53 protein-coding genes and 1 pseudogene (1 of these 54 running past the window's edge) are annotated in these 57,671 nt (G+C 40.3%); 25 read left to right on the top strand and 29 right to left on the bottom strand.

Features of this window, described 5'->3' with window-relative positions:
• The 4 genes from L1267_RS03470 to L1267_RS03455 form a co-directional block, all read right to left on the bottom strand.
• On the bottom strand, window positions 1-251 hold the 5' portion of the coding sequence (locus L1267_RS03470) for an endonuclease/exonuclease/phosphatase family protein (protein WP_235382109.1). It extends 721 nt beyond the left edge of the window; only the first 251 of its 972 coding nucleotides appear in the window; its start codon is at window positions 249-251; its stop codon lies off the left edge, out of view.
• A gap of 85 nt (window positions 252-336) precedes the next feature.
• A complete protein-coding gene (locus L1267_RS03465; protein WP_135924597.1) occupies window positions 337-771 on the bottom strand; it encodes an acyl-CoA thioesterase in 435 nt (144 codons plus the stop codon).
• Between the two features lie 5 nt (window positions 772-776).
• Complete coding sequence (locus tag L1267_RS03460; RefSeq protein ID WP_235382108.1) at window positions 777-1,595, bottom strand: M23 family metallopeptidase; 819 nt, start codon at window positions 1,593-1,595, stop codon at window positions 777-779.
• Window positions 1,588-2,445, bottom strand: coding sequence for a 6-carboxytetrahydropterin synthase (locus L1267_RS03455; protein WP_235382107.1), 858 nt, complete (start codon window positions 2,443-2,445; stop codon window positions 1,588-1,590). Before L1267_RS03455 ends, L1267_RS03460 begins: the two co-directional genes overlap by 8 nt.
• A gap of 207 nt (window positions 2,446-2,652) precedes the next feature.
• On the opposite strand from L1267_RS03455, the gene fabA reads away from it, so the two are divergent.
• Window positions 2,653-3,168: a bifunctional 3-hydroxydecanoyl-ACP dehydratase/trans-2-decenoyl-ACP isomerase gene (fabA, locus tag L1267_RS03450; RefSeq protein ID WP_054553819.1), complete on the top strand. Its 516-nt coding sequence runs from the start codon at window positions 2,653-2,655 to the stop codon at window positions 3,166-3,168.
• Window positions 3,169-3,232: 64 nt separating this feature from the next.
• Here fabA and rmf read toward each other — a convergent pair whose 3' ends face one another.
• Window positions 3,233-3,403, bottom strand: coding sequence for a ribosome modulation factor (rmf, locus tag L1267_RS03445; RefSeq protein WP_138557519.1), 171 nt, complete (start codon window positions 3,401-3,403; stop codon window positions 3,233-3,235).
• Between the two features lie 375 nt (window positions 3,404-3,778).
• On the opposite strand from rmf, the gene acuR reads away from it, so the two are divergent.
• The 4 genes from acuR to gloA all read left to right on the top strand — a co-directional run bounded on the left by acuR (window position 3,779) and on the right by gloA (window position 6,691).
• A complete protein-coding gene (gene acuR / locus L1267_RS03440) occupies window positions 3,779-4,411 on the top strand; it encodes an acrylate utilization transcriptional regulator AcuR (RefSeq protein WP_235382106.1) in 633 nt (210 codons plus the stop codon).
• Window positions 4,412-4,472: 61 nt separating this feature from the next.
• The gene (gene acuI, locus L1267_RS03435) at window positions 4,473-5,465 is read left to right on the top strand and encodes an acrylyl-CoA reductase (NADPH) (protein WP_235382105.1); all 993 of its coding nucleotides are present in this window, start codon (window positions 4,473-4,475) and stop codon (window positions 5,463-5,465) included.
• 90 nt (window positions 5,466-5,555) lie between these two features.
• Window positions 5,556-5,972, top strand: a complete 417-nt coding sequence (locus L1267_RS03430) for a VF530 family DNA-binding protein (RefSeq protein ID WP_105180503.1) — start codon at window positions 5,556-5,558, stop codon at window positions 5,970-5,972.
• A 188-nt stretch (window positions 5,973-6,160) separates the two neighbouring features.
• On the top strand, window positions 6,161-6,691 hold the full coding sequence (gene gloA / locus L1267_RS03425; RefSeq protein WP_235382104.1) for a lactoylglutathione lyase: 531 nt from the start codon (window positions 6,161-6,163) through the stop codon (window positions 6,689-6,691).
• 111 nt (window positions 6,692-6,802) lie between these two features.
• On the opposite strand, the gene L1267_RS03420 is transcribed toward gloA, so the two are convergent.
• The 10 genes from L1267_RS03420 to L1267_RS03375 all read right to left on the bottom strand — a co-directional run bounded on the left by L1267_RS03420 (window position 6,803) and on the right by L1267_RS03375 (window position 17,510).
• On the bottom strand, window positions 6,803-7,180 hold the full coding sequence (locus L1267_RS03420) for a hypothetical protein (protein WP_235382103.1): 378 nt from the start codon (window positions 7,178-7,180) through the stop codon (window positions 6,803-6,805).
• A gap of 211 nt (window positions 7,181-7,391) precedes the next feature.
• Window positions 7,392-9,215, bottom strand: a complete 1,824-nt coding sequence (locus L1267_RS03415; RefSeq protein ID WP_235382102.1) for a protein kinase domain-containing protein — start codon at window positions 9,213-9,215, stop codon at window positions 7,392-7,394.
• A gap of 55 nt (window positions 9,216-9,270) precedes the next feature.
• Window positions 9,271-9,759 (bottom strand): hypothetical protein, encoded by a 489-nt coding sequence (locus tag L1267_RS03410; RefSeq protein ID WP_235382101.1) that lies wholly within the window; start codon window positions 9,757-9,759, stop codon window positions 9,271-9,273.
• 108 nt (window positions 9,760-9,867) lie between these two features.
• Window positions 9,868-10,629 carry an SDR family oxidoreductase gene (locus L1267_RS03405; protein ID WP_105180499.1) on the bottom strand — a complete coding sequence of 254 codons (762 nt, stop codon included), beginning with the start codon at window positions 10,627-10,629 and terminating at the stop codon, window positions 9,868-9,870.
• A 9-nt stretch (window positions 10,630-10,638) separates the two neighbouring features.
• Window positions 10,639-11,529, bottom strand: a complete 891-nt coding sequence (mmsB, locus tag L1267_RS03400) for a 3-hydroxyisobutyrate dehydrogenase (protein ID WP_235382100.1) — start codon at window positions 11,527-11,529, stop codon at window positions 10,639-10,641.
• Between the two features lie 17 nt (window positions 11,530-11,546).
• The gene (locus tag L1267_RS03395) at window positions 11,547-12,689 is read right to left on the bottom strand and encodes an enoyl-CoA hydratase/isomerase family protein (RefSeq protein WP_235382099.1); all 1,143 of its coding nucleotides are present in this window, start codon (window positions 12,687-12,689) and stop codon (window positions 11,547-11,549) included.
• The gene (locus L1267_RS03390) at window positions 12,689-13,468 is read right to left on the bottom strand and encodes an enoyl-CoA hydratase (RefSeq protein ID WP_105180497.1); all 780 of its coding nucleotides are present in this window, start codon (window positions 13,466-13,468) and stop codon (window positions 12,689-12,691) included. Before L1267_RS03390 ends, L1267_RS03395 begins: the two co-directional genes overlap by 1 nt.
• 10 nt (window positions 13,469-13,478) lie before the next feature.
• Window positions 13,479-14,636, bottom strand: coding sequence for an acyl-CoA dehydrogenase family protein (locus tag L1267_RS03385; RefSeq protein WP_235382098.1), 1,158 nt, complete (start codon window positions 14,634-14,636; stop codon window positions 13,479-13,481).
• A 110-nt stretch (window positions 14,637-14,746) separates the two neighbouring features.
• The gene (locus tag L1267_RS03380; protein ID WP_235382097.1) at window positions 14,747-16,237 is read right to left on the bottom strand and encodes a CoA-acylating methylmalonate-semialdehyde dehydrogenase; all 1,491 of its coding nucleotides are present in this window, start codon (window positions 16,235-16,237) and stop codon (window positions 14,747-14,749) included.
• Window positions 16,238-16,328: 91 nt separating this feature from the next.
• On the bottom strand, window positions 16,329-17,510 hold the full coding sequence (locus tag L1267_RS03375; protein ID WP_235382096.1) for a thiolase family protein: 1,182 nt from the start codon (window positions 17,508-17,510) through the stop codon (window positions 16,329-16,331).
• A gap of 341 nt (window positions 17,511-17,851) precedes the next feature.
• On the opposite strand from L1267_RS03375, the gene L1267_RS03370 reads away from it, so the two are divergent.
• From L1267_RS03370 to L1267_RS03330, 9 genes are all read left to right on the top strand, one after another.
• Window positions 17,852-18,286, top strand: coding sequence for a MerR family transcriptional regulator (locus L1267_RS03370; protein WP_036968456.1), 435 nt, complete (start codon window positions 17,852-17,854; stop codon window positions 18,284-18,286).
• A gap of 44 nt (window positions 18,287-18,330) precedes the next feature.
• Window positions 18,331-19,506, top strand: coding sequence for an isovaleryl-CoA dehydrogenase (locus tag L1267_RS03365; protein WP_135924632.1), 1,176 nt, complete (start codon window positions 18,331-18,333; stop codon window positions 19,504-19,506).
• Window positions 19,507-19,515: 9 nt separating this feature from the next.
• On the top strand, window positions 19,516-21,123 hold the full coding sequence (locus L1267_RS03360) for a carboxyl transferase domain-containing protein (RefSeq protein ID WP_235382095.1): 1,608 nt from the start codon (window positions 19,516-19,518) through the stop codon (window positions 21,121-21,123).
• 10 nt (window positions 21,124-21,133) lie between these two features.
• Entirely contained in the window at window positions 21,134-21,904 is a 771-nt protein-coding gene (locus tag L1267_RS03355) for an enoyl-CoA hydratase/isomerase family protein (protein WP_054553800.1), read from the top strand.
• An 8-nt stretch (window positions 21,905-21,912) separates the two neighbouring features.
• A complete protein-coding gene (locus L1267_RS03350; RefSeq protein WP_235382094.1) occupies window positions 21,913-23,877 on the top strand; it encodes an acetyl/propionyl/methylcrotonyl-CoA carboxylase subunit alpha in 1,965 nt (654 codons plus the stop codon).
• Window positions 23,877-24,782, top strand: coding sequence for a hydroxymethylglutaryl-CoA lyase (locus L1267_RS03345; protein WP_235382093.1), 906 nt, complete (start codon window positions 23,877-23,879; stop codon window positions 24,780-24,782). The genes L1267_RS03350 and L1267_RS03345 overlap by 1 nt, the downstream gene beginning before the upstream one ends.
• 11 nt (window positions 24,783-24,793) lie before the next feature.
• Entirely contained in the window at window positions 24,794-25,492 is a 699-nt protein-coding gene (locus L1267_RS03340; protein ID WP_199526468.1) for a CoA transferase subunit A, read from the top strand.
• An 11-nt stretch (window positions 25,493-25,503) separates the two neighbouring features.
• On the top strand, window positions 25,504-26,160 hold the full coding sequence (locus tag L1267_RS03335) for a 3-oxoacid CoA-transferase subunit B (protein WP_062564432.1): 657 nt from the start codon (window positions 25,504-25,506) through the stop codon (window positions 26,158-26,160).
• Window positions 26,161-26,700: 540 nt separating this feature from the next.
• Window positions 26,701-27,579 carry a LysR family transcriptional regulator gene (locus L1267_RS03330; RefSeq protein ID WP_135924646.1) on the top strand — a complete coding sequence of 293 codons (879 nt, stop codon included), beginning with the start codon at window positions 26,701-26,703 and terminating at the stop codon, window positions 27,577-27,579.
• Between the two features lie 47 nt (window positions 27,580-27,626).
• Here the strand turns inward: L1267_RS03330 and L1267_RS03325 are convergent, their stop codons facing one another.
• Both L1267_RS03325 and L1267_RS03320 read right to left on the bottom strand, forming a co-directional pair.
• Window positions 27,627-27,974, bottom strand: a complete 348-nt coding sequence (locus L1267_RS03325) for a hypothetical protein (RefSeq protein ID WP_235382092.1) — start codon at window positions 27,972-27,974, stop codon at window positions 27,627-27,629.
• A 99-nt stretch (window positions 27,975-28,073) separates the two neighbouring features.
• A complete protein-coding gene (locus L1267_RS03320; protein ID WP_135924651.1) occupies window positions 28,074-28,526 on the bottom strand; it encodes a hypothetical protein in 453 nt (150 codons plus the stop codon).
• A gap of 351 nt (window positions 28,527-28,877) precedes the next feature.
• On the opposite strand from L1267_RS03320, the gene L1267_RS03315 reads away from it, so the two are divergent.
• Window positions 28,878-29,300, top strand: coding sequence for a hypothetical protein (locus tag L1267_RS03315; protein ID WP_135924653.1), 423 nt, complete (start codon window positions 28,878-28,880; stop codon window positions 29,298-29,300).
• 70 nt (window positions 29,301-29,370) lie between these two features.
• On the opposite strand, the gene L1267_RS03310 is transcribed toward L1267_RS03315, so the two are convergent.
• The 4 genes from L1267_RS03310 to L1267_RS03295 all read right to left on the bottom strand — a co-directional run bounded on the left by L1267_RS03310 (window position 29,371) and on the right by L1267_RS03295 (window position 33,085).
• A complete protein-coding gene (locus L1267_RS03310; RefSeq protein ID WP_235382091.1) occupies window positions 29,371-30,288 on the bottom strand; it encodes a hypothetical protein in 918 nt (305 codons plus the stop codon).
• A 173-nt stretch (window positions 30,289-30,461) separates the two neighbouring features.
• Complete coding sequence (locus L1267_RS03305; RefSeq protein WP_235382090.1) at window positions 30,462-30,875, bottom strand: hypothetical protein; 414 nt, start codon at window positions 30,873-30,875, stop codon at window positions 30,462-30,464.
• A 108-nt stretch (window positions 30,876-30,983) separates the two neighbouring features.
• Window positions 30,984-31,418 (bottom strand): GNAT family N-acetyltransferase, encoded by a 435-nt coding sequence (locus L1267_RS03300; protein ID WP_235382089.1) that lies wholly within the window; start codon window positions 31,416-31,418, stop codon window positions 30,984-30,986.
• Between the two features lie 227 nt (window positions 31,419-31,645).
• Window positions 31,646-33,085, bottom strand: coding sequence for a serine hydrolase domain-containing protein (locus L1267_RS03295; protein WP_235382088.1), 1,440 nt, complete (start codon window positions 33,083-33,085; stop codon window positions 31,646-31,648).
• A 158-nt stretch (window positions 33,086-33,243) separates the two neighbouring features.
• Between L1267_RS03295 and L1267_RS03290 the strand changes: the two genes are divergently transcribed.
• The 3 genes from L1267_RS03290 (at window position 33,244) to L1267_RS03280 (ending at window position 36,671) form a co-directional block, all read left to right on the top strand.
• Window positions 33,244-35,286 (top strand): winged helix-turn-helix domain-containing protein, encoded by a 2,043-nt coding sequence (locus tag L1267_RS03290; protein WP_235382087.1) that lies wholly within the window; start codon window positions 33,244-33,246, stop codon window positions 35,284-35,286.
• A 282-nt stretch (window positions 35,287-35,568) separates the two neighbouring features.
• Window positions 35,569-35,988 carry a hypothetical protein gene (locus L1267_RS03285; protein ID WP_135924667.1) on the top strand — a complete coding sequence of 140 codons (420 nt, stop codon included), beginning with the start codon at window positions 35,569-35,571 and terminating at the stop codon, window positions 35,986-35,988.
• 209 nt (window positions 35,989-36,197) lie between these two features.
• Entirely contained in the window at window positions 36,198-36,671 is a 474-nt protein-coding gene (locus tag L1267_RS03280; RefSeq protein ID WP_138557494.1) for a hypothetical protein, read from the top strand.
• A gap of 56 nt (window positions 36,672-36,727) precedes the next feature.
• Here L1267_RS03280 and msrA read toward each other — a convergent pair whose 3' ends face one another.
• Complete coding sequence (gene msrA, locus L1267_RS03275; RefSeq protein ID WP_235382182.1) at window positions 36,728-37,951, bottom strand: peptide-methionine (S)-S-oxide reductase MsrA; 1,224 nt, start codon at window positions 37,949-37,951, stop codon at window positions 36,728-36,730.
• A 209-nt stretch (window positions 37,952-38,160) separates the two neighbouring features.
• Between msrA and L1267_RS03270 the strand changes: the two genes are divergently transcribed.
• The 5 genes from L1267_RS03270 to L1267_RS03250 all read left to right on the top strand — a co-directional run bounded on the left by L1267_RS03270 (window position 38,161) and on the right by L1267_RS03250 (window position 45,374).
• Window positions 38,161-39,684: a leucyl aminopeptidase gene (locus tag L1267_RS03270; RefSeq protein ID WP_235382086.1), complete on the top strand. Its 1,524-nt coding sequence runs from the start codon at window positions 38,161-38,163 to the stop codon at window positions 39,682-39,684.
• A 153-nt stretch (window positions 39,685-39,837) separates the two neighbouring features.
• A complete protein-coding gene (gene pxpB / locus L1267_RS03265) occupies window positions 39,838-40,503 on the top strand; it encodes a 5-oxoprolinase subunit PxpB (RefSeq protein WP_199526458.1) in 666 nt (221 codons plus the stop codon).
• Window positions 40,500-41,435 carry a biotin-dependent carboxyltransferase family protein gene (locus L1267_RS03260; protein ID WP_199526457.1) on the top strand — a complete coding sequence of 312 codons (936 nt, stop codon included), beginning with the start codon at window positions 40,500-40,502 and terminating at the stop codon, window positions 41,433-41,435. Before pxpB ends, L1267_RS03260 begins: the two co-directional genes overlap by 4 nt.
• A 365-nt stretch (window positions 41,436-41,800) precedes the next feature.
• The gene (gene asnB, locus L1267_RS03255) at window positions 41,801-43,468 is read left to right on the top strand and encodes an asparagine synthase B (RefSeq protein WP_235382085.1); all 1,668 of its coding nucleotides are present in this window, start codon (window positions 41,801-41,803) and stop codon (window positions 43,466-43,468) included.
• A gap of 331 nt (window positions 43,469-43,799) precedes the next feature.
• Entirely contained in the window at window positions 43,800-45,374 is a 1,575-nt protein-coding gene (locus L1267_RS03250) for a BCCT family transporter (protein ID WP_135924685.1), read from the top strand.
• 106 nt (window positions 45,375-45,480) lie between these two features.
• Here L1267_RS03250 and L1267_RS03245 read toward each other — a convergent pair whose 3' ends face one another.
• The 7 genes and pseudogenes from L1267_RS03245 to trhO all read right to left on the bottom strand — a co-directional run bounded on the left by L1267_RS03245 (window position 45,481) and on the right by trhO (window position 54,990).
• Entirely contained in the window at window positions 45,481-46,188 is a 708-nt protein-coding gene (locus tag L1267_RS03245; protein WP_235382084.1) for a 3'-5' exonuclease, read from the bottom strand.
• Window positions 46,188-48,086, bottom strand: coding sequence for a DUF294 nucleotidyltransferase-like domain-containing protein (locus tag L1267_RS03240; protein ID WP_199526453.1), 1,899 nt, complete (start codon window positions 48,084-48,086; stop codon window positions 46,188-46,190). Before L1267_RS03240 ends, L1267_RS03245 begins: the two co-directional genes overlap by 1 nt.
• An 83-nt stretch (window positions 48,087-48,169) precedes the next feature.
• A pseudogene (locus tag L1267_RS03235) lies at window positions 48,170-51,247 on the bottom strand (efflux RND transporter permease subunit).
• A 2-nt stretch (window positions 51,248-51,249) separates the two neighbouring features.
• The gene (locus L1267_RS03230; protein ID WP_442960548.1) at window positions 51,250-52,266 is read right to left on the bottom strand and encodes an efflux RND transporter periplasmic adaptor subunit; all 1,017 of its coding nucleotides are present in this window, start codon (window positions 52,264-52,266) and stop codon (window positions 51,250-51,252) included.
• Window positions 52,267-52,538: 272 nt separating this feature from the next.
• A complete protein-coding gene (locus tag L1267_RS03225; RefSeq protein WP_138557488.1) occupies window positions 52,539-52,970 on the bottom strand; it encodes a hypothetical protein in 432 nt (143 codons plus the stop codon).
• A gap of 143 nt (window positions 52,971-53,113) precedes the next feature.
• Complete coding sequence (locus L1267_RS03220; RefSeq protein ID WP_235382083.1) at window positions 53,114-53,746, bottom strand: outer membrane beta-barrel protein; 633 nt, start codon at window positions 53,744-53,746, stop codon at window positions 53,114-53,116.
• Window positions 53,747-53,982: 236 nt separating this feature from the next.
• Window positions 53,983-54,990, bottom strand: a complete 1,008-nt coding sequence (gene trhO, locus L1267_RS03215) for an oxygen-dependent tRNA uridine(34) hydroxylase TrhO (protein ID WP_235382082.1) — start codon at window positions 54,988-54,990, stop codon at window positions 53,983-53,985.
• Between the two features lie 199 nt (window positions 54,991-55,189).
• Here trhO and L1267_RS03210 point away from each other — a divergent pair, with 199 nt between their 5' ends.
• Window positions 55,190-56,515 carry a DEAD/DEAH box helicase gene (locus tag L1267_RS03210; RefSeq protein ID WP_235382081.1) on the top strand — a complete coding sequence of 442 codons (1,326 nt, stop codon included), beginning with the start codon at window positions 55,190-55,192 and terminating at the stop codon, window positions 56,513-56,515.
• A gap of 2 nt (window positions 56,516-56,517) precedes the next feature.
• Window positions 56,518-57,348, top strand: coding sequence for a CvfB family protein (locus tag L1267_RS03205; protein WP_235382080.1), 831 nt, complete (start codon window positions 56,518-56,520; stop codon window positions 57,346-57,348).
• Window positions 57,349-57,671: the final 323 nt, after the last annotated feature.

Here is a 57,671-nt window from a genome sequence, read left to right as displayed (position 1 = left end):
AGTACCGTACTAAACACCACGCAAACAGCGCCAAATTTTTTAGCCTTATGAACACAAGCCATTGCAAACAGCAAGCTAAACGCAAGCAATTGCCCTCTTAATGAGGCGATAAGATCAAACCAATAGTTATCAACTTGGTTAAAAGCCAATATAAGTATGCAACTGTATAAAGTAAAAAGTATGAAATTCATCGATTCCCCCTTGCTGAATTTATAGTTGCATAATTCATTCCTTGCTGAGCTTTTATTCACTCCAAATATTGTATGATGTGTTCCTTATTATATAAATAATAAGTACCCATAGGTACTTATTACATTAAAAATATTTGTCGATTAATTAATCGAAACCGTTGATCATTTTTTCGCAAACAACCGGTGTTGGTCTATGGTTATCATCAACAGCTACAAACGTAAAGCTGCCAGAAATAGCCAAGTGCTTATCATCTTTATGCATTCTTTCTAAGAAAATCTCAACGTCTACTTTAAGGCTGGTATTACCTACATGTACAACTTTTGAAATAAGCTCAGCAAATGTTCCAGCAGGAATAGCTTCTTTAAAGTCCACACGGTCAGACGAAATCGTTACAAGTGGCTTTCTACAAAAACGCGTAGCAGCAATAAAAGCCACTTCATCCATCCAAGCAAGTGCATCACCACCAAATAAAGTATTATGGTGATTAGTACGGCCAGGAAAAACAGTTTTTGTTACTGAAGTTGTTGAATCAGCAATACGCTTTGCAATAATTGCGTCACGATCGATTTGTTGTGTCATAGTCTCTACTTTTCATTAGCTAATGTGTCTTGCATCATTAGCGCAGGGTCAAGGCGTTCATTCTTCCAATTAAAACGCCAGTCTAAATGAGGGCCAGTTACGCGACCAGTCGCGCCAATTTCAGCAATTTTATCACCACGCTTAATTTCATCCCCTATTTTGACATCTAATTTACTTAAATGAATGTAAGTAGAGGTAACGCCATGGCCATGATCAAGAATTAACGTGCCACCTGAGTAATATAAATCTGCATCAGCAAATACCACAGTGCCACTTACAGGCGCATACACTGGAGTGCCTGTTTTATTTGCAATGTCTAAACCAAAATGCGGTCTGCGTGGCTCACCATTAAAGTAGCGCTGGCTACCATAAACACCCGATATACGGCCGGTTGCAGGTTTATAAACTGGGTCTAAAAAGTATCTTAAGTCAGAATCAACTTGCCTAGCTTTACGCACAGCAACAGCTTCACGGCTAATACGCTCAGACACTTCTTTTGGTGGCGAAACATATTTTTTTGCAACACCAGTTATTTTATCAATTTTATAGTCACGCTTGGTGATTGTAATTGCTTGCTCGTGGCTCACACCATTACTATCAACCCAAGAAAGATTGTGATTTGTCTCAGCATCACGACCAAAACCAAATACAAACTCACCATTTTCAGAAAGCTTAAGTTTCTCGCCATTAAAACTAACGCTTTTAGCACCTTGAATTTGGCCTGTTACTAAACCACCTTGGGTTAAATGTCCTTTTAATTCAACAGCACTTGCAGTAAGTGAGAACAGCCCTGCAAACGCTGCTACTAGTAATCCTTTACGCATAACTGATTGACCCTTTGCCAACACCTTCATAAGCAGTAATTTTTACCTCTGATTCAGGGTATTGGTTTTTAACTTGAGAACTTAAGTAGTCTGCAATGCATTCAACAGTGGTATCGCAAGGTAAAATGTCGCAGCGAGACTTATCAATTACCATTTCAAAATAGCCTTGCTGTGATGTATACGCAAAACACACATCGTTATCTTGTGCAGTTACATGTTTAAGGTCTGCTTTGTTAATTTCATCTTCAGCAGTGGCTAAATAAATGTCTTCCCATTTATCTGCCCATTCTTTTTGTAAGCGTGGCATAGCCATACCATCAAGGCTAATACCAATTTGCGAACGGTGACCATGAATAATACGCTGGCAATTACCATCATGCTTTTTAAGGCCATGGCTGTAATGATAGTAAAAGCTTTGGCTATGCTCTGGATATAAACTGATTTCGATCTTTTCGATGTTACTAGGTAGCTCAGGCATTATCGTTTTAATCAAAAACTCAGTTACTGATTTTTCGTCAACAACATCCGCATCAATTAAGCAAAATGCTTGGTTAGGAGCACTCATAGCTAAGTGATAATTATCACCAAAATGGCAATCTAGCACGCTATGCTCAGCATGCTGTGTTAGTGAACCGTTTAATTTGGCAGGCACTGCAAGTTTGTGGTCGATACAGTTATCAATAATGCCCTTGATTTGCTTTTTAACTAAGCCAAAATCAAGCACCATCGACTCATCATTTAATTGGCCATGCAGAGTTAAATCCACAATCCAGCTCTCGCCAACTGCGCCGCGTTTATTACACAAGTAAGAAAAATCAATCACTGTCAGTGAGTTTACAAAAAGGATCATAAATTTCCTTTAGACTGGTTAAAGAATCACAGCAATTATAATGATTTTTACTTCACAATGCGCGGTTTTATCTCCCTTTATCGGCTACAGTTTAATTAAATGGTCATAAAACAAGCGAAAAATAGCAAATAATTAACTGCTCCGAGTTGTTTAGCGTACAAGTGTACGCTAAAGTACGTGGCAATTTCTAAGCGATGAATGAGAGTTATGGAACCTAAAAACAGCTATACAAAAGAAGAATTGGTCCTTTGTGGTCAAGGTGAAATGTTCGGTGAAGGCAATTGTCGTTTACCAAGTGACAACATGCTAATGATGGACCGCATTATCTCTATCACTGCTGACGGTGGTGAGCACGGTAAAGGTCAAATTGTTGCAGAACTAGATATCAACCCAGATCTTTGGTTCTTCGACTGTCACTTTAAAGGTGACCCTGTAATGCCAGGTTGTCTTGGCCTTGATGCTATGTGGCAATTAGTTGGTTTCTTCCTTGGTTGGTCTGGTGGTCCAGGTCTTGGTCGTGCACTTGGTGTAGGTGAAGTTAAATTCACAGGTCAAATCTTACCAACTGCTAAAAAAGTAACTTATCGATTAGACATGAAGCGTGTAATTAAGCGTAAATTATTCATGGGTATGGCAGATGGTACTGTTGAAGTAGATGGCCGTGTTATCTATGAAGCAAAAGATCTTAAAGTAGGTCTTTTCCAAGATACATCTGCGTTTTAATCTTTAATTAAAGATACAAAAAAGCCCCTAAATGGGGCTTTTTTGCGTAAATAAGGTGCCTATATTAAGTTTTAAACATATTGCGGTTTTCAATGGCTTCTCGCCAGCCACCTAACCATTCAGATTTAGGATCGACTTGTTGATAAGGGCATTGTTCTTTAGAACGGCCTGCCAAGCCTGCTTTATAACCTTGAGAATGAGCTCTTTCTAAACGATCTCTTTTCTGTCTCTTCATAGGTAATATCCTCACCTTTTTATATTTATAGATATGTAGCGAAATTGACATCTACATTTAATGAATAGTTAATAAAACTGTTAAATTCAAATAGCAAAAAGCAATTAAATAAATTGACAATAACTAACGTGCTGATGCTCAAATGAATTAACATTTAAAATGACTAAGTGGTCGTACCTCTTTAACTAAAACCATCTATTAATACACTTAAATTCAGCTAAAAACGATACAGCTCTTTTTAGCTTCAGTATTTGTGACCAACATCATTTGCGCAAAGTTCCCAATTTAATTGTAATCATGACAAATTTATGATGATTACAATTTAAGCAATATAGTTCTTGCATATTAAAAACCAATCGGTCTAATATGGTTGGCATGGAAACAAATAACTCTGTACCAAGCCGTCGTGGCAGGCCACCAAAAATAGCACGTTCAAATGCAGATACTCGTGCCCTATTAATTAATACCGGGTTAGCTGTATTAACCGAAAAAGGCTTTAGTGCAACCGGCATTGATTTAATCTTAAAATCAGCTCAGGTACCTAAGGGCTCTTTTTATCATTATTTCAAAAGTAAGAATGATTTTGGTTTAGCCCTCATTGATGCATACGACAGCTATTTTCAGGCCAAGTTAAAGCGCCATTTAACAAATAGTGCAACTACCCCTCTTGAGAGGATTGTGCTGTTTGCCAATGACGCCAAACAAGGCATGGCAAAATTTGAGTTTAAGCGCGGCTGCTTAATTGGCAATTTAAACCAAGAGCTCAGCTATCTTGATGAGCCAATGATTGATCGTATTAAACAGGCTTACACCAGCTGGCAAGCTTTAATCGAGCAATGCTTAGTTGATGCTAAGAAGCAAAAGCAAATTCCTCAATCATCAGATTGCAAAATGCTTGCTGAGTTCTTCTGGATTGGCTGGGAAGGCGCAGTGATGCGCTCTAAACTTGATAAATCAAGTGAACCGCTTACCCTTTATACAGCACAATTTTTACGCTTAATTTTATAAAGCCGTTTAAATACGGTTTTATTTTAACCATTAAAAGACGATCGGTCTAAAAGGAGTCACCATGACAACATCAGTAAAATCGGTAGTTATTAATAAAGATGATCAAGGCTATCGTGCCGAATACACAGACTTTCCTGTAGAGAGCATCCACCAGCATGATGTAAATATTGATGTTGACTACAGCACGTTAAATTACAAAGATGCCTTAGCAATCACAGGTAAAGGGCCAGTGGTAAGAACATTTCCTATGATCCCCGGGATCGACCTTGCAGGCACAGTAACAGAGTCTAAAAGCGATGAATTTAAAGTAGGCGATAAAGTGCTACTAAATGGCTTTGGTGTTGGCGAAAAATACCTAGGTGGCCTAAGTGAAAAGGCGTCTATGAGTGCTGATTGGCTCATCCCCCTACCCGCTAATTTAACACCAAAACAGGCAATGCAAATTGGCACTGCGGGGTATACGGCAATGCTAAGTATTATCGCATTAGAAAAACAAGGCATCACGCCAAAATGTGGTGAAATACTTGTTACCGGTGCAAATGGCGGCGTGGGTAGTTTTGCTATCTACTTATTAAATAAACTTGGCTTTGATGTGGTTGCAACAACAGGTCGAATGAATGAAGCACAGCACCTTGAAAAATTAGGCGCAAAACGCGTTTTATCTCGCGAAGAATTCTCAGCACCTGGTAAACCACTCGCTAAAGAGCAATTCGCTGGCGCAATTGATTCTGTGGGTAGCCACACCCTTGCAAATGTGTGTGCATCGATTAAATACGGAGGTGTTGTAACTGCCTGTGGGTTAGCACAAGGAATGGACTTTCCAGCAACGGTAGCGCCGTTTATCCTTCGTGGCATTAGTCTAATGGGTATAGATAGTGTAATGCGCCCTAAAGCTGATCGAATTGAAGCATGGCAACGTCTTAGTGAGTTAGTTGAAACTCAGTACCTCGATGCTATTTCGCAAGAAATACCGCTATCTAAAGCCATAGAAAATGCAGAAGCGTTATTAAAAGGTCAAATTCGCGGCCGTGTAGTGGTTAATTGTAAAGAATAAGCTCGAATATAAACATTCTTAGCAAGTTAGCTATAAAACTAGGGTAAAGGCAATTATACTTACCCTAGTTTTGTAATACCGGACAGTCTAATGAGTAATAAAGAAATTTTCAGCAATAACCCACTGCAAGGTGTAGGTATCGAGCAAGTAGTGACAGAGCTTGTCGAGCAATATGGCTGGGAATTGCTCCACGCCTATATGCGTTTAAACTGCTTTAAAAATAATCCAGATGTTAAATCTGCGGTTAAGTTTTTACGTAAAACACAATGGGCTCAAGAAAAAGTCGAGAACTTTTATTTGTATCGCCTTAAAAATTTACCACGCCCAGACGATGTAAACTACGAGCTGCCACCTCGAGATCGCGTGATCCCTGCGGATCAAAAACCTGGTGAACCGTGTGAGTTAAGTTTTACCGACGCTAAACGCATTCACGCAAAAAAAGAAGCCAAGCAACAAGCACGAACCCGTAAACAGCGTTCAAGTGCGAGTAATCCTTGGGGCAACTAATCAACAATTGCTAGTTACAAGCTGTCAATTTATAAGAGCCGCCTGTTGAGGCGGTTTTTTATGTGAGTTAGCAAGTTAATATCTTCACAACCAGTCAAACTGGTCAATATTATTTTTTATTAATTTAAGGGTAATCTGGTTATGTTACACTTAGTGCATCATCATTAATGTCAGTTAAAAGGATGTATATGTCTAACTACAACGAATCACCTGAACAAATCGCAAACGCAACGCAAGATTTCGTGATGCAACAAACTATGTTGCGTATTAAAGATCCAAAGCCATCTTTAGATTTCTACCAAAACGTTTTAGGCATGAAGTTACTGGGTAAATATGATTTTCCTAAAATGGAGTTTACGCTTTACTTTTTAGGTTATGAGCAAGACATGCCAAAAGGCACCGATAAAGAAAAAGCACAGTGGGTATTTCGCCGCCCTGCTCTTATCGAGCTTACGCATAATTGGGGCACAGAAAACGACGATAGCTTTGCTGGTTACCATAGTGGAAATGATGAACCAAAAGGCTTTGGTCATATTGGTATTAGTGTGCCAGACGTGTACGCAGCATGCGAACGTTTTGCAAAATACGATGTTGAGTTTGTAAAAAAACCAGACGATGGCTCGATGAAAGGCCTAGCCTTTATTAAAGACCCAGATGGGTATTGGATTGAAATACTCTCAGCTGAAGGGATCACTGAGATAATTGAAGAGCATAAGTAAAATTGCGCCGTAAATAACCTGCTATTTAGCAGGTTATTTTATTCTTCATTCTAAGGTTTCATTTCTAAATATGAGCTTGCTTTAGGGTAAAGTGTTCTACGAAGTGAAAAATTAGTTTGCATAAAAATAGACTGCAAAAAGCAAAGGGAGGTACAAAATAGAACTTACGGCTGCCAGCAACCGCATATTATTACGGCCGAGCATTTCACTAGCATAATCAAGCTTAGGTGACCAAAATAAAGGTAGCAAAGACCATACGATGGCGACGCATAACCACCCATTCCAAAATTCAGGTGTTAGATAAACTTTATCTGTGATGAAACCATAAAATGCGAACAAGCCCAATGACATAAAGAGCGCATTCGCTATTTCTTCAAATTTAACAATCTTAGGACTGTCATCTTTACCTGATAGATATCCATATATCTTAAAAGGAAATGGCACGACAGTAATGGCGAGCAAAATAATAAAGGATATTAGCCAGAACATATATTAATTCCATTTAAATGCATATTCGACTTTTACAATTAGGCTTATCCCTACATTTTACAATGATTCAATTATAACTTTTGGATAACATCAGGACTAAAGGATGTAGCTAAAATTAATTTTCTAGAAAAAGCTACGAACAAAAACAGCGTAAAAAATACATTTCCAATGTGATTCAAATAATGAAGGTCATTTAGCAACTTTAAATAATCTACTCGATTGTTTCTCTTTTCGGATCTCTTGGAAAAAACTCATCGGGCTGTCTGGTACATAAATCAAATTCACGGGTATTTTTGTAAGGTAGCTTCATAAAGCCTGCTACACCTACATCTGTGATACTAACCGCGTATTGCATAAGCTTACTTAATAAACGTTTAAATTCAGGTTCTTTACTGGCATCTAGCAGACGATAGTAATGGTGTATCTTCATCCTATCAGGTAAGGCTTCGAAAATGATACAGCCCGTGTGGTGTATTTGGTTAAGCTCAAATACGCACTTTATGACCTTTTTCGGGAGCTGTAATTGCTCATCCGGGTCTTTACCATCTTCAAAGTAAGAATGCGGTCTGGTTACGTCTGAGGCTTGTACATCCATTACTTCGTAATCAAGCTCAGGTAAATGTTCAAACTTAAAAGCACCGGTGCCATCACGCTCTAGCTGAATGGTCTTACGCGCATCAAACAAACAACATTTAAAGAGACCTTTTTGTTCAATCCCTTGTGCTAACATCACCGTGTTGTTAATCGCATCGGTAAACGCAGTGCCGAGTGTTTCATCATGCAGAATAAGTGATGATTCAACAAACATTGAGTTTTCTTTCCAATGAAAACTTAAGCCCCCTACTACCGGGTATTTTGCTAATCGGCTAATAGAGGCCAAAAATGCTTTTTCGGTGTCGCCGGTATCAAATAAAAACTCTTTGTAGTATCTATCGAGCTGAGCATCGTTTACATCAAGTAATTGTTTATTATGGTCGGCTTGTCTTAAAAATTGCTTTCGAGAACTGTAAACCACTGTATCTGGGTGCTCATCAAACTCACTAAACCAATAAGGGATATACGGGCGAATGACTTTACGAGGCAGTTCAGGTAGGTACGCTTTAGCCATTGTAGGCATGTTACGCATAAAATAATCACCTGCGCCATCTCGGGTTGCCTTATCTTTTGAAAGCATGCCGTCAATGACCCGGGCAAGCTCCATAGGTAAATTTAAGCTTGTAGCCGGAATAACCGCCGCACCAAATCGGCAAGATTGTGCAGAGGCTAATGCATAGAGAGTTGAAGCAACACCTTGCTCATCAAAACGTGGCGATGACTGCCCGCCCGACATTTGCTCATCACCAATAAAATACACATCACCCATGCGTGCATTGGTGGTGCTAATATCAGCAGACATAAGATCCATAAAGTTGCTGGCAACCGGATTACCATCAGCATCTATTTGTGCATAAACAGAGCTGCCCCAATCCACCAATGACAACTTATTGGTTTGTTCATCATAAACAATGTTAGAGGGCTTGATATCGCCATGCACAATTGGTTGCGGGCTTAAGCCATTTTTATGTTCACGTAAATCTACAAGCACATTACGTAGCCTAAGAGCCAGCGCCATAACTTTTGCTGCGCTGAAACGCCCCTGTTTGATGGAGATTTTTTCTAAGTCTTCACCTAGAGCGCGCTCCATCATTAAAATGCCTTGTTTTTTAATGCGCTCAAAGGCATAAAATTTTGGTACGAGTGGGTTTTTAACTTGCGAGAGCATGTAGGCTTCGTCTTCTAAACGGTCACGTACACTTTGTGCAAGGGTTATCCGTGAAAACTTAAATACCCAAGGTAGGTTTTCTTCATCAACACCGGCAAAAACAAATCCAAATGCACCAGAGCCAATTAATTCAACGTCACTGTAACCAAGCAAGGTAAGTTGTTTAATACAAATGTTAAGCCATTGGCGGTGCTTTTTAGCATCATGGTGAGACAGCAAATAAACAGACTGTTCTTCATTGATATAAAAATTGCGGATTTGTTTGGGATTCACTGCATCTCTCAAAGTTAAGCGGCTTTTAACCGCTTAATTATTGAATGCTAGGCATTTAATTACAAGGCTTTTGCTCTTCGATGATCCAGCCTTGATTTTTAAAAACTATTTCTGAAAAAATTAAAATGGCACCAGCAAGTAAAATTAGCTCGTTAAGTGATATTACTTCTGCCATAGATACCCATCCCAAAATAAAAAAAGCCAATATATCGAGATACCTGAAATACCAGGCTACTTTGCGTGTTTTACCGTATGTTAGTTGGAAGCGTTGTACTAATTCACCTTCACACTCTAACGATATAACAGCTGAGAAATTAAAGAAGGGCTTAACACGTATAGACAACTGGCAGGCTTTACCATCAACATTAAACTCATGAACAGATTTCGTTTTAAAGTTACGTGATTCTGCTATTAATTCACCGTCTACTTTCAGAACTTCTTTTCCTGAATAAGCTGAACCCCAGTATTCAATAAAATGTTCACCCAGTTTGAAGTTGGCTTTAATGCCTTTGCTCATTGAGACTGTAATGCCATCAGTGTTCATAAAAAATCTCCTTATCATTATGAATTTAAAATACTTAAAAAATAAAAAAACGGCAAGCTAGGCTTACCGTTTTGGTACTTTCAATGGGTAAAGGGTTACCTTATGAGATTAAAGGCGAATACCGCCATCAATTTCAACAACACGACCTGTAAAAAAGTCATTCTCTACAATGTATTGTGCTGTTTGAGCAATTTCTTCTGCTTCACCAAAACGACCCACTGGTGTTACTGCCATCATGCGTTGTTTTGCTTCTGGTTTCATTGCATCTGTCATTGCTGTGCGAATAACACCCGGTGCAATTGCACCAACACGGATACCAAAGCGACCTAACTCTTTCGCCCAACCCGTTGTCATCGCAACAACACCGGCTTTAGACGCTGCATAGTTTGTTTGGCCGATGTTACCAGCACGAGCAACACTCGACATATTAACGATAACGCCACCTTTGCCAGACTCAATCATGTGGCTCGCAGCTTCACGCCCTGCTAAGAATACACCGGTTAGGTTCACATCAATCACAGATTGAAATTGAGCCAACGACATTTTATCTACCACTTTGCCTTCTTTTGCTTTGATAAACATACCATCGCGTAAGATACCCGCGTTGTTAATTAACACGCCGATATGGCCAAAGTCTTTGTTAATCGTGTTAAACGTTGCTACCACTGCATCTTCATCTGTAACATTAGCAGCATACGCCATGACTTTTGTGCCATGCTTGGCAAGCGCTGATACTGCCGTATCAAGTACGTCTTGTTGCATATCGATAAGGGCGATGTTCGCACCAAGCGATGCAAATTTCTCGGCCATCGCAAAGCCTAAACCTTGCGCACCACCGGTAATTACGATGTTGTTGTTTTTAATTTCCACAACAATCTCCTACTTCGAGAATAATTTAAAAATAGCGCTAAAATCATCACTACCCGCACCTTGATGCTGAAGCATAGTGTATAGATTCTTCGCCATTGACCCCATTGGGGTAGATGAATTACTTTGCTGAGCCGCTTCCATAGCAAGACCTAAGTCTTTCGCCATTAAATCAACCATAAAGCCCGGTTTATAATCATTACTTGCTGGCGCCGTTTCCATTACACCAGGGCATGGGTTATAAAGCTCAAGTGTCCAGTTACGGCCAGAGCTTGCAGTCATGATGTCACTTAACACTTTTGGGTCTAGCCCGTTATTTATCCCCATTTGTAGTGCTTCGCTAGTACCTGCCATTAAAATGCTTAGCAGCATGTTGTTACAGATTTTTGCGACTTGGCCTGCACCAATATCACCAGCATGGAAGATATTTTTACCCATATCTACTAAAGCCAGCTTGGCTTTTTCAAAGTGACTTTGCTCACCACCGACGATAAAGGTTAAAGTGCCCGCTGTTGCTCCTGCAACACCACCTGATACCGGTGCATCAACAAAATCAATGCCTTTTTGAGCAAGTTCGCTACCTACTTGACGCGCTGATTCGGCATCAATGGTTGAGCAGTCAATCACCAAAGTTTTGCTATCAAGTAAGTTGATAAGACCTGTTTCGCCTAAGTAAAGCGACTTAACGTGTTTGCTTGCTGGTAGCATACTGATAAAAATATCAGCGCCAATGGCACACTCAGCTGCATCGGTAGCAGCAATTGCACCTTTATCGGCAAGCTCATTAACCGCTGCTTTATTTAAGTCAAACACGCGAACTGTATGACCTGCATTGACAAGGTTTGCCGCCATTGGGCCACCCATGTTGCCTAAACCAATAAATCCTATTGTTAATTTAGCCATTTGTTTACCCCTTGGACTTAAGATGACGTTAATGAGTTAAGTGGATGAGATTGCTCATCCCAGCGTGCTGTAAAGAAGCTACCTACAACTGCTTCGTCGATATCGCTAAGCGATTTAAACTGCCAGTTTGGTGCACCGTCTTTGTCGATTAGTAGCGCACGAACTCCTTCTTGGAACTCGCCTACTTCGCCACAGCGAACCGACATACCCAGCTCCATTTTAAAGCACTGTGCTAATGTCATTTCTTTTGAATTAGCTAATTGACGTTCAACCAGCGCACAACTAAGCGGACAACCATGCGCTAATGACTTTTGCGCACGGGTAAGCCATTTATCTTCGGTTTCTAAGCTTTGGATGTAGTCAACTTTGCCCTGCAGTGAGTCAAATTCAGCCAGCTTTTGAATAACCTCAAGGTTATCTTTTACGTTACCTTTAGGGACACGACCTGAAATATTATCAATAGAGATTAGAATGTTAGTCAGCTTTTCGTGATTTAATGAGGCTGTTTTTCCCCACTTTTCAGCTGTGATAGCCGTTAAAATAGCGTCATATTTATCTGCTGTTGCATAGTGATCAGCAAGATTAACAAACAAGGCATCTTCAGCATTGATAGACGCCGCAGTTAACCCTAAAAATAAACCCACTTGCTCAGGCATTTTATGTAAGAAATAACTGCCGCCAACATCTGGGTATAAACCAATAGTTAGCTCAGGCATTGCAATACGCGATGACTCTGTTACCACTCGGTGACTTGCCCCAGCCATTAAGCCAAGACCGCCACCCATAACAATGCCATTACCCCAAAGTAATATTGGCTTTTCATAGCAGTGAATTAGGTAGTCTAATTTATACTCAAGGGTAAAAAAGTCTTCAATGTAGTGAGCAGGCTCACCTGTGCTCATTGCTTTATGCAGGCTAACGACATCGCCACCGGCACAAAATGCTTTTTCGCCAGCCCCTTTTAGAATAACCATGGCAACTGCGTCATCGTCAGCCCATTTTCTAAGCTGAGGCTCAAGCAGTTGGATCATGTCGTAATTTAAGGCATTTAACGACTTAGGCGCATTGAGTGTCGCAATTGCAATGAGGCCGCTCTCGGCCTCTGCAGTTTCAAACACCACAGGCGCATCTTGATGATTTAGTAGTGTTAAGTTAGTCATTAGCCATTTACCCAATTTGCTTTACGCTTTTCTAAGAACGCATTCACGCCTTCTTTTTGATCTTGCGTATCGAATAATTGTACAAATAACTCACGCTCTAATGGCAATGCATGGGCCATAGGTTGTGTGCGACCTTTTTGAATAAGCTCTTTACATGCAGTCACAGCAACCGGGCTTTGTTCGCCAACTTGGTTAGCAAGTTTCATTGCCGCAGCTAAGCTTTCACCAGTACCAACCACTTCTTCAACAAGGCCAATTTCACGTGCTTTGTCTGCTTTTAAGCGTTCACCACATAAAATCATGCGTTTTGCCCAGCCTTCACCTACAAGCCATGCAAGGTTTTGCGTACCACCAGCACAAGGCAACAAGCCAACTTTCGCTTCAGGAAGTGCCATTTGAGCTTGCTCTTCAGCAATACGAATATCACAAGCAAGGGCCACTTCAAGACCACCGCCCATGGCATAACCATTAATTGCCGCGATTGATACACCACGGAAATTAGTTAATGCTTCAAATGCATCACCAAACACTTTAGACATAGTGGCTGCAACGCCTTTATCACCACTAGCAAACACGTTTAAATCGGCACCAGCACTAAAGAACTTTTCACCTTGGCCTGTAATCACTAATGCATAGACATTTTTGTTAGCATTTAGCTCAGTTACAGTGTCTTTTAATGCAGTTAATGTATCTTGTGTCCAGGTATTCGCTGGCGGGTTATTCATAGTTAAAACCGCTACATTACCTTCAATATTTAAATCAATCGATGGGTTAGACATAGGTTGCTCCTTATAGAATGTCACCAGCTGACTCAGCTAAGATACGACGTGCGATAATCACACGCATGATTTCGTTTGTGCCTTCAAGAATTTGATGCACACGGACGTCTCTAAAATGACGCTCTAATGGGTATTCTTTGATGTAACCGTAACCACCGTGAATTTGTAGTGCGTCATCACAGACTTTAAAGCCAACATCTGTAGCAAAACGTTTTGCCATTGCACAGTAAGTGGTTTTTTCACTGTCACCCGTATCAAGTTTAAATGCGGCTAAGCGCACCATTTGACGAGCGGCAACAAGCTCGGTGTTCATATCGGCAATCTTAAATTGCAGTGCTTGGAAAGCAGCTAATGGCTTACCAAACTGCTCACGCTCTTTTAAGTATTCGCGAGCAGTATTAAGAGCTGCTTGAGCTGTACCTATTGAACAAGTTGCAATGTTAATACGACCACCGTCTAAGCCTTGCATTGCAAACTTAAAGCCTTCGCCTTCTTGACCTAGTAAGTTAGCCGCAGGAATTCTGACACCTTCAAAGCTAATTAAACGTGTTGGCTGTGCATTCCAGCCCATTTTTTCTTCAGCTTTACCGTATTCAATACCTGCTGCATCAGCTGGCACAACAAATGCCGAAATACCAGCAGCGCCTTCACCACCTGTGCGCGCCATAACAACCAGTAAGTCAGTTTCACCAGCACCCGAAATAAACATTTTAGAGCCTGAGATCACATACTCATCGCCCTCTTTAACCGCTTTGGTTTTTAGCGATGCGGCATCAGAGCCTGAACCCGGCTCTGTTAAACAGTAGGACGCAAGTAACTCACCCATTACTAATTGTTCACAGTACTGGGCTTTAACCTCATCAGTACCAAAGCTTGCAATCATCCAGGTTGCCATATTATGAATGGTCAACATAGCGGTGGTTGCAGTACAACCCATGGCAAGCTGCTCAAAGATAATGCTTGAATCTAGGCGAGATAAACCTAAGCCGCCCGCTTCTTCTGGGGTATATAAACCACAAAAACCTAGCTCACCGGCTGCTTTAATGGTGTCTTTCGGGAAAATGTGCTCTTGGTCCCACTTTGCTGCATGTGGAGCAAGTTCAGACTCTGCAAACTGACGGGCTGTTTCAGCAAACGCTTGCTGATCTTCGGTTAAATTAAAGTCCATAGTAGACCTCTATTTTGTTGTCTTATTCTTGTGTGAATAACGATTGTTGTCGTTTAAATGTGTGTTCTTTGAGCGAGCGTGTGCTCGCTCAGCAGTAAATTAATTACGGCTTATTTAAGGTTGATACTCATGTTCGGACCAGAGGCGATATCATCCTCGAACCAACGTGAAGTAATTGTTTTCGTTTCTGTGTAAAAACGAATACCTTGCTTACCGTAGGTGTGTTGGTCACCGTAGAATGAGCCTTTCCAACCTGTGAAAGAGAAAAACGGTAGTGGCACAGGAATTGGCACGTTGATACCAACTTGACCTACTTCGATTTCATGTTGGAATTTACGTGCAGCAGCGCCGCTTGATGTGAATAACGAAGTACCGTTACCGTAAGGCGAGTTATTGATAAGCTCAATCGCCTCATCGAGTGTATCTACAAAAATACAAGCCAGTACTGGACCAAAGATCTCTTCTTTGTATAAATCCATTTCTGTTGTTACATCAGTAAATAATGTTGGGCCAACCCAGTTGCCTTGCTCGTAGCCTTCAACAGTAAAGTCAGAGCCATCAATTAAGCACGTTGCACCTTGTTCTTTACCACTTGCGATAAGTGATAAGATTCGATCTTTTGCCGCTTTTGATGTTTGTGGGCCGTAGGCCGCGTTTGCATCATCCCATACACCAGGGCGTACGTTTTCAAAGCCTGCTTTAATTTCATCAACCCAGTCTTTTGCTTGACCAACAAACACAGCAACCGAAATACCCATACAGCGCTGACCCGCAGCACCTACAGACGCACCTACTAGATTATTTACAACATGCGATTTACTTGCATCAGGCATAATTACCATGTGGTTTTTTGCACCCACACAAGCTTGTACGCGTTTAAGGTTTGCTGTGCCTTTTGAATAGATGTATTCACCTACACCACACGAACCAACAAATGAAATAGCGCGTACTGCTGGGTCTTCTAATAAACGGTCAACTTGTGGTTTTGTACCATGAACAACTTGTAACACCCCTTTTGGCGCACCCGCTTCAACAAATAGTTCAGCTAAACGCATTGGTGTTAATGGATCTTGTTCTGATGGTTTGAGAATAAAGGTGTTACCACACACAATAGCCAGTGGGAACATCCATAAAGGGATCATTGCAGGGAAGTTAAATGGCGTAATACCCGCACATACACCCAGTGGCTGCATGTAAGAGTATGTATCGATTTTACGCGCTACGTTTTCCATTGTTTCGCCCATCATTAGTGATGGTGCATTGGCTGCTTGCTCAACCACTTCAATACCACGCCAAACATCGCCTTTGGCATCTTCAAATGTTTTACCCAGCTCATGACAAATAATCGTCGCAAGCTCGTCATGGTTTTCTTTTAGTAGTGCTGCGTATTTCATCATAATGCGCGCACGCTCAGAAATTGGCACTTCTTTCCATGTTTTAAATGTTTCTTTTGCAGAGGCAATGGCTGCATCCATTTCAGCATCCGTTGCACACGGAACTTGAGCTAACACTTCTTGGTTTGCAGGATTGATAACATCAATCAACTGCGTTGAACTTGATTGGGTAAATTCGCCGTTGATAAATAAAGGTACTTGGTGCATGAGGCACTCCTCCCCAGTGGGTATAAAGAGGCCGCAACATGATAGTTTTTAAAATACGTTGCGGCTGTGAGAGATTAAAATTCTAAAGCGATTAAATAACTTCAACTGCCATAGCAACAGCTTCACCACCACCGATACACAGTGAGGCAACACCTTTGCTAAGACCACGATTCTTTAATGCATGAATTAAGGTAACTAAGATACGCGCGCCGCTTGCACCAATTGGGTGACCAAGTGCACAGGCACCGCCGTTTACGTTTACTTTGCTTTCATCAAGTTTTAACTCGTTAATTGCAAGCATAGTCACCATGGCAAACGCTTCGTTGATTTCCCATAAATCAACATCATTCACAGACCAACCAGCTTTTTCTAAAAGCGATTGCATCGCGCCAACTGGTGCTAAAGTAAATTCACTTGGTGCTTGAGAATGTGTGCTGTGAGCAACGATACGACAAAGTGGTGTTAAACCTTGTGCTTTTGCATCTGACTCACGCATCAACACAAGTGCTGCTGCACCATCAGAAATTGATGACGAGTTCGCAGCTGTAATCGTGCCGTCTTTTTTAAATGCAGGACGTAAACCTGGAATTTTATCAGGACGCGCATTGCCTGGTTGCTCATCAATCGCAACGGTCACATCACCTTTGCGTGTTGAGATAGTGTGTGCGGCGATTTCATTATCAAATGCGCCTGTTTCAATTGCGCTATTTGCTTTAGTCAGTGAGCTAAGTGCAAAGTTGTCCATTTGTTCACGACCAATTGAATATTGATCGGCAGTATCTTGTGCAAAACAACCCATTGCTTTGTTGTCGTAAGCATCTTCAAGGCCGTCACACATCATGTGATCTTTTACTTCGCCATGACCCATACGCATACCTGAACGTGCATTCGGTAACATATAAGGCGCGTTACTCATGCTTTCCATACCACCTGCAACAGCGGTGTTTATAGAGCCTGATTTAATTAAGTCATGGGCAAACATTGCAGCCTTTAAGCCAGAGCCACATACTTTGTTGATTGTTGTTGCGCCAGTACCTTGGTAAAGGCCCGCTTTTAACATTGCTTGTCGCGCAGGTGCTTGACCAAGACCAGCTGGTAATACACAGCCCATGATCACTTCGTCAATCTTATCGGCAGATAAACCAGCTTGCTCTAAGCTACTTTTAATAGCTGTAGCACCTAAATCAGTTGCGTGAGCACCACTAAGTGCGCCCATAAAACCACCCATAGGGGTGCGTTTTGCGGCAACAATAACAACGGCTTCAGTAGTCATAATTGGCTCCATGTTAGTGGTTATCATCATGTGTTCAAATCATGTGTAACCAAACAGTTAATTTGTTATAGTTTAATTTCGATTTAATTCAGCATACATAATATTTACGTTTACGCCAACGTAAATCTAAAATCAACTTTTTTGCGGTCGTTAAAACTGTAAACTTATCTGTATTTTGTTGTATTAAAAATCGAACATCTGCTTACAAGGCTAGATAAATAGAGCTTTCCAACAAATCCAACCAGTTATCTTTATAAGTCTAAAGTATAACTCCCAAATCACCCTTTACCTTTACGTAAACTTCACTTATATTGGAGTTATTCGAATGAGGTAAATAAATCATGAAACAAGACAATCAAACAAACTTTGAAAGCGCAGCAGTTGAACCTGCTAGCAATGAGCAAACGTTTAGTATCAGCGAACTAGCAAAAGAATTTGATATTACCACCCGCTCTATCCGCTTTTACGAAGACCAAGGTCTGATATCACCTGAGCGCAATGGTCAAACCCGTATTTATTCAAAACGCGACAAAGTAAGACTAAAACTTATTCTACGCGGTAAACGCTTAGGTTTTACCTTGGCTGAAACGGGTCGTTTGTTTGAACTTTACGATGCTGATAAATCAAGCGCTAAACAGCTAGTGACTATGCTTGACCTTATCGCAGAGAAAAAAGCGGACCTAAGCCAACAAATGGACGACATTAAAGTTGTACTGATGGAATTGGTTACAGCAGAACGCCGCTGTCGTGAAACCCTTAATAATTTAGACGAATAACCTGACAACAATCTCGTCAACAGACTCTCACAGGAACACACATTATGAGCACTATTTCACTATACAAAGAAATGAACTTCGGACTTGGCGAAACAGCAGACATGATCCGCGATCACGTTAATAGCTTTGCCAGCCAAGAAATCGCCCCACTTGCAGAACAAACAGATTTAGACAATGCCTTCCCTAATCAACTTTGGCCACAACTTGGCGAAATGGGTTTATTAGGTATGACAGTGCCTGAAGAATTTGGCGGTGCTGGCCTTGGTTATCTTGAGCATGTAATCGCAATGGAAGAAATTAGCCGTGCAAGTGCATCGATTGGTTTAAGTTATGGTGCTCATTCAAACTTATGTGTTAACCAAATTAACCGTAATGGGTCACAAGCACAAAAAGAAAAGTACTTACCAAAACTTATTAGTGGTGAGCACATTGGTGCCCTTGCGATGAGTGAGCCAAATGCGGGTTCTGATGTTGTATCAATGAAATTAAAAGCTGAGAAAAAAGGCGATGTATTTGTACTTAACGGTAACAAAATGTGGATCACTAATGGTCCAGATGCCGATACCTTTGTTATCTACGCAAAAACAGATTTAAATGCCGGCCCTAAAGGCATCACAGCGTTCATCGTTGAACGTAACACTCCGGGATTCTCTACTGCGCAAAAGCTAGACAAACTTGGTATGCGTGGCTCTAACACCTGTGAATTAGTGTTTGAGAACTGCGAAGTACCAGCAGAAAACATTCTAGGTAACTTAAACGAAGGCGTAAAAGTACTTATGAGTGGCCTAGATTATGAGCGTGTTGTTTTAGCGGCAGGCCCGCTTGGCATTATGCAAGCATGTATGGACATTGTGGTTCCATATATTCATGAGCGTAAACAATTTGATAGCCCAATTGGTCAGTTCCAGCTTATTCAAGGCAAAATCGCTGATATGTACACGCAAATGAATGCTGCTCGTTCTTATGTTTACACGGTAGCTCGTGCATGTGACCGCGGCGAAACAACGCGTAAAGATGCCGCTGGCGCAATTTTATATGCCGCAGAGCTGGCAACTAAGATGGCCCTTGATGCTATTCAAATCTTAGGGGGTAATGGTTATATCAACGAATACGCAACAGGTCGTTTATTACGTGATGCAAAACTGTATGAAATTGGCGCAGGTACCTCTGAAATCCGCCGCATGCTAATTGGTCGCGAATTATTCACTGAAAGCCGATAGGACCTTGTTATGACGATTTTAAAATCGAGTGTAAATCCACACGATCCGCAATTTTTGCAAAATCACGACAACATGGCAGCACTCGTAACTGACTTACGTGAAAAAGTAGCTGATATCCGTTTAGGCGGTGGCCCTGCCCTGATTGAGCGCCACCAAGGCCGTGGTAAGTTGTTTGTTCGTGACCGTATTGAAACGCTACTTGATGAAGGCTCGCCATTTTTAGAGATTTCACAATTTGCAGCCTTTGGCGTGTATGAACAAGCCATTCCTTGTGCCGGTGTTGTTGCCGGTATTGGTCGTGTGAAAGGCGTTGAATGTATGATCATCGCCAATGATGCAACCGTAAAAGGCGGTACTTACTTTCCGTTAACGGTGAAAAAACATCTACGCGCCCAAGATATCGCAGAGCGTTGTCATTTACCGTGTATTTATTTAGTTGATTCAGGCGGTGCAAACCTGCCTGAACAAGATGATGTATTCCCAGATAAATTACATTTTGGCCGTATTTTCTATAATCAGGCACGTATGTCTGGTAAAGGCATTCCACAAATTGCAGTCGTAATGGGTTTATGTACTGCAGGTGGTGCTTATGTACCAGCGATGGCTGATGAAAGTATTATCGTAAAAGAGCAAGGCACAATTTTCTTAGCAGGCCCGCCACTGGTTAAAGCGGCTACGGGTGAAGAAGTTAGTGCAGAAGAGCTCGGTGGTGCTGATGTTCACTGTAAAACATCAGGTGTTGCCGATCACTATGCTGAAAACGATGCTCATGCGCTTTCGATTGCGCGCCAATGTATTGAACGAATTAACTATCAGCGCCCTACTGCACCGTTACTTGATGATGTTAAACCACCGCGTTACGACATTAACGAAATTTACGGCATTGTGGGTACCGACCTTAAAAAGCCATTTGATGTACGCGAAGTAATTGCTCGTGTTGTTGATGATTCATCATTTGATGAATTTAAACGATACTTTGGCGAAACATTAGTAACCGGCTTTGCAAAAATATTTGGTCACTCTGTCGGTATTGTTGCCAACAACGGCATTTTATTTAGTGAATCGGCGCAAAAAGGCGCGCACTTTATTCAACTATGTGCGCAACGCAAAATTCCTTTGGTGTTTTTACAAAATATTACTGGCTTTATGGTTGGTAAAAAATACGAAGCCGAAGGCATCGCCAAGCATGGTGCGAAAATGGTAACCGCTGTGTCATGTGCTGATGTACCAAAATTCACCGTATTAATTGGTGGCTCGTATGGTGCAGGTAACTACGGTATGTGTGGTCGTGCATTCGAACCAACCATGATGTGGATGTGGCCAAACGCCCGTATCTCTGTAATGGGTGGTGAACAAGCAGCTGGCGTTCTTGCACAAGTTAAACAAGACGGTTTAGCCCGTAAAGGCGAAAGCATGACTGATGAGCAAGTCAGTGAGTTTAAAAAGCCAATTATCGAGCAATACGAAAAACAAGGTCATCCATATTACGCCAGTGCCCGCCTTTGGGATGATGGCATTATCGATCCTGCTGATACCCGCAATGTATTGGGGCTTGCCTTAAGTGCAGCTAAAAATGCACCAGAGCGCGATTCGCAGTTCGGCGTATTTAGAATGTAATGGAGGCCTTATGTCAGTAACACTCGAAATAACAAAATCAAATGTGGCTGTACTGGTACTAAGTCGCCCTGAAAAACACAATGCATTTAACGAAGAAGTCATCAGTGAACTGATCCGTTTAATTGAACACGCAAATAGCTGTGATGTGCGCGCACTGGTTTTAAAAACCGAAGGTAAGCACTTCTCTGCTGGCGCTGATTTAAACTGGATGAAGTCGATGGCAGGCAATGACTTTGCTGAAAACTTAGCGGACTCTATGCAGCTAGCAAAGCTTATGAAAGTCCTTGCTACAAGCCCACATCCAACAATTTGTGCTGTACAAGGTGCTGCATTTGGCGGTGCGTTAGGCTTGATTGCGTGTTGTGATATCGCAATTTGCCAAGACGATGCACAGTTTTGCTTAAGTGAAGTAAAGCTTGGTCTTATTCCTGCAGTTATCAGCCCTTATGTCATTAAAGCTATTGGTGAGCGCGCTGCACGTCGTTATTTTTTAACGGCAGAGATTTTTGACGCGCATACAGCTAAGCAACTGGGTTTAATTCACCAGATCACCGGCGATTTACAAACAGCGCTCGATAAACACTTACAAAACCTTGTGAACAATGGCCCTATTGCCGTTAAAGCAGCAAAGCAGCTAATCAATGATGTCGCTGGCAACGTAATAGATGATGCACTTATTGAGTTAACCGCAGAGCGCATTGCACGCATTCGTGTATCTGAAGAAGGCCAAGAAGGTCTGACTGCATTTTTTGAAAAACGCGCCCCTAACTGGCAGAAATAGGAACCATTATGACAACAAAATCATTGAAAAAAATTCTCGTTGCCAACCGTGGTGAAATTGCCTGCCGAGTTATGCGTACAGCAAAGCAAATGGGCTTAACAACGGTTGCAGTTTACTCAGATGCAGATAAACATGCTCAGCACGTAAAGCTTGCTGATGAGGCGTACCATATTGGTTCTGCACCAAGTAAAGACTCATACTTAGTGGCAGACAAAATCATCGATGTTGCAAAACAAGCAGGTGTTGATTGTATTCATCCAGGTTATGGTTTTTTATCTGAGAACTGTGACTTTGCGCTCGCGTGTGAGAAAAATGATATCGCCTTTATTGGCCCACCAGCATCAAGCATTGAAGCCATGGGTTCAAAAACCCGCGCTAAAGAAATTATGCACCAAGCGAATGTACCTTTAGTACCTGGTTATTATGGTGACAATCAAGATACTGAGTTCTTACAAGCTGAAGCTGAAAAAATTGGTTATCCGGTACTGATTAAAGCGGCTTTTGGTGGCGGTGGTAAAGGTATGCGAGTTGTTGAACACGCAAAAGACTTTATCAGTGCTCTTGAAGGCGCAAAACGTGAAGCAAAAGCCGGCTTTGGTAACGATTTAGTACTGTTAGAGCGCTACGTCACTAAACCTCGCCATGTTGAAGTACAAGTTTTTGCAGATAGCCATGGTAACTGTGTGTACTTAGGCGACCGTGACTGCTCTTTACAGCGTCGTCACCAAAAAGTAATTGAAGAAGCCCCTGCTCCGGGTTTATCTGATGCACTTCGTAAAGAAATGGGTGAAGCTGCGGTACGTTGTGCCCAAGCGATTAACTATCGCGGTGCAGGTACGGTTGAGTTTTTACTTTGTGGTGATGAATTCTTCTTCATGGAAATGAACACCCGTTTACAAGTAGAGCACCCAGTAACAGAAATGGTTACTGGTGTTGATTTGGTGAATTGGCAAATCAACATTGCGGCAGGTGAAGCATTACCACTTAGCCAAGCAGATATTCAACTGCAAGGTCACAGCTTTGAAGCGCGTATTTATGCTGAAGATCCAAGTAATGACTTTATTCCTTGTTCTGGCCACATTGATGCCCTATTTACACCGAACGAATCTGAATTTGTACGTATAGATACAGGGATTGCAGCGGGTGATGAAATCAGCCCATTCTACGACCCTATGATTGCTAAGTTAATTGTTCATGACGATAACCGTGAGGCTGCGCTTGGGCGTTTATCAAAAGCATTAGAGCAATTCCACCTATCAGGTTTTAGCTGTAACGTTAATTTCTTACATAATCTTGCTAACCACCCAACTTTTCAAGCAGGTGCACCCGATACGCACTTTATTGAAGACCAAGGTGAGCGCCTTGTTGCTAAAAACGAGCAACAGTCTGTTATTGCGACCGTTGTAGCAGCCTATGTGTATGCACATCAACTAAAAGGTGAAAACAGCAGCCCATGGCAACAATTAACAGGCTTTATGCTTAACAGTGACGCTAAAACAACAATTCCGTTTGTAGATTTTAACGTTCATGCTATTAAGACCTCAGAAGGCTTTAAAATCAGCCTAGATGGAGTTGACTATACAACCTCGGGCAAGGTTGAAAATGGCCTTGCAAACTTAGTTGTTAATGGCGAAAAAATCGTAGCTCATATCAATCAAACAGACTCTCACATCACAGTGATGTACAAAGCACAACAAACAGTGCTAGAGCTGATTGATAAACACTATATTAGTGAACACGAAAGTGATGCACTACCACTTGCTGCGCCACTCAATGGTACTGTTGTTAAGCATTTGGTTGAGGTGGGTAGTACGGTTGCTAAAGGTGATGCGGTCGTCATTATTGAAGCTATGAAAATGGAATACACACTCAATGCCCCGCATAATGGTGTATTAACGAGCTATTGCTTTGCTGAAGGTGAACTGGTGAGTCACGGTGATATGCTCGCGATTGTAGAAGAGCCGGAGGCGTAATGGCACAGTTTCCTGATTTTGTTCGCATTGTAGAAGTTGGCGCCAGAGACGGTTTGCAAAATGAAGCAGCCGTTAGTACTCAAGATAAAGTCGCTCTTATCAACGCCCTTGCAGATGCTGGCCTTAAAGATATTGAAGCAGGCGCATTTGTGTCACCTAAATGGGTGCCACAAATGGCTGACTCAAGCGATGTAATTAGCGCGTTAAATTTGCCTAATGTTAACTTAAGTGCCCTCACCCCAAATTTACGGGGTGCAGAAGCAGCAAAACAAGTCGACATTCAAGAATTTGCTATCTTTACAGCGGCAAGTGAAGCGTTTTGTCAAAAGAACATTAACTGCTCTATTGATGAAAGTATTGATCGCTTTAAAGATGTGATGGCTTTTGCCAAAGCGAATAACATTCGTGTTAGAGGTTATGTGAGCTGCGTTATGGGTTGCCCATATCAAGGTGATGTCGACTACAATGATGTATTAAAAGTATCACAAAGATTACTTGAGCTTGGCTGTTACGAAATTAGCCTAGGTGACACCATTGGTGTGGGTACGGCGAAAAAAGTCGATGAATTATTAGATTTACTTTTGCAACATATTGATAAATCAAAACTCGCTGTACATTTTCACGACACCTACGGGCAAGCGCTCACAAATATTTACACCGCCCTAAGCCGCGGTATAGCAACGGTTGACAGTGCTGTTGCAGGCCTTGGTGGTTGCCCTTATGCCAAAGGCGCGTCAGGAAATGTTGCCACTGAAGATGTAGTTTACTTACTGCAAGGGCTTGGCATAGAGCATGGAATTGATTTAGAAAGACTGGCAAAAGCTGGTTGGGCTATTTGCAGTGCATTAAATAAACAACCTGTCAGCAAGGTATCACTTGCTCTAAAGAACACTCAGAATAATTAAGGAGTAGGCTCATGGCCGGTTTCGATAAAGTGGTTTCAAGTTATGAAGCTGCAATGGAAGGTTTAAAAGATGGCGATACTATTATCGCTGGTGGCTTTGGCTTGTGTGGTATTCCTGAGGGACTTATCAGTGAAATTAAGCGTAAACAGACTAAAAATCTAACCGTTGTTTCGAACAACTGCGGTGTTGATGATTTTGGTTTAGGTGTTTTACTTCACGATAAGCAAATTAAAAAAATCATCGCTTCTTATGTGGGTGAAAATGCCCTTTTCGAAAAACAACTACTCGATGGCGAAATTGATGTTGTTTTAACACCACAAGGGACACTGGCTGAGAAGATGCGTGCTGGTGGTGCGGGTATTCCCGCGTTTTATACCGCTACAGGTTACGGTACTCCGGTTGCCGAAGGTAAAGAAGTCAAAGAATTTGATGGTCGCCCGTATATCTTAGAAGAATCAATTACTGGCGAGTTTGCCATTGTTAAAGCATGGAAAGCCGACCGCTACGGTAACCTTGTATTTCGCCACACAGCAATGAACTTCAACCCGATGGCCGCGACAGCAGGTAAAATCACTGTTGCTGAAGTAGAAGAGATTGTTGAGCCTGGAGAACTTGAGCCAAGCCAAATTCATACCCCAGGTATTTATGTTAATCGCGTGATCAAAGGTAACTTTGAAAAACGCATTGAACGTGTAACAACTCGCGATTAAGGAGCATTCAAATGGCATTATCACGTGAACAAGTTGCAATGCGTGTTGCACAAGAACTACAAGACGGTTATTACGTTAATCTAGGTATTGGTATCCCTACTCTAGTAGCTAATTATGTACCAGAAGGTATTGAAGTCATGCTACAGTCTGAGAATGGCCTACTAGGTATGGGTGCGTACCCAACTAAAGACCAAGTTGATGCAGATATGATCAATGCGGGTAAAGAAACCGTGACAGCAGCCACAGGTGCAGCAATATTTAATAGTGCAGATAGTTTTGCCATGATACGGGGTGGTCATGTAGACTTAACAGTATTAGGTGCATTTGAAGTTGATCAGAACGGTAACATCGCATCGTGGATGATCCCAAAGAAGCTAATTAAAGGCATGGGTGGCGCGATGGACCTCGTTGCTGGCGCGAAGAATATTATTGTTACGATGACTCATGCAAGCAAGCATGGTGACTCTAAGTTATTAGAAAGTTGCACTTTACCGCTAACTGGGGTTAACTGTGTAAAGAAAATCGTAACTGATTTGGCCGTACTAGAAGTTAAAGACGGCGCATTTCATCTAATTGAACGCGCTCCGGGCGTGTCAGTAGATGAAATTATTAGCAAAACGGCAGGCAAATTGCTTGTTGAAGGTGATGTTCCAGAGATGGTTTTTTAAACCACTCATACCAGTCGTGTTGAGTTATTAGGCATTTATAGCGACGGAAAAATAGAGTGATAACAAGGCAGAAATTTAGACGTGTAGTTACTCTACATTAGAAATTTCTAACGCAGTTAGCGCTTTATTTAGCACGCTAGAATGACTAAGTATTTAAGTCGATTGGTATCATCCCATGTACCGACCTCATTCCCAGTGCCAATGGCGCTGAGTTACCCAAAATCCCTCGCAAGAGGGATTTTTTTTATCTCTTAGCTACAGAACTTTTGCACCAATTTGTCACACAAATGGTTTAAAATGCCCTAACTTTGTGAGGTGAAAGTCTTTGAAGCTTAGGGTGTTACCTGTTTCAGAAAAATGGTAAAATTCACAATCCACAATAAAAGTAGATTAAACAATCAATTACCGAATGTTTTTTATGCGTTTATGCAAAGATTAGCTATATTTATTTTTTACTCTCTTACTTTTTACATTTTGGGATAATAATTGCTTAGCAGTTAATTAACTAACAAGCGCTATTGAGACTTACTGAAATTAACTATGCAAACACCTATTCGTGGCTTACGCTCATTTTGTTTTGCTGCACGTACTCTTAGTTTTAAAGATGCGGCAAACCAACTTTACCTTACGCCTTCTGCCGTAAGCCATCAGATCAAACAATTAGAAGAACAATTGGGTATTGAACTGTTTGAACGTCAAACCCGCTCAATTCGCCTGACAGCTGCAGGTAAGAATTTTTATGACTCTGTGTCACCGCTTATAAAAGCGCTTGAAAAAACCATCAACGAGTTTAGTCAATTACAAGAGAATGTGACTATTAGCATCACACTACCTGAATTTTTCGCCAGTGAACTTTTAATGCCGAAGCTAAGCGAATGGACTAGTGAACACCCGAATACTAACTTACAGCTTAATACATTAAAAACGCGTAAAGAGCTGACTAAGCAAAGCGATTTGTCGATTGTATTATCTTCATCTAAACCGCATGAAGGCGTTGTACATGAGCTGTTTTCGCTATCGTATACACCAGCATGTAATAAAGAAAACTGGCAAGCATGGCAAGAAAACCCATTTCAGGCCTTAAACGAAGTACCTCTTATACTTCACAAAGCGCGTCCTTGGGCTTGGCATCAATGGGCAGAACATGCCGGTGTAGAAGACTTCGCACCAAAGCAAATTATTCAGGTTGATAGTATGTTTGGTGTGGCACGTGCAGCGCAACAGGGTATGGGTATTGCCCTAATCCCCTTACCTATTAGTCAGACTTGGTTTGATGAGCAATGGCTATTTAATTTCACTGATATGCCATTAAAAACCAAAGACAAATACTACTTAGTGCAACATGACCCTAGCGAAACAAATGCACAGCTAGAGCTGTTTATTAAATGGATGATTGATACTTTTAAACATCTAAAATAACAAATAATAACGACCCTCAACTTCATTGAGGGTCTTTTATTGCTAATTTAGCTTTTAGACTTGGTTACTAAAATACTTACTTTATTTTCACCAATTTCAAAAGACGCTTGTTTACCATACTCCACAATAAAAGAAGGTGTAAAAGATCTTCCAGTGAGCGTGATAGATGTTTCTATTGCCGCCGTATTCTCTTTTTGTGGTATCACTGTAACTTCATAGTTAAAAGAATCGCCAACCGAAATGGTTGCAGGTTGCTTCTCTTCCACCAGCATTACTGGTGATGCTAGTAGCTCATTCGCTTTATAAACTGATGTTTCTACTTGAAAACTATCAGCTGCGAAACAACTTGTTGATGCTAAAAATACGCCTGCTACTAAACCTAACTGTTTGTACATATTTATGTCCTTATCTCATTTATAGGGTTTATCCGTAATTAATATCAGTTAGTACGTTTATTTGATACACGGAAATTTCTGAATCTATAACTATGTCTATTAAAGCTCTCGGTAATAAACATCGATAGTATGTGATATTGCTTCATAACGGTTATTTTCATGTTTAAAACAGGCTTTGCGTAGTTCCTTCTCTTCGTAGTTTTTACCTGCTACTACGACTTGATCTAAAGTTTGTGAACTTGCACAGAATTGCTGTTTTGAAATTGTTTCTATTTTAACTGATTCAGCTTTTGAGCGTGGCAATGAACTAGGCTTTGGGTTTTGCTTCATGCCCTGAAGTAACTGAGCTTTAGTAACTGGTACAGTATCTGACCCTATGCCTGGAATATGCAATGTTTGTCTAATCGTATAGTTTTTACTTAATAATGGCGTAAACAAAGATACATCGTTGCTCAAATAAGCCTGCTCAAAATTAAGATAAACAGCAACTTTATCTTCAGCTGCATTGGCAATAACAGGCCCTAAAAGTAACAACGCAAATATCAGTTTCATGGTTATACGCTTATTCTAAATAAATTAAGTCATCAACTATACATACCACCTTAAAGTACCGATTCAGTCATTAATAAACAACAATTTGTTTGTTTTGCATACTCAGCCCCTTTATTGTTCGTTAGCGTAAACTTTAGCTATTTAAACCCCGTGTCTACTTTATCGGGGTCACATCAGACGGCTGACGGCTGACGGCTGACGGCTTTAAGACTAACTCACTACATTAGACTAAAGTCTATAGGTTAAATTTCTTCATCTATTACGTCATTTTTTATCGTTTGTTGAATTTTCGCTGTTCAATTAAAGTTCATTTGTCGGCGATTGATACCGATTCAAATAGAGGAAAAGATTATGTTTAGTACACTTATGAAACGCGTTGCACTTAGCTCTTTATTAACTTGTTCAGCTATGGCAGTGGCTGATCAGAGTGACTACAAATTGATGGTAATTGACCAATCTATCACTGCTGATATTGCAGAAAACCGTCAATACGAACAAGCATTTAATGACTGTGCTTTAAGTGTTAAAGAGAAAAAATTCTCTGAAGCTGAAACACTTTGCTCAAAAGCAATCAGCTTACTAAGTACAAGTAAAGTACCTAGCTATAAACGTCGCGAATTAACATCGTTTACGTTAAGTAACCGTGGTGTTGCTCGCATCATGTCTGAAAACGACACTGCTGCATTGTCTGACTTTTACGAAGCAGTACAAATTTCAGGTAACGAGTTAGTAGAGCACAACTTAACTCGTGCTAAAAAGAACTTAGCGTTATAAGTTCTCACAGAATTGTGTTGTCTCAAAACCCAGCTTCGGCTGGGTTTTGTCGTTTATGTGTCATTAGTTTTTATTTTTGCGATTCTATTAATGAGTCAAGCTCATTCAGTAATAGTTTCTCTACGGTATTTTTATCCAATTTCGCCAATTCTTCTAAGGTGTAATTTTTGCCAATTTCTTTAGCTAAAATATACCCTAGGTAATAACCTCTTCGGTATGGCAGCTTTGTCTCATCATTACTGAAATTAAAAAATGAAGAATATATATCAGGGTTCCTAGAGTAATACTTTTTCTTAAGATCAGTAAGAGAATAAAGAAGTCTGGAGCTTACGTTTTCAACCATATTGTTAGGTATGTTTAGCATCAATTCATCATTATTCGAAGACGGGTTTAACTGATGTGAAACGTAAGTAGCTAAACCCTCTGTCCAAATCGAGCACCATAACTCATCCTTACAGTGAAATAATTTTTCATGATAAACATGAAGTAACTCATGATGAAAAAATGGCGTATCGTTTTTCCAGGTATGATATTTGGCCATAAGGTCTACACCAAACATTAAGTAAGATTTACCATTTAACTCTCGCGTTGCCCCATTGAACCTTCCTAATGAGTGAAGTATGTAAATGGGGGTTTCAGATTTGAAATCAGGGAAAGTAGCAATAAATGATTCCATACTGCTGTTTAAATCTTTAGATAAACGCCTATTTTTTGATAAATATACTTCTTCTACACCACTGAAACCCTCAATAGCTTTAACAAAGCTTTTATCACTATAAAAAGGCGCAAATTGAGAGGTGAAATGTTCAGAAAACTGCTCTGCTCTATTTTCTGCAGTCAACGTCTTGCTTGACTGATATAAAGAATAAAAGTCATCGGCAAGGTTAATTACCTCGAAATCAGCTGACTGCTCTTTTGCAAGTGGCTTAAATGAAAACACTACTAATATAAGTGTTACCAATAGATGAATTTTAGATACATTTCGCATAATTATGATAAAGAATCTTTATAAAGTTAAAATCAAATAGGTTGAAGTCTCAGTAATTCATAGCTACACAGACAATGCTTGTTTGTAACTTAAATCAAAGTTTTTGAGTAACTGATTCAGGTAGTTCAGGTTTATCTGGTTAGGTTTAAAACTTTGCCCTTTTTCTATATTTGCTATGTGTTTTTTAGCTTTTCTTTATCTTTATTCCAAAAAGCAATGTTTCCTAACACAAAGTCATTCCAATACATTTTTGAGGAAGTTAAATCTTCATGCGGTTCCAATACTTTTTTAGCGTGAAAAACCGCTTGTTGATAATCACCCGCCAAGCCTTCCATTTGAGCTAAATGCCACGTTAACGAGCTTTCTTTTGAATTATTATGAGAAATAAAACGTTTTATCAGAATTGCGGCTTCAGCATGGCAACCTGATTTTTCTAATAACCTAAACCCAGCATCGTATGTCTGATCAAATTGTTGGTATGTGAGGTTCAAATCGTCTTTTAACCTTTCTTCAAGCGCTATTTTACAATCAGCAAAAGCAAGATTTGATGAAAATAATAACCCGATAGATAAAATTCCTGTTTTCATAATTCTGTCCTTAAATTTACTAATGCCTGTATATGATAAAACTGCTATAAAACGCTAAGTTCACCACGAATTAAATGTAGTTGGCTTTAAATAACCTTTAAATTGTTGTTACTTTTCTAGATCATGGTAAACATTTGGATTCCAAATTTGCATAAACATCTCTGGATTTTCAATTGGTAGAAAACCATATTGCGTGTACAAACCATGCGCATCTCTTGTCGCCAATACCATTCTCCTCAAACCTTGAAGCTCGGGATGAGACACTATGCTTTCAACAAGCCACTTGCTCAAACCTTTGCCACGATGGCTCTCTACTATGAATACATCAGCAAGATAAGCAAATGTTGCTTTGTCTGTTATAAGGCGGGCAAAACCTATTTGAGAGTCTTGGCTATCATAAACACCAAAACAAAATGAGTTTGAAATGGCTGTTTCTAGCGTCTGCCTTGGTATTTCGGACGCCCAATAGCTTTTTGAAATAAAACCGTAAATTACTTCAAAATCGAGGTCAGTTTTATCTGTGCTGATTTTATATCCTTGCACCAGTATTCCTTTGTGATGTTAACACCTGTTATTTAAGAGGATCAGTTTTAACAAAGTTACTAACCGATTGCTACATATATAATTAAAACGCTTTTTTAACAGGATATAGCCTACTGACACAAACACTACCACAACGTAAAACCATTACATTGTTATTAAATTTAACAATAATAGATTTGCAGGTTGTTCATAAGGGGCTTTAATACGCCCCTCTTTTTAATGAATTTTTACAAACGCTTTATGAGTTGATCTACTTTTGCCACAACAGGCCATGCTGAAGATTGAAAATTCCCCAAAACAACTAGAATATAGCCTTTTTCTTGATACATATTTAACCTTGCTGTCATGCCTAAATGGGACCCATTATGACCAACAGTTGTATTCCCTGCTGAACTTCTCACAGAGAAACCATATCCCCAGTTTGGTGCATTTAGCTCAGGTTTTGCTGATAAGGCTTTATTAGAGAGTTCACGACTTACTAGTTGAGCATTTTGCATTGCCATGGCGAATTTGTGTAAATCGCCTACAGTTGAATAACCTCCGCCTGCAGGTCCCCCTTTTACCGATTGAAACATCAAATTTTCAGTTACTTGACCAGTTTCGACAGAAAACCAATAATTACGGGCAGTATTTTTGACAGGCACATCTAAGTCATAACTTCCGCTTTGTTGCATGTTAGCTTTTTTATATACATTTTCATTTATGTAATCATAGTAATTTTCACCAGTTACATTCTCAATCACCTGACCAAGTAGAACCATACCCGTATTGCTGTAACGCCATTCAGTTCCGGGTTCAAATGTAGCATCAATTGAAGTGTATAAATGTTGGATATCTTTAAGAGACCGCACCTTATTTTGTATCTCGTCATAGCCAGAAATAATACCAATCCCTGATGTATGGCTTAATAAGTGTCGAATCTTTATTTTGCTAAAATCACCTTTCCCTAAAATGCTTTTATCAATAAATTTAGTGAGCGGATCATCAAGCGATACTTTGCCAGCTTCTATTAGCTGTAAGATAGCGACGCTAGTAAACATTTTGTTCATTGAGCCAATTTGAAACTTCGTTTCTAAGTTATTTTTCACATCATAGCGACGTGAAGCAAAGCCATATGCAGCGCTAAACAAAATGTCATTATTTTTAGCAAGTAATACCGTGCCAGAGAAACTACCTCTTTGCGCCAGTTTATCAGTATAAATTTTGATCTCTTCAATAAATTGTGACTCAGTTAAAGAGCCTTTTGAACCTTGGTTTTGTGGAGTTTCTTCAATAGACCACCCTGTTATTGCTTGAAATTGGTCATCATTAAAAAATAACACTACTTGATGCTGCATATCTGTATTCTTTGAATAAACTTTACTTATATGACGGATGCGATTAGTTGACGTATCAAGTTCTGTAGAAATAACACTCAACTCTCCATGAAAAAGCGCAACATTCATCGAATACCCAACATAACGGTCTTTACCTTTACCCTCCCAGCGTGCAAGAGAATTTGGCGAGAAGTTCTTTACTACAAATTTTTCGATCTCATCTAAATCTTTAGTGTTTAAAACCGTAATAAATTGACTTGCCAATTTGTTATAGTCTACCTCTTTCATTGCATGTGCTTTATGGCTAATAAAACACATAAAAAATATGAGCATTAGTAAATATCGCTTCACTTTACATTCCTTTTATTGTTTATTGAATAATATGGCGCTTGGCCTTTCGATACTTTTACTTTTGCGAATAACAAAAAGCGATGAAGTAGTGATTAAGAAAAGCTTAAGAAAACATTAAGCTGAAAATAACTAATAATAACAAATGGATAACTATCAACTTGAGTGAAAGTAAATTATCAAAACAATTTTTTCTTAATGACTCTTTGGTTAATTTTGAGACTGGCGAAATTCAAACAGATGGTAAAGTTGTTGTTGTAGAGCCTAAGGTGATGGCACTTCTTGAAGTATTTTCGCAAAAACCACATCAAGTGTTATCAGCCGAAATGCTTTTTGCTAATGTTTGGCCACAAGCTATTTTCAGTCCTAATTCAGTTCGCAGAAATATTGCTTTGTTAAGACAAGCGTTATCCGATGAAGAAAAGCACATTATAAAAACACACCCAAAGCGGGGCTATAGTCTCGAGGCTGAAATACGTTTTCCTGATGAAAAAACGAGCACTCCATTAGCAAAAATACATCAGATAAAAAATACAAAACTAGCACTCTTAATTATCCCTGCTTTGTTTATCATTATCTTCCTTTTCAATTTCCTTAACGAAGATAAACACATTTCTTTAGAAGATCTTAAGCCTATTACTGCAAGCAATGAAAAAGAGCGTTACCTACAAGTTAGTCCTGATGGGCGTTTTATGGCTTATATACAAAATACCAATCGTCCTAATAAGCGAAGGCTTTTAATCAAAGATTTACAATTAAATTCATATAAAGAATTATGTACAGACTTAAAAGCGTTTACCTACCTTGCATGGGATACAGATACAAATACGCTTGTATATTCGTTTCAAGATGAAGGGAGTATTTCATTCAATCGACTGCAACTAGATACAGAAGCGAACGTGATCAGTGAAGAAAAACTCTTTTCTCGTACAGATATAACCTGGAACAGCTTGTTTTTTATAGATGAACAAGAAAACCTTTTCTATTTAGCAAATCAAAACAGTTCCGAACACAGCCGTAATGTAAGCCTATATCGACATAACTTGATTACTGGCCATTCTTACGAAATTCTTCAACCAAATGATGATTTCAAGCCCTACAAGCTCGCTTTATCACCTAACCAGAAACAATTAGCGATAATTGGCTTCAATGAAGATGCAATCTCGGAGGTAAAACTATTAAATTTATCGAGTTTTAACCTTGAATCAGTCGGTGAAATTGATCATAACTGGCACTTTATGACTTGGTTTAACGATGGTGACTCTTTGTTATTGAGTAATGGCAGTGAGTTAAAACAACTTGAATTAAACGGCCAATTAACGACTCTTAATTTTAAAAGCTATAACTTTTTGATTTATCCACAAATCGTTAAAGACAAACTGTATTTTATTGAGGCTAAGTCTGATCAAGATATTTTGATTAGCGCTTTAGATTCACTCTCTACTCCTATAAAAATCGTAAACTCTAATACCATTGATAAAGAAGCTGCACTTTCACCTGATGAAAAACTCATCGCCTACATGTCAATGAAAAATGGACTTCCACAACTTTTTCTTAAACATATTGAGACTGAAGAAGAACAATTATTGTTCGTTAACACTGAGCAAGAATATGCTTTATCAAAACCAATATGGGACCCCTCTGGAACACTTATCGCAAGCAGTATAAATAACAAACCATTTCTTATTAAGCTAGAGGAAGACCAGTTCGCAATCGAATGGTTAAATGGAATCATTGGGTATCCAATCGGGTGGTATAAACAGTCAGATGCTATTTTGTTTGTTGATAAGAACACTCACAATGATGAAATAGTTAAATTTGATTTAGTTACTGACGAAATAGTGTCATTAAAAACGCAATTGAAAGATAAAGATATTTTTTTAAATGATAACGACGAATTACTGAGTTTTTCAATTGGCCAAGTAATCACTGCTTCTGGTATCAATCTATTTGATAATACGCATTTTATTTCAAGCATTTACCCTATTAAAAATGGCTTCTATTTTCAATACAAAGAAAACGACTCAAGGACAATGAATTTTTACGATTATGAACTAGGTGTTCAAAATTTAAGTATTGATTTTGAAAAGTTTTGTGCGGATTTATGTAGTCAAATAACTGCTATAAGCGGTAATACTATCTTACTCAAAGAACAAACTGATACAGCAGATATTTTAGTTTTGAATATTACATTAAATAAATAGCTTCAATCATAACTAGCTGACCTAGAGTATGTGTTTTCAACCAAACTGATAACATCAGTACATAAATAGCATTCACAAAACAAAGCTTATTGTGTTTGAAAGTAATTTTCAGACACTCTCCTCTCTAATTTTCCCTACTAAATCGCTGAGAACTGAGTAATTACTCTATAGATTAAATTTCTTCATCTATCAGTTCTAATTTAATCGTTTGTTTAGCTTATAGGAATATTTTAAAGTTCACTCGTTGGCAAGAAACACCAACTTATTCAGAGGAAAACTATCATGTTAAAAACACTTGTAACCACTATTGCACTTAGCTCTTTATTAACTTGCTCAGCGATGGCAGTAGCCGACCAAGCTGATTATAAACTGATGGTTATTGAGCAAGCTCAAACAAACGATAATGTAAGCAATGAATATGAAACTGCATTCAACCGCTGTGCATTAAGCGTAAAAGAAAAGAATTTTTCAGAAGCTGAAAACCTATGTACACAAGCGATTTCACTTCTAAACACAAGTAAAGTACCAGGCTACAAACGCCGTGAATTAACATCATTTGCGTTAAGTAATCGCGGTGTTGCACGCATCATGTCAGAAAATGATACAGCTGCAATCTCAGACTTTTATGAAGCAGTTCAAATCTCAAAAAATGAACTGGTAAATCATAACTTAAACCGCGCGAAGCAAAACTTAGCGCTGTAATAGTTAGCCCAACCAAATTGTTGTCGTAAGCCCGGTCCTTGTGTGTTCTGACTGGGCTTTTTTTTTGTCTAAAATATACACTCAAGCCACCTACCCAATAAGATATTTTTTTTCATCTAATGGGTGTATTTTTGTCGTTTGTCAATCAGTAACACTGTTTCTAAATTAATAGAGTAAGTGATGTACTTACATTATTAAGGAGATAAACAATGTTCAAGTTCATACCTCTCAAAACCATCTTGATTACCTCACTTTGCATGAGTTCGAATTGGGTGTTAGCAAATGATATCGACTTTAAACTAATGGTAGTGGATGACGAAGCCTCATCAATTGCGATTATGCAAGGTGACTACAATGCTGGTTTAGTAACGTCTGCTGAAGATCCAGCAAATCAATATATAGCGCCTTTTAATCGCTGTGTTGCAAGTGTAAAGCTAAAGCAGTTTGAAAAAGCTGAAGCTGACTGTACTGAAGCAATAAGCCTATTAAAAGAGATTAAAGCATCTCGATTTAAACGTAATGAATTAACGTCGTTTGCATTAAGTAACCGAGGTGTCGCGCGATTTATGGCTAATAATGATACGGCAGCAATTGCTGACTTTTATGAAGCCTCAAGACTCGATGATAATGAATATGTATCATTTAATTTAAATCGCGCAAAACAGGAATTAAAATTGTGGTAATGACTGATTCTAATGCTGAAAAACCAGCCATAATGGCTGGTTTTTTTGTATCTACGTTAAATTTGATCACGTGGCACAAAATCAAGCACCGTCGCATTAATGCAGTATCTATCTTTACCTCTTGGCCCTTCCCCCGGGAATAAGTGTCCTAAGTGAATACCTGAGCTTTTAGATTTAAGCTCAATGCGCTGCATGCCATAACTGTTGTCTTCATGCATGGTCACACTGTCTTTTACCGGGTGAGTAAATGAAAGCCAACCGGTTCCCGAATTAAACCTATCACGAGTATCGAATAATGGCGCCCCACTTAGCTTATCAACAAAAATACCATCCGGTGTGTTTTTAAAGATATCGTATTGTTTACAAAATGGGCTATCTGTTCTGGCATGGAATGCAACTCTGAATGCTTCACTATCACCTAATTTAAATGCCCCTAACGCTTTATAAAACTCATCTTTACTCACATAACCTTGACGGCCATATATCTCTTCGCCATTTTCTGTAAATAATAACGTGGGTGTTGCCCATGTTGGAGTTTTAATTTTTAAGCCATCAAGCTGATCTGCATGGCGAAAAGTCATTGGAATTGTGCCTTGATAATTATTTGCGACCTCATTTTTAAATTTTTCACAATAAGGGCAATAACCTTTGGCATCAATAACGACTATTTGCTTATTGGTTAATAAGGCCGTGTTATCAACTTGCTGTTTTTCTACTGGCGTAAAAACAACCCCTGTGGAGTGATCCGGGCAATAACCATTAGGGTTTTTCTTTAAATAATCTTGATGATATTCCTCTGCCGCATAAAACGAATCGAGAGGTTTTATAACAGTAACAATCTTGCCGTATCCTGCTGCTGTTAACTTATCTTGGTATTCATCTTTAAGTTTATTAGCAACCTCAAGTTGCTCGTTATTACTAACCAAAATTGTTGAGCGGTATTGAGTGCCAATATCATTGCCTTGGCGATTTAACTGAGTTGGATCATGATTTTCGAAATAGTATTTTAATAATTCTTCTGTCGTTAACTGATTACTGTTGTAAGTCACTTTGACAACTTCTGCGTAGTTATTTTCATCAAATCGACGTGCGCTACGTGTTATATTCTTGTAGGTTGCTTTAAAACCGCTACCGTCAGCATAACCAGATACCGCATCTAAAACACCATCAAGTGCTTCGTATCGTTTTTCAGCTCCCCAAAAGCAACCAGAGCCAAGCACAATTGTTTCAATATGTCCGGTTGCGTTGTCTGGCATCTCTTGCGCTGTTGTATGATTCATAGTGAAAATGGCACTGCAAGTGAATAATGTCAGTAATATCGACTTAATTGTCATACTTATTTCCTCGTAAAAGCCTGTAATAGAGCAGACCGAGTAATCCTATTTATTATTTCACCTTAAACGCATGCAAACGGCTGTTCACCGCTAACAATTTAACTCTTAAGCCTATTTACGGTAAAACACAGCTTTTTAACATTGGGATATTAAAAATGAGAATTGCACACAGTTTGTCTGCTCTTGCTCTGGGTATAACACTTGCTACGCAAGTTAATGCGGCAGAGTTCACTTTTGCAAAATCGATTCAACCGAAAGACAACACATTAGTGTTGTTTTTAGACACAGATAGCCAAGTTGCTAACTTTAATTACTTAAAACCAGAAACCCAAAACCACTTAAATAAAGTTATCGAATTTAGTGACTTTAAAGCGGGCTATGGCAAGACATTAGAAGTTATTGCACCAAACGGCAGCGAACACCAACGTATTGTACTTGTAGGCTTAGGTGAGCAAGCTGAACTTAATGCAGCTAAAATGGCAAAGCTTGGTGGTAATGTTCATGCAAAATTACAATCAGCAAAACAAGCAACTGTGAGCCTTGATTTTTCAGAGCTTAAAGATAGTGAAATCAATGCTAAATACGCTGCTGAATTTGCACATGGTGCTAATTTACGTGACCACCGCTTTGAACAATACAAAAAAGAACAAGATACACATGTAGTTAACTATACTGTTGATGTTGAAAATTTAGACCAAGCGGTCAAAACCCATAAGTTACTACAAAGCATTGAACAAGGTGTCTTTTTAGCGCGTGACTTAACTTCAGAAGTTGCAACTGAGATGACGCCATCTGATTTTGCAAAAGCCGCACAAGAGTTAAAAAAATTAGGCGTTAAAATTACCGTTTTAGAACCAAAACAAATTAAAAAATTAGGCATGGGTGCGTTAGAAGCTGTTGGCCGTGGCAGTGAAGAAGGTTCGCGTTTAGTTGTTGCACATTACCAAGGTAATAAAGACACCCCAATTGCATTGATTGGTAAAGGCATTACCTTCGACTCTGGTGGTTATAGTATTAAAACAGGTGCTTCGATTGCCCGCATGAAATCAGATATGGCAGGCGCAGCAGCAGTACTGGGTACCGTTAAAGCAATGGCACTTGCAAAAGCAGATACCAACGTAGTGGCTGTAATGGGTATGGCTGCAAATATGGTGTCACAATTCTCTGTAGCGCCTGGTGATGTTGTTCGCACAGCAGAAGGTTTAAGCGTTGAAATAGTTAATACAGATGCTGAAGGCCGTTTAGTGCTAAGTGATGCAATGTGGTATGCCCGCGACAAGTTTAAACCAAGTATTATGATTGATGTGGCTACATTGACTGGCTCAAAAATCGGTGCTGTAGGTAATGAATACGCAGCGGTTTTCTCTGATGATGACCAACTTGTTGAGCAACTTACAATTGCAGGAAAGCAGGTTAACGAGAACTTATGGCGCTTACCACTAGGTTACGAAGATGCACTAAAATCGGATATCGCAGACCTTAAAAATATTGGTTCGCATGGTCCAGGTGCAACGACAGCAGCAAGTTTCTTACAAAACTTTGCCAGCGATACCCGTTGGGTTCATATCGATATTGCTGGTAATGCACTTAACAGCAAAGCTAAAGATGAGTTAGCTGAAGGTGGCACTGGTTATGGTGTTCGCTTGTTATCAAACTGGCTTTTAAACAACGCTAAGTAATAACACATAGTAATACGCCAAGCAGCTGTAATGATTTTATAACTGCTTGGCAATCATGAGTTTTTCTAATTAACATTAAACACTCATTTACATCATTAGCACTCACCCTATATGCTAAATAGTATCAAGGGATAATAATAAGATTGACCTGCAATGACGACAAAAAGCACACCAAAGATTATGGCGCTCACTACGCATTGTATCTTCTTCGATGCATATGAAAGTGCTGAGCATGGCTTAAATACACAAAAAAAGATTTGGGCGCTGGCTCAATTTTGCCAATCGACGGGAGATTTCGTTGATGTTGTTCCAGCTAATAACAACTTAACTCTGTATCTAAAAGAGTCTGAAAAGCTAGCAAGTTGGCTGCCATTATTGCTTGAGCAGTGGCAAGAGACTTCGACTAAAGATTTTGCATCAACTCATCACAAGCTACCCACCGTATATGGTGGTCAACATGGCCCTGACATTGCTCATGTAGCTGCAGAGCACAACTTAACTGTTGACGAAGTCGCGCAGTTACATAGTAGTAAAATCTACCCTGTTTTATTTTTAGGTTTTCAACCTGGTTTTGCTTACTTAGATGGCTTGGATCCTAAATTATATACGCCACGTCGAAGCGAGCCGCGCATCTCAGTGCCAAAAGGGTCTGTTGCTATTGGTGGCGAGCAAACAGGCGTATATCCTGAAACGTCACCCGGTGGCTGGCAAATAATCGGTCACACCGACTTTAAATTATTCGATATTAATGCAACCTCTCCCTGTGCTGTTAAACCCGGTGATACCTTAGAGTTTGTTATTCAGGAGGTGTTAAAATGATCACCATCGTTAAACCTGGCATGCAAATGTCTATACAAGATCAAGGCCGCGTGGGTGCTCGTCATTTGGGAATTGGCCAATCTGGCTGTATTGATCCTTATGCGCAGATCATAGTAAACCGATTAGTTGGAAACGCAGACAACAATCCAGTCATTGAGATCACACTAGGTCTTGCTGAAATTAAGTTCGATAACGACTACTACATTGCCTTGCATGGAACAGATATGAAAGCCAGTGTTAATGGTAATGCGATTGAACCAGGCTGGAGTTTTTACATTAAAAAAGGTGATGTGTTAAAGCTAAATGCCGCACGTCATGGGTTTAGAAGCTACCTTGCTATAGGCGGACAATGGCAGCTACCTGACCCTATATTAGATTCCTACTCAACAGATATAACTGCTGGTTTTGGTGGTCTAACCGGACAAGCACTGAAATCTGGAGACAGCTTTGAGGTAATACCAAAATACAACACTAAAGTCGGTTTAGGTGCAATGCTACCACCTAAAAGCACCCAAATACGCATACATGCTGGCCCACATGCTGCAGTTTTGCCTAAAGACACCATAGTTAATTTTATAAATCATTCATGGCATGTATCACCTAATAGTAACCGCATGGGTACACGATTATTAAGTGATGAGTGTAGCTTAGAGCATGATGTGTCATTGCCATCGATGGCAGTAGCACCAGGCAGCATACAGTTACCGCCAAATGGTGAACCAATTGTATTATTGAATGATGCGCAAACAACCGGTGGCTATCCTTTACTAGGAACTGTGATCGACGCTGATCTTCGTCATTTTGCCCAATTAAAGCCAGGTGATTTTTTACATTTCAAGTTTGTTACTCTAGCAGATGCTTTTAAGGCGAAAGAAAAGCTAACAGCTCACCTTAATCAATTAGCCATTGCGCTAAAATACAAAAACAAATAGTTAATCTGATTAGCAAGTGGCTTGCCACTTGCTTTCTTAAGGCTCCCACTTGTCTATACATCTTCAATTAACAAATTGAACAATTAGTTTGCTTAACGCAACGCACCAAAACAGTGCGTAAAACATCACTTTTAATGGCGCTATTTACCACTTCAAACCAGCCTATTTGTTCAAATCAAGTATTTAAATTGCTCACAACTTAGGCAGCCATCCCATTTTGGTGCAAAGCAATAACACTTGGTGCATATTTTATTCTCAAATATTTAAAAAAGCTGTGTGACTTAGGTAATTATTTCTGTTAAAACAAACATTCGCAGTTATATAAATTCTGTTAACTGCGCACATATTTGGAATGAGGAGTCACTATGTGTTCAATATTTGGGGTATTAGATATCAAATCTGATCCCGCCCAATTGCGAAGTCAAGCAATTGAGATGTCAAAACTTTTAAGACACCGCGGACCTGACTGGTCTGGCGTATATTCATCTGATAAAGCTATTTTAGTCCACGAGCGTCTTGCTATTGTTGGTGTATCAAGTGGTGCTCAACCTTTATATAATCCAGAGCGCACACATATCCTTGCTGTAAATGGTGAAATTTATAACCACAAAGAGCTTGCGGCAAATCTAGAAACAGACTTTAAGTTTCAAACTCAATCAGACTGTGAAGTTATCTTAGCTTTATATAAACAAAAAGGGCCTGAATTCTTAGACGACTTGAATGGTATTTTCGCTTTTTGTTTATACGATGAAGAACAAGACGCCTACCTAATAGGTCGTGACCATGTTGGTATTATCCCGCTTTACACAGGTCATGATGAGCATGGTAATTTTTATGTTGCTTCAGAACTAAAAGCGCTTTCACCAATTTGTAAACACATTGAAGAGTTTCCTCCGGGTCACTTCTTGTGGAGCAAAGATGGTCAACTTCGTAAGTATTACAGCCGCGATTGGCAAAGCTATGACGCAGTAAAAGACAACGAAGCTAAATCAAGCGATGTTAAAGAAGGCTTAGAAGCTGCTGTTAAACGTCAACTAATGTGTGATGTACCTTACGGTGTTCTATTATCAGGCGGTTTAGACTCATCGGTTATTTCAGCTATCACGCAACGTTTCGCCGCAAAACGTATCGAAGATAATGACGAGTCTGATGCTTGGTGGCCAAAACTGCACTCTTTCTCAGTTGGTCTTGAGGGCTCACCAGACTTAGCAGCTGCACAAAAAGTTGCAGATATGATTGGTACGGTTCACCACCCTATCCACTTTACTATTCAAGAAGGTATTGATGCTCTTCGCGAAGTGATTTATCACATTGAAACGTACGATGTGACAACCATTCGTGCCTCAACTCCTATGTACTTAATGGCGCGTCAAATTAAAGCCATGGGTATAAAAATGGTGTTGTCTGGCGAAGGTGCTGATGAGCTTTTTGGTGGTTACCTTTATTTCCACAAAGCACCTAATGCGCAAGAGTTCCATGAAGAGCTAAACCGTAAAGTGTCTAAACTACATATGTTTGACTGTTTACGGGCTAATAAATCTATGGCTGCTTGGGGTGTAGAAGCACGCGTGCCTTTCTTAGATAAAGAATTTGTAGACGTTGCAATGCGTATCAACCCTGAAGCGAAAATGTGTAAAGACGGTAAAATCGAAAAACACATTATTCGTGAAGCGTTTGACGGCTATCTACCAGACGAAGTGTTATGGCGTCAAAAAGAGCAATTCTCTGATGGTGTAGGCTATAACTGGATTGATACTTTAAAAGAGTATGTGAGCGAGCAAGTAAGCGATCAAGACCTTGCTAACGCTAAATATAAATACCCGATTAATACGCCAGATTCTAAAGAAGCGTATTTCTATCGTAGTATTTTTGAAGAGCACTTCCCTGGTGATGCAGCGGCAAAATGTGTTCCGCATGGCAAATCAGTTGCTTGTTCAACACCTGAAGCGCTTGCTTGGGATGAGTCATTCCAAAACAATGCTGACCCTTCTGGTCGTGCTGCTGGCGTTCATAACGACGCTTATAAAAAGTAGTAATTTTGTGCTGCAAGCCCTGTGTTTGCAGCACTTTCCTCTCAATTGAAATAATTTGTTTTGAAATAATACTGTCATCAAATTATTCCTCTGCCGCATCAAATTGTTCACAATTCCAACAAAAAACGTAAAAAACCGCATTTATTCGGCTGTTTAGGGACAAAACCATTTACATTTCTTTTCGAACTCCTACACTAAAGACTAAACTTTGGTACAAATTTAGTTCGTCTACAAACTATTTTTCGGTTTCATCCGTATAAACAGTGTTAGCCGAGATGTGCCAACCGGCCGTTTAGCTTTCTGCTAGATATAACTACAACAAGAGGTATTCATGAGCGAACATCATGATAAGTACAGTATCGACAATACCGACTACACCGTCGGTCAGGACAATGTACAAAAATGGGGTTTTGATGTGCACAACCCTGTATTTGGCATTAGTGCTGGTTTAATCGCGCTATTTTTAGTGGCAACACTTGTGTCAGATGCTGAAACAGCAAAAACAACCCTGAATGGAATTAAAAACGACATTATTAATAATTTTGATGGCTTTTTTATGTGGTCAGCAAACTTATTCGTATTGTTTTGCTTGGCGTTGATTGTTTCACCATACGGCAATATCCGCCTTGGTGGTAAAGAAGCGCGCCCAACTCACTCTCGTATTTCATGGCTTGCAATGTTATTTGCTGCGGGTATGGGTATTGGCTTAATGTTTTGGGGCGTAGCAGAGCCTGTCGCTTACTTTACAGGCTGGTACGAAACACCACTCGGCGTTGAAGCAAACACACCAGAGGCTGCGAAATTAGCAATGGGTGCAACTATGTTCCATTGGGGTTTACACCCTTGGGCTATTTACGCCGTTGTTTCGCTTTCGTTAGCATTCTTTTGCTACAACAAAGGCCTGCCGTTATCAATCCGCTCTATTTTTTATCCTATTTTAGGTGACAAAGCATGGGGCTGGCCGGGCCATCTTATTGATATTCTAGCTGTACTTGCCACCTTATTTGGTCTTGCAACGTCTCTTGGTTTAGGCGCACAGCAGGCCGCAGCAGGTATAAACCATGTGTTTGGTACTGATAGCGGTATTGGTCTACAAATCGGCGTTATTGTTGGTGTTACTCTACTTGCAGTGATCTCTGTTGTTCGTGGTATCGACGGCGGTGTTAAGCTGCTTAGTAATGTAAACATGGTTATCGCATTTGTATTACTCGTATTTGTTGCTCTCGTTGGTTTTTCAGCAGCGTTTGGTAATCTTCCTAATACTGTTATGGGTTATGTTGAAAACATTATTCCGTTAAGTAACCCACATGGCCGTGAAGATGAAACCTGGATGCACGGCTGGACAGTATTCTACTGGGCTTGGTGGATTTCATGGTCACCGTTTGTAGGTATGTTCATTGCGCGTGTATCTGAAGGTCGTACAATTCGTGAATTCTTAATTGCCGTATTACTTGTGCCTACCGTTGTGACTATCTTCTGGATGTCTATTTATGGTGGTATCGCTATTGAACAAGTTATTGATAAAGTGGGTGTACTAGGTGAGAAAGGTTTAACTGATGTACCACTTGCGATGTTCCAAATGTTTGAAGCCCTGCCAATGTCGCAAGTGCTTTCATTCATTGCAATTGTGCTGGTACTCGTGTTCTTTATTACATCATCTGACTCAGGTTCATTAGTTATCGACTCTATCACTGCCGGTGGTAAAGTTGACGCGCCAGTACCACAACGTATTTTCTGGGCAACAATTGAGGGTGCGATTGCAGCAGCGCTTGTTTGGATTGGTGGCACACAAGCTATCGAAGCATTACAAGCCGGTGCCGTATCTACGGGCTTACCGTTTACCTTTGTATTGCTATTAATGTGTGTAAGTTTAATCCTTGGTCTACGTACAGAGCCAAGAAACTAACCACTACCTTTAAATAAAAAACGCCGCTATATGCGGCGTTTTTTATTTATAAGCTTTGCTCATTTAATTTAAATTACTCGTCATAAAATCTGTGCTGTTAAGCACGCTATATGAGCAATTCGCTTAGCGGTGTATCTTGGCGGTAATGATAAGCAATTTGCGCTTGTAACAGCTCTGCGGTGGCAATGGCATCGTTCAGTGCGTTATGGTTTTGATACGCAGGTAACGAGTAACGAATGCGAGAATCCGCAAGACGAACGGAATCAAGCTTAGAATTAAACAACCTACCTAGTAGACCTTGTTTTGCTCTAAGCGCCCTGCTTTCAAGCTCCAACGTGTCTATTACTGCAAACTCAAGGCCTTCACCCAATCGCGATTGTAGCGCTTGATACAAAAAGTGTCGTTCAATGGGAGCAAAATGCACCACTATGACTTTACCTTTTAATGCTGCTAGTAATGGCTCCATAATAGATGAAAAATCTGGCGCGTCACTTACTTCTGAATGGGTAATACCATGAATAACGATCGACTCTTCAGCGAGCTTACGTCTTGGTTGTACAATCCAATGCTGGCTATCTTTACAAAAGATGCGCCTAGCATTAAATGGAATTAAACCAACACTGACTATATCGTCATTTTGAAAATTTAGACCGGTCGTTTCAAAATCAAGCGCCACTAAGGGTACGTCGCTAATTGGCATGTTTAAATCACAAATAGCGGCTTGATAAAACTCTTGAATTAACGGCTGTTTGCTAGCCGCCAATAACTGCTGATACCGAGTCGGCCAATCAAGTTTTACACCTTGTTTAGCCATTACTTCATCCCTGTATTGGCAGAGTATCTGAATTTAAGGAAATTCTGCGCTTTATCTAAAATCGCAAACGCTTCTTTAAGGTTGCGCTGCTCAAAAGGCGATAGTAAATGTGGCTCAAGATCGTTATCTGGGGCTTCGTCTAACTTTTCAATTTGCCATGCTTGGTGGCGAATACGAACCATCGAAATGTATTCTAAGGCATCTCGAAGATCTTGCGCTTTCCCTGCGGGTAAAAGCTTTGCTTCGATGATATCTTCTAAACGCTCGAATGAATTTTGTTTACGACTGCCTATTGCTAAAGCGTGAACACGAATCACATCTGATAATGGCGCAGTACCGCGGCGTTTTAAGTTCATAGAACGCTTATGCTGACCATTATGCTCTAGCACAAAATCTTTAAAGAAACCTAAAGGCGGTGTTCTGTTACGGGCATTGGCTGCAAGGTTAGCCAAGAAACGCTTATTCTTACGCCCTTCAGTTGCAATAAATCGTTTGAGCTCATCAGCCCATTTGGTTTTACCGTAAACGCCATCTAAATCAAAAAAGATAGAGCTGTGTAATAAAGCCTGTGGTTTTGGTTCTGCCATCCAGCCTGCAAATTGCTCTTTCCACTGCTCACGAGTTAAACGCCACTTTTTAAATGACGCCATGATTTCCCCTTCGCAGTATTTATAGCCACATTCGGCTAAACCATCACAGACAAAGTCAGCGAGCTTTTGAAAATATTCGTCATGTAATTCCTCGTTAAAGCTATTATCAAGGATAATGGCGTTATCTTGGTCGGTAACAATTAATTGCTCATCACGAGCCATTGAACCTAATGCAATAAAACAATAAGGAATGGGTGGCGGGCCAAATTTTTCTTCGGCTAAATCAAGTAAACGCTGTTTAAAGGTGCGCCCTATTACAGCCATTGCTGTACCAATCATATGAGAGTTAGCGTCTTCGTTTACCATGCGTACAAACACGTTAGGTAGCTGACGTGCATAATGCGCTAAATCTTCCACAGATTGCTGAGCTAAAATACCCCGCACTAACAATAAACTGCTTTGTGATTCATATCGCAAAATGTCAGATAACGAAATAACACCGATGGGCTTTTTCTTAACAACGACAGGTAGGTGATGAATGTTATCTCTGAGCATAGCAAGCACAGCCTCAAATACATAGGCGTTGCTATCGAGTAAGATAAGATCCGTTTGCATAATTTGCTCGGCAGGTGATTCGTAACTTAAGCCTTCAGCAATCACACTGGTGCGCAAATCTCGGTCTGTAATTATGCCAACTACTTGACCATCGTCATCGTCAGGATCATCACTGATGGGTTTATCGGCATCTGTTACTAATACAGACGATACCGACTCTTGTGTCATCAATTGGGCAACCATTTGCACAGACGCGTCTTTTGCTACGGTTACTACATCTCTGTGCAGTAATGATTTAACTTTTGCAGTTGTTAAATCATTACTGTCAGCCTGCTCTACAATGGCCTGATGAAGACGCACATTGCCATCAGCTTCAAAGAAGTCTGCAAAGGCTTCGTATTCATCACAGTATTGATTAAATAGCTCTACATTAATGCAATACACTAAGGTGTCTTCGAGGGCCTTGGCAGGAAATCGGACTTTGCGGTTCATCAGCAAACCCATTTGTCCGAAAATACCACCGACAGTTAAACGGTTATACAAATCACCATCGCGTCGATACATTTCGACGGCTCCGGTTCTAATTACATATAAATCGGCAATATCATCGCCGTAATTTAGGATTTGTGTTCCCGCTCTGAAGTAGGCTATCTCTACTTGTGAAGCGAGAGTGTTAACCGCTTCTTCGGGCAAATCATCAAATGGAGCATGATCACTTAAAAATTGTGCTATATCGACGTGTTCGGCTTGCATAAGCGTACCTAGTTTTGAGCTTTTCCTTGATTGTGAGTGTAATCTGCTATTTTTTCAAAGAAAAAATAGCAGATTTAAATGGATTAAGCCTTTTCTAGTTCTTCGGCCAGAAGTTTCGACTCATCACCACGAGGTTTGGTAAAGCGCGCTAAACCAAGATAAATCACAGGTGTAAGGTATAATGTGAACAGCACTGCTAATGCTAAACCACCAAATACCACCCAGCCAATCGCGTTACGCGCTTCGGCACCGGCACCGGTGGATAATATAAGTGGTAATGCACCTAGCAAAGTAGACACTAAGGTCATCGCAATTGGGCGTAACCTCACAAGAGCAGCTTCTTCAACTGCTTCTCTAACACTGCGACCTTTATCTCGTAATTGGTCAGCAAATTCCACCAGCAAAATAGCATTTTTAGCTATTAAGCCAATAAGCATGACCAAACCTATTTGTGAATAAATGTTCAATGATGTACCCGTTAGATACAAGGCCAAAATGGCCGATGTAATGCCAAATGGCACAGTGATCATCACTACAATGGCACTATTAACACTTTCAAATTGCGCAGCTAACACAAGTAATACAATCAAAAATGCCAAAATATAAGTGATCAGCACTTCATTAGCCGTTTCTTCAAAGGTGAGTGCCTCACCCTTAAAGGCTAAACTGATACCAGCTGTCAGGTTTTGCTCAGATATTTCACGGATTTTATTTACAACTTCGGCAATGGTAATGTCATCTGGCATTTCCATGCTTAATTCGATTGCTCGGCGCTGAGCATGGCGCTCTAGTTCTGCTGCAACACCTTCTTCTGTAATGGTTGCCACACTACTCAGTGGCACTAACTGACCATTACGACCCCCAACATATAAGTTTGCTAAGTCACTTGGGTTTGTAATAGTTTGGTTTTGTGCTTGCAGCATAATAGGGATTGATTGGTCGCCGATGTTTAAATCAGCAATGTCATCGCCGTTAATGGCTGCTCTAAGCGTAATAGATATATCACTGAGCGATACGCCGAGCTCTTCAGCACGACGTCTATCAATATTAACCCGTAATTGTGGTTGTGACGGTTGGTACGAGATACGTACTGGCGCCACTTCTGGCAAGGCTTTTTCTATTTCTGCCGAGAAATTTTGTGCCGCTTTAAAGATCTCAAGGTAATCTTGCCCCAATAATGCAAGCTCAATACCACCGCCTTGACCACGCAAGTTCAAACTATTTGAACCACCTGGGTAGCCAGCCGCACCTGGAATGTTTCCTAAAGGTCCACGAATTTTATTGATAATTTCTTGCTGACTAAAATTTCGTTCGTCCCAATGCTTTAACGGCACAGTGATAAATACGATATTCGGATCCCATTGCCCAACGACGGTATAAATAGACTCAATATCACCACTTTCAACATAGGGCAGTAAAATGTCTTCCATTTGCACTGCTTGCCTGTCCATAAAGTTAAGGCCGACACCATCTGGGCCACGGGCGAAAATGCGAATTTTACCGCGGTCTTCTGTCGGCAATAATTCATTATCTAAATTGAAATACAGCGCACCAGAGCCTGCTGCAACGAGTAAGCAAGCAAAAAATGTTAGCCATGCATGTTTAAGTACACCATGAATTGAGCGTTTATATATATTCGCTAAAGCATGCCCAACTTTTGCAAAAGGGTGAAAACCACCCTGCTTTAATTTAAGTTTTGAGGTTAGAGCAGGCACTAAAGAAAGCGCTACAAAGCTTGATATAATCACAGCTCCAGCAAGCACACCACCAAACTCTCTAAATAGTCGCCCTGCTGTTGAAGGCAAAAAGGCAATCGGCACAAACACAGCTGCTAATACAGCGGTTGTTGCCACCACAGCAAAAAATACTTCCCGGGTGCCAATTACAGCCGCAGCTCTGCGGCCAAGGCCTAAGCCACGCTGACGTTGAATATTTTCACTGACCACAATCGCATCATCTACAATAAGGCCTGTCGCTAATACCAGCGCCAACAAAGTTAAGATATTAATCGAAAAACCAAGCGCCCAAATCAGTGCTAAAGAACCAATTAACGCAACAGGTATGGCAAATGCGGGGACGAGCGTTGCTCGCCATGAGCCAATAAACACCCAAAGTGTGATCACTACTAACAACACTGTCAGTAATAGAGAGTTTATTACTTCATCCACTGAGCTTCTAATAAACTGCGCATCGTCGGAGGTTAAAGTAAATTCCATTTCAGGAAAACGTACTCTCATACGTTCGATTAAGCTCAGCACTTCATCAGAAATTTCGATAGTATTTGATTGAGCTTGGCGTATTATCTCCATGCCAATTACTGGCGTCCCATTTAATCGCACGAATGAACGCGGATCAGCTGGGCCAAAATACACTGCAGCAACATCACCAATACGGGTATCGTCACGCACTATAATATCTGCCACTTGTTCAGCTGATATTGACGTAGCATCGGCACGAACAATCACCTGTTGATCGCTTGATTTTAAACTACCTGCAGGCACATCAAAGGGAGCTTGGCGAAGTACATTGGCAATATCTGGCACTGTAAGGTTAAAGCTACTTAGTTTTAGCGGGTCAATTCGTACTCTTAATACCCGCTCACGGTCGCCATTTAAGCGAACATCAGCAACCCCAGGAATAGTTAAAAACTGCGGGGCTAAGTCAACATCAACGCGTTCAGTAAGTGCTTCTAATGATAAGCTGTCGCTTGATACCGTTAGCGATACCACCGCTTCGGCATCGTTATCAGCTTTAATGATAGATACACGCTCTACTTCTTCGGGCAATTCTCGCTATACACGGGCAACCGATTCGCGCGTTTCGTTGGCTGCATCATCTAGATTAACACCCGGGCGAAACTCAACCACAATACGGGCATTATTTTCTTCACTTTGCGCACGAATTGTTTTAACACCACTTACCCGAGCAACAGCCCCCTCAAGTTTACTGGTTACCTCGGTATCAACGGTTTCAGGCGAGCCCCCAGGAAACGATGCTGAAACAGTAATGCGTGGCCTGTCTACATCTGGTAGTTCACGTATTTCAATACCTGCAATAGCGGCAATACCCGCTATGATGATTAACAAATTCAGCACCACGATTAATACGGGGCGACGTATCGCCATTGATGGTAAATCTTCCATCATAGGTTGCTGTTTCATTATCACTCCTTGGCAAGCGTTGTTTCATTCATAAAAGTAAGCTCTTGGTTTGGGCGTAAACGTTGCACGCCTTCAGTAACCAATAAATCACCTTCTTTTAAGCCACCAGATACCAATAACCGACCGGCTAAACGCTGTTCAATTTTAACATCAACACGTGTGGCTTTTTTATCAACACTTTTCCACACGTAAGGGCCCGCAGCTCCCCACATCATGGCAGCTTCAGGAACCACTGCATGCTCTTCACCAAGTAAATTAATATGCACACGAAAACTCATACCAGGCATAAACTGATGAGATTCATTATTTAACTTTGCTTTGGTTCTTAAGGTGCGCGATTGAGGATTAATACGAGAGTCTAACTGGGCAACTTGTGCGCTGTAAGTTTTGTCGCCTAGCCAAGGGATCACTTCAACAGCTGATTTTTCCTTTAAAACATCAATTGCTGCTTCTGGTGCATTAAAGTTAATGTACAGTGTTGATACATCATCAATCGTTGCAATCGCAGTCTGTGTTGTGATCCGGTCGCCAACTTCTACATCTGTTAGCCCCATCACACCACTAAACGGAGCACGAATTTCGCGGTCTTCACGCTCTGTTTTTGCTTGCATCAACTGCACTTTCGCAAGCTCATGCAACGTTTTTGCATCGTCTAAATCGCTTTGTGGTACAGCACCTCGAGCATGGCTTTCTTCGAGCCGCTTCATTGTTCGCTCTGTGTCATTTAACGTTATTTGTGCTTCTAAAAGAGCAGCTTGCTGCCTGCGCGAATCAAGCTCAAGTAGCAAATCTCCTTTTTTGACATTGTCACCGGGTTTGAAGTGAACAGCAGTCACCCTGTCCCCAACCGCAGGGTATAAGGTTACAGAACGCACAGCTTCAGCACTACCAACTGCTTTTATTTGTTGTTTTGCTTTTTCAAGCGTAACTGATTCAACAACTACGTTTGCAGCCTCAGCGACTGATACGCAACTAATTAAGGCAAGAAAAGTCCATGCATGCAATTTGCCAATTATCAAAAGTGTCACCTAAATAAGAATCGTTTTAATTGTTACGAAGTGTAACAGCTTTGTGATCAATAAAAAGGATGCTTCGTTTAATAAACAAATTGATAAGTTAAAATGAATAATTAGAAATACGGCGCTGATTTTGCCGCATTTCTATCTGTAAAATCGTTTATTTAAGTGAGCTATTTTCAGGCAATAAATCCTTACTGATAGCTAAGTCACTTTAAACGCATGTAGCAACAGGTTTTATCCCTCAAACTGGTTTGTATGAATGCAGATTAATCTTATAAATTAATACAGTTAACTGCAGGCACGGTTTTTAAACGCGCTTCTGAGGCAATGGTCACTTCTACACAACCAGAATTAAGATCAATTTCGTCCTTTTGAATAACAGAAAAACGCCCTTCTTGCTCTGCTCTAAGTGCGTATTCAAAGGCATTGTTGCTACCCTCTGCAATGGCAGTAAAAAGCCCACCAATAATTGCACCGGCTAATGCCCCAGCAACCATATCTTCATGATTGCCATCTAATTCATCGATAAGCCCTATTGCAGAGCCACCAACAATGCCTGTTTTGACATTAGATGACAGTTTTACAGGTTTAACATCTTCAACTTTGGCGTAAAATTTTTTAATCATGACCTGCTGATCGGCTCTATCAACACCTTGTGTCGCGCAGCCACCTAGTAATAATAAGCTCACTAGTAGTTTCTTCATACCCATTTAGTCCTATAAAGTATTACTGTTAGGTAGAATAATAACTACTTAGTTCGTAAGGGACTGTGAGATATATGTAGGTAAGTGTAAAAAAGCGCACTAACTTATTACTAGGTAACTCAACTAAAAAATCCTCGGATAAATCAGAGCTTAAACACTATTGAAGCAATGATATTATGTGTGTTGCTATCATTAATTTTTGTATTTTCATAATCAAGTGTTAAGGCCGTACCACTAGACAATGCATAACCAATACCTAGCCCGGTTAAAAGTGATACTCCAGAGTCTTTTTGATCAACAATAAAGTAATCATCAGAGAATTTTTGAAGAAAGCTAAAATTACTATCCCAAAGTACACTGCCTAAATGCCCCCTAACAAATACATTGCCAGTAATTGGGTATGTACCAAGTAAACGCAGATCAAGTGCATTGGTTTCAAGCCCTCCGCTGTAAACAGAGTTTTTAACGACCGTACCACTTTGATTAGTTGTTTCGCTATAGACATTAAATTCGGCTTCGCCAAGCACACTAAAACCTGCTTCTATTGCTAGATATTGATTAAATTGGTAGCCGGCAAATCCTCTAAATCCCGTTCCTGTGTCACTGTAGTCATAACGTAACGGTAAAATTTCTTGCTGCTCTATCAAGGGGATAAAATTAACATCGTAGTAATTTTTTTGAGCAGCAATGCCAATGTAACCAAATTTATTTTCGTTAAGCGCTGAATGAGCAAAAAATGGCATTGAACACATTGCCACCGTAAGTAGTTTGTACATTGTATATATCCTTATACTTCAAACGTTTACTTTTTAAAATTAAGAAAAGATAGTGTTGGAGATGGTATCTAAAATAAATAATCGGCAGATTGTACAGCAATAAGGAACAAATGGTAGCTTTTATAGTAATTACAGTGACTTAATAAACAAAGTAACTATATTTAAAAAGCTAACTAATAAATAATCCATAAAAAAACCCCAGACTATGCTGGGGTTTATAAGAAATTTGCTAAAGGTTACTGTTGGCGCTGTGCTTCTTTTTGCGCTCTTTTAGCTTCTTTACGTTTACGAAGTACTTCTTGCGCTTCGTTACCGATGTGACCTTCGCCACGCGCTTGTGCTAATTCGATTTGCTTTTGACGCTCAGCAAAGCGTGCACGTTGCTCTTCTGTTAGGCTGTCGTGACAGTGGTGACACGAAACACCTTCCATGTATTCAGGCTTTTGCTTTTCTTCTTCAGTGATAGGCATACGACAGGCATGGCATTGGTCGTAAGAGCCTTTTTGTAAGTCGTGATTTACCGCAACGCGGTTATCAAATACAAAACACTCACCTTCCCACATGGTTTCTTCTTTTGGTACTTCTTCTAAGTACTTAAGGATACCGCCTTCAAGATGGAATACCTCGTCAAAACCTTGCTCTTTCATATACGCAGTTGATTTTTCACAGCGAATACCACCGGTGCAGAACATAGCGACTTTCTTATGCTTTGCTGGATCTAGGTTTTCTTTTGCCCATGCTGGGAATTCGCGGAATGTCTTCGTGTTTGGATCAACCGCATTTTGGAAAGTACCAATCTCGATTTCGTAATCATTACGCGTATCGATAAGAATCACTTCAGGGTCTGAAATTAACGCGTTCCAATCAGCAGGCTTAACGTATGTACCCACTACTTCACGTGGGTCAATACCTTCAACACCCATAGTTACGATTTCTTTTTTAAGTTTTACCTTTGTACGGTAGAACGGGCATTCGTCATCGTATGACTCTTTAGTCACAATGTTATCTAGGTTTGGTTGTGCATCTAACCATGCTAATAGGTTATCAATACCTTCGCGTTTAGCAGAAACAGTACCGTTGATACCTTCAGCCGCAAGTAACAAAGTACCGCGTACTTCATTGTCTTCCATCACTTTAAGTAATGGTTGGCGAATAGCTTCAAAATCTGGAAGGGCTACAAATTTGTAGAGTGCGCACACAACAAAGTGCTCGCTGGTTACATTGTCTTTATGAACAGCAGTCATGGTTTTACCTTTTGCCTTAAATGCCCATGTGGGGCGTTAACCGAATCGTAAATCCGGCGCATTGAGGGCGCGTATTTTACGCGAATTAGCGATAATTGCAAAAACTGATGCGAAATAGCTGTGTTTTTACTGTCTCCTAGCAAGGCAAGTACGTTATAATGAACAAGATTTACAAATTTTGCTCATCGGAGATTACGCATTGCATTTTACTGAACTTGGGATTGATACACGCCTCGAAAAACAACTTGCGCATCAAGGCATCACCCAGCCCACTGACATTCAAGCTCACGCGGTGCCAACAGCTATCGCAGGCCATGATATTTTTGCACAGTCAAAAACAGGATCGGGCAAAACGCTGGCGTTTTTATTACCTGCTGTACAGCGTGTAATGAAACAAAAAGCACTCAGTAAACGCGACCCTCGCGTTTTGATCGTTGCGCCTACACGCGAATTAGCAACCCAAGTATACAGCCAATTAAGACTTTTAATTGCAGGCACAAACATTAGTGCAGTAAAAATACTGGGTGGTGAAAACTTTAACGATCAAATTAAAGCACTTCGTAAAGACCCGCACTTTGTAGTGGGCACACCGGGCCGTTTAGCTGACCATTTAAGTCAACGTTCATTACAGCTTTCAGGCTTAGAGCTTTTAATTTTTGATGAAGCTGACCGTATTCTAGATTTAGGCTTTACCGATCAAGTTAAAATGATCAACGAACTTGCTGATCACCGATTACGTCAAACGTTATTGTTTTCAGCAACGCTTGACCATGCACAAGTTGATGCCCTGTCACGTAACTTATTACGTTCACCAAAACAAATACTGTTAAGTGCTTCTAATGAGCAGCATAGTGACATTACCCAGCAGCTTTATTTAGCTGATCATCTAGATCACAAAGAAGCGCTACTAGAGCACTTTGTAAAACAAGATAATGTTGGCCAATGCATTATTTTCACTGCAACACGTGCCGATACTCAGCGTTTAAGCCAGTTATTAACTGATAAAGGCCTAAAAGCACAAGCACTTGCGGGTGACTTAACACAGGCTAAGCGCCTTGAAATCATGGATGCCTTTAGCCGTGAAAACTTTAAAATTTTAATCACCACTGATGTTGCATCACGTGGTCTTGATTTATTAAGCGTGACCCACGTAATTAACTTTGACCTGCCAAAACATGCTGAAGAATATGTGCACCGTATTGGTCGTACTGGTCGCGCAGGCTTTAAAGGAACTGCTATTTCGTTAGTGGGCCCGAAAGATTGGCCTAGCTACAAAGCAATTAAAGCATTTTTAAATGATGAATTAAGCTTTTTCACTGTTGACGGCCTTGTTGGTAAATTTAAAGGCCTACGTGATAAAAAACCACAAACGGTTTGGAATAAAGCAGAGAAAAAAGTCGCTGCAAAGCCTGCTAAACCAAAACGTAAAGCTGCCCCTAAAAAACCGAAAACGCCTATTAAACCACCTATTGATGTCGATGGTTTTTCACCTATGCGTCGTAAGAAAAAACCAGAACAGGAATAATAATGAGCATTCTTGGAACAACCCAAACACTATTCGTTAACGAAATGTCAAACGAAGGCGCCTATTTAGATGGCCGTGACTTAGGTGAAGTATTTTTACCAAGTAAAGAAATTGAATTCGAACTTGAAGCTGGTGACAGCGTGCAAGTATTTATTTATTTAGATCATACAGGCCACCCAACAGGCACCACAAAAAAACCTTTAGCTGAAGTGGGCGAATATGCCCTACTCCGTGTTAAAGCAATTAATAGCACTGGTGCGTTTATGGATTGGGGCCTCGAAAAAGACGTGCTAGCGCCATACAATGAACAAAAGCCAAAAATGAAAGAAGGCTTTTCGTATCTTGTACGTTTATATCTCGATAACGCCAGCCAACGTATTTGTGCATCAAGCAACTTTAATAAGTTTTTATCGAAAGAAGAACCAACTTACTCAACGATGGAAGAAGTTGACTTAATCGTTGCCGGTAAAACAGACCTAGGCTACAAAGTACTCGTAAACGAAGCCCACATAGGTGTGGTTTACTACAACACCGTATTTAAAAAGCTATTTGTTGGCCAGCGCTTAAAAGGCTTTATTCAAAAAGTACGTGAAGACGGCAAAATCGACGTACTACTTGAAAAGCCAGGTATGGGCAAAGTAAACGACTTAGGCGAAAAAATCTTTGCAAAATTAAAAGCCGAAGGCGGCGTACTTCACCTAGGTGATAAGTCAGACCCTGAAGCAATTAAAAAGACTTTCTCAACCAGTAAAGCAAACTACAAAAAAGCCATTGGCGGTTTGTTTAAGCAAGGTTTAATCGAGATTGAAGCAACGTCGATTAGATTAAAATAAGTTGCGAGTTGCGAGCCAACAAGATATTGAATTATTTGAAGAGTAAAGTGAAAGCTTTACTCTTTTTTATTCTTATTGGTTTTATAGCTTCAACTTACAGGTGCCGTAAACTTTCAAACGCTATTTTGAGCACTATTCATTTAAAAGTGAAAGTCGGTATTGTTCCATAAGCAGCATTTCAGGATTAACTCATTTCTGTCGGATAGACGACACCTGTTACCAAGTGTCGCCCTCCTAAGAACCGTACGTGCAACTTTCACTGCATACGGCTCAAGCCTTCACGAAGGCACCTAATTGGTACCCAGCAACTTATAAAGCAGCGA

Origin of the sequence: Pseudoalteromonas sp. OFAV1, from assembly GCF_021532595.1 — a bacterium.
GTDB classification, from domain to species: domain Bacteria; phylum Pseudomonadota; class Gammaproteobacteria; order Enterobacterales; family Alteromonadaceae; genus Pseudoalteromonas; species Pseudoalteromonas lipolytica_C.
Note: the sequence above shows the minus strand (reverse complement) of the source record. Positions and strands in the feature narration are given on the sequence as shown.

What these genes read in the sequence shown, in the direction of transcription:
- L1267_RS03260 (WP_199526457.1), top strand. Translation starts at nt 40,500, where the DNA reads ATGATCACCATCGTTAAACCTGGCATGCAAATGTCTATACAAGATCAA.
- L1267_RS03375 (WP_235382096.1), bottom strand. Translation starts at nt 17,510, where the DNA reads ATGACTACTGAAGCCGTTGTTATTGTTGCCGCAAAACGCACCCCTATG.
- L1267_RS03345 (WP_235382093.1), top strand. Translation starts at nt 23,877, where the DNA reads ATGGCACAGTTTCCTGATTTTGTTCGCATTGTAGAAGTTGGCGCCAGA.
- L1267_RS03315 (WP_135924653.1), top strand. Translation starts at nt 28,878, where the DNA reads ATGTTTAGTACACTTATGAAACGCGTTGCACTTAGCTCTTTATTAACT.
- L1267_RS03250 (WP_135924685.1), top strand. Translation starts at nt 43,800, where the DNA reads ATGAGCGAACATCATGATAAGTACAGTATCGACAATACCGACTACACC.
- L1267_RS03310 (WP_235382091.1), bottom strand. Translation starts at nt 30,288, where the DNA reads ATGCGAAATGTATCTAAAATTCATCTATTGGTAACACTTATATTAGTA.
- L1267_RS03465 (WP_135924597.1), bottom strand. Translation starts at nt 771, where the DNA reads ATGACACAACAAATCGATCGTGACGCAATTATTGCAAAGCGTATTGCT.
- L1267_RS03420 (WP_235382103.1), bottom strand. Translation starts at nt 7,180, where the DNA reads ATGTTCTGGCTAATATCCTTTATTATTTTGCTCGCCATTACTGTCGTG.
- L1267_RS03395 (WP_235382099.1), bottom strand. Translation starts at nt 12,689, where the DNA reads ATGACTAACTTAACACTACTAAATCATCAAGATGCGCCTGTGGTGTTT.
- L1267_RS03365 (WP_135924632.1), top strand. Translation starts at nt 18,331, where the DNA reads ATGAGCACTATTTCACTATACAAAGAAATGAACTTCGGACTTGGCGAA.
- rmf (WP_138557519.1), bottom strand. Translation starts at nt 3,403, where the DNA reads ATGAAGAGACAGAAAAGAGATCGTTTAGAAAGAGCTCATTCTCAAGGT.
- L1267_RS03320 (WP_135924651.1), bottom strand. Translation starts at nt 28,526, where the DNA reads ATGAAACTGATATTTGCGTTGTTACTTTTAGGGCCTGTTATTGCCAAT.
- msrA (WP_235382182.1), bottom strand. Translation starts at nt 37,951, where the DNA reads ATGAATCATACAACAGCGCAAGAGATGCCAGACAACGCAACCGGACAT.
- L1267_RS03240 (WP_199526453.1), bottom strand. Translation starts at nt 48,086, where the DNA reads ATGCAAGCCGAACACGTCGATATAGCACAATTTTTAAGTGATCATGCT.
- mmsB (WP_235382100.1), bottom strand. Translation starts at nt 11,529, where the DNA reads ATGGCTAAATTAACAATAGGATTTATTGGTTTAGGCAACATGGGTGGC.
- L1267_RS03340 (WP_199526468.1), top strand. Translation starts at nt 24,794, where the DNA reads ATGGCCGGTTTCGATAAAGTGGTTTCAAGTTATGAAGCTGCAATGGAA.
- L1267_RS03270 (WP_235382086.1), top strand. Translation starts at nt 38,161, where the DNA reads ATGAGAATTGCACACAGTTTGTCTGCTCTTGCTCTGGGTATAACACTT.
- acuR (WP_235382106.1), top strand. Translation starts at nt 3,779, where the DNA reads ATGGAAACAAATAACTCTGTACCAAGCCGTCGTGGCAGGCCACCAAAA.
- L1267_RS03380 (WP_235382097.1), bottom strand. Translation starts at nt 16,237, where the DNA reads ATGCACCAAGTACCTTTATTTATCAACGGCGAATTTACCCAATCAAGT.
- L1267_RS03385 (WP_235382098.1), bottom strand. Translation starts at nt 14,636, where the DNA reads ATGGACTTTAATTTAACCGAAGATCAGCAAGCGTTTGCTGAAACAGCC.
- L1267_RS03245 (WP_235382084.1), bottom strand. Translation starts at nt 46,188, where the DNA reads ATGGCTAAACAAGGTGTAAAACTTGATTGGCCGACTCGGTATCAGCAG.
- L1267_RS03335 (WP_062564432.1), top strand. Translation starts at nt 25,504, where the DNA reads ATGGCATTATCACGTGAACAAGTTGCAATGCGTGTTGCACAAGAACTA.
- pxpB (WP_199526458.1), top strand. Translation starts at nt 39,838, where the DNA reads ATGACGACAAAAAGCACACCAAAGATTATGGCGCTCACTACGCATTGT.
- L1267_RS03410 (WP_235382101.1), bottom strand. Translation starts at nt 9,759, where the DNA reads ATGAACACTGATGGCATTACAGTCTCAATGAGCAAAGGCATTAAAGCC.
- trhO (WP_235382082.1), bottom strand. Translation starts at nt 54,990, where the DNA reads ATGACTGCTGTTCATAAAGACAATGTAACCAGCGAGCACTTTGTTGTG.
- L1267_RS03370 (WP_036968456.1), top strand. Translation starts at nt 17,852, where the DNA reads ATGAAACAAGACAATCAAACAAACTTTGAAAGCGCAGCAGTTGAACCT.
- L1267_RS03285 (WP_135924667.1), top strand. Translation starts at nt 35,569, where the DNA reads ATGTTAAAAACACTTGTAACCACTATTGCACTTAGCTCTTTATTAACT.
- L1267_RS03355 (WP_054553800.1), top strand. Translation starts at nt 21,134, where the DNA reads ATGTCAGTAACACTCGAAATAACAAAATCAAATGTGGCTGTACTGGTA.
- L1267_RS03280 (WP_138557494.1), top strand. Translation starts at nt 36,198, where the DNA reads ATGTTCAAGTTCATACCTCTCAAAACCATCTTGATTACCTCACTTTGC.
- L1267_RS03305 (WP_235382090.1), bottom strand. Translation starts at nt 30,875, where the DNA reads ATGAAAACAGGAATTTTATCTATCGGGTTATTATTTTCATCAAATCTT.
- L1267_RS03225 (WP_138557488.1), bottom strand. Translation starts at nt 52,970, where the DNA reads ATGAAGAAACTACTAGTGAGCTTATTATTACTAGGTGGCTGCGCGACA.
- fabA (WP_054553819.1), top strand. Translation starts at nt 2,653, where the DNA reads ATGGAACCTAAAAACAGCTATACAAAAGAAGAATTGGTCCTTTGTGGT.
- L1267_RS03460 (WP_235382108.1), bottom strand. Translation starts at nt 1,595, where the DNA reads ATGCGTAAAGGATTACTAGTAGCAGCGTTTGCAGGGCTGTTCTCACTT.
- L1267_RS03455 (WP_235382107.1), bottom strand. Translation starts at nt 2,445, where the DNA reads ATGATCCTTTTTGTAAACTCACTGACAGTGATTGATTTTTCTTACTTG.
- L1267_RS03325 (WP_235382092.1), bottom strand. Translation starts at nt 27,974, where the DNA reads ATGTACAAACAGTTAGGTTTAGTAGCAGGCGTATTTTTAGCATCAACA.
- acuI (WP_235382105.1), top strand. Translation starts at nt 4,473, where the DNA reads ATGACAACATCAGTAAAATCGGTAGTTATTAATAAAGATGATCAAGGC.
- L1267_RS03390 (WP_105180497.1), bottom strand. Translation starts at nt 13,468, where the DNA reads ATGTCTAACCCATCGATTGATTTAAATATTGAAGGTAATGTAGCGGTT.
- L1267_RS03360 (WP_235382095.1), top strand. Translation starts at nt 19,516, where the DNA reads ATGACGATTTTAAAATCGAGTGTAAATCCACACGATCCGCAATTTTTG.
- asnB (WP_235382085.1), top strand. Translation starts at nt 41,801, where the DNA reads ATGTGTTCAATATTTGGGGTATTAGATATCAAATCTGATCCCGCCCAA.
- L1267_RS03430 (WP_105180503.1), top strand. Translation starts at nt 5,556, where the DNA reads ATGAGTAATAAAGAAATTTTCAGCAATAACCCACTGCAAGGTGTAGGT.
- L1267_RS03205 (WP_235382080.1), top strand. Translation starts at nt 56,518, where the DNA reads ATGAGCATTCTTGGAACAACCCAAACACTATTCGTTAACGAAATGTCA.
- gloA (WP_235382104.1), top strand. Translation starts at nt 6,161, where the DNA reads ATGTCTAACTACAACGAATCACCTGAACAAATCGCAAACGCAACGCAA.
- L1267_RS03330 (WP_135924646.1), top strand. Translation starts at nt 26,701, where the DNA reads ATGCAAACACCTATTCGTGGCTTACGCTCATTTTGTTTTGCTGCACGT.
- L1267_RS03350 (WP_235382094.1), top strand. Translation starts at nt 21,913, where the DNA reads ATGACAACAAAATCATTGAAAAAAATTCTCGTTGCCAACCGTGGTGAA.
- L1267_RS03220 (WP_235382083.1), bottom strand. Translation starts at nt 53,746, where the DNA reads ATGTACAAACTACTTACGGTGGCAATGTGTTCAATGCCATTTTTTGCT.